Origin of the sequence: Faecalibacterium tardum (assembly GCF_040096515.1) — a bacterium.
GTDB lineage: Bacteria > Bacillota > Clostridia > Oscillospirales > Ruminococcaceae > Faecalibacterium > Faecalibacterium tardum.
This window is the reverse complement of the sequence record NZ_JBBMEO010000008.1, coordinates 56,516-107,947: the sequence shown is the minus strand read 5'-3', so window position 1 is coordinate 107,947 and position 51,432 is coordinate 56,516. Positions and strand designations below refer to the sequence as shown.

Annotated in this window: 45 protein-coding genes and 2 tRNA genes (1 of these 47 running past the window's edge); 10 read left to right on the top strand and 37 right to left on the bottom strand. The window is 59.3% G+C overall.

The annotated features are described in order from the left end of the window. Positions 1–310: 310 nt before the first annotated feature. From WMO44_RS07550 to WMO44_RS07540, 3 genes are all read right to left on the bottom strand, one after another. Positions 311–395: transfer RNA gene (locus WMO44_RS07550), tRNA-Tyr, on the bottom strand. Positions 396–579: 184 nt separating this feature from the next. Next, positions 580–1,812 (bottom strand): 6-phosphofructokinase, encoded by a 1,233-nt coding sequence (locus WMO44_RS07545; protein WP_349152211.1) that lies wholly within the window; start codon positions 1,810–1,812, stop codon positions 580–582. 84 nt (positions 1,813–1,896) lie between these two features. Beyond that, complete coding sequence (locus tag WMO44_RS07540) at positions 1,897–3,120, bottom strand: 6-phosphofructokinase (RefSeq protein ID WP_097779579.1); 1,224 nt, start codon at positions 3,118–3,120, stop codon at positions 1,897–1,899. Positions 3,121–3,460: 340 nt separating this feature from the next. Between WMO44_RS07540 and WMO44_RS07535 the strand changes: the two genes are divergently transcribed. Beyond that, a complete protein-coding gene (locus WMO44_RS07535) occupies positions 3,461–4,477 on the top strand; it encodes a GDSL-type esterase/lipase family protein (protein WP_349152210.1) in 1,017 nt (338 codons plus the stop codon). Between the two features lie 75 nt (positions 4,478–4,552). Here the strand turns inward: WMO44_RS07535 and WMO44_RS07530 are convergent, their stop codons facing one another. From WMO44_RS07530 to dapF, 6 genes are all read right to left on the bottom strand, one after another. Further along, positions 4,553–4,711: a hypothetical protein gene (locus tag WMO44_RS07530; RefSeq protein ID WP_349152209.1), complete on the bottom strand. Its 159-nt coding sequence runs from the start codon at positions 4,709–4,711 to the stop codon at positions 4,553–4,555. Position 4,712: 1 nt separating this feature from the next. Beyond that, a complete protein-coding gene (locus WMO44_RS07525; protein WP_349152208.1) occupies positions 4,713–5,354 on the bottom strand; it encodes an ABC-2 transporter permease in 642 nt (213 codons plus the stop codon). After that, positions 5,351–6,196 carry an ABC transporter ATP-binding protein gene (locus WMO44_RS07520; RefSeq protein WP_349152207.1) on the bottom strand — a complete coding sequence of 282 codons (846 nt, stop codon included), beginning with the start codon at positions 6,194–6,196 and terminating at the stop codon, positions 5,351–5,353. The genes WMO44_RS07525 and WMO44_RS07520 overlap by 4 nt, the downstream gene beginning before the upstream one ends. Positions 6,197–6,198: 2 nt before the next feature. After that, entirely contained in the window at positions 6,199–6,618 is a 420-nt protein-coding gene (locus tag WMO44_RS07515) for a GntR family transcriptional regulator (RefSeq protein WP_349152212.1), read from the bottom strand. 85 nt (positions 6,619–6,703) lie between these two features. Further along, positions 6,704–7,891, bottom strand: coding sequence for an LL-diaminopimelate aminotransferase (locus WMO44_RS07510; protein ID WP_349152206.1), 1,188 nt, complete (start codon positions 7,889–7,891; stop codon positions 6,704–6,706). A gap of 141 nt (positions 7,892–8,032) precedes the next feature. Beyond that, positions 8,033–8,872 carry a diaminopimelate epimerase gene (gene dapF, locus WMO44_RS07505; RefSeq protein ID WP_249254121.1) on the bottom strand — a complete coding sequence of 280 codons (840 nt, stop codon included), beginning with the start codon at positions 8,870–8,872 and terminating at the stop codon, positions 8,033–8,035. Positions 8,873–9,148: 276 nt separating this feature from the next. On the opposite strand from dapF, the gene acpP reads away from it, so the two are divergent. Continuing rightward, positions 9,149–9,385: an acyl carrier protein gene (gene acpP / locus WMO44_RS07500; RefSeq protein ID WP_015537798.1), complete on the top strand. Its 237-nt coding sequence runs from the start codon at positions 9,149–9,151 to the stop codon at positions 9,383–9,385. Between the two features lie 123 nt (positions 9,386–9,508). Continuing rightward, the gene (gene proS, locus WMO44_RS07495) at positions 9,509–10,948 is read left to right on the top strand and encodes a proline--tRNA ligase (RefSeq protein WP_005922033.1); all 1,440 of its coding nucleotides are present in this window, start codon (positions 9,509–9,511) and stop codon (positions 10,946–10,948) included. 382 nt (positions 10,949–11,330) lie between these two features. Here the strand turns inward: proS and WMO44_RS07490 are convergent, their stop codons facing one another. The 3 genes from WMO44_RS07490 to WMO44_RS07480 all read right to left on the bottom strand — a co-directional run bounded on the left by WMO44_RS07490 (position 11,331) and on the right by WMO44_RS07480 (position 14,211). Next, positions 11,331–12,212, bottom strand: a complete 882-nt coding sequence (locus tag WMO44_RS07490) for an aldose 1-epimerase family protein (RefSeq protein ID WP_349152205.1) — start codon at positions 12,210–12,212, stop codon at positions 11,331–11,333. Between the two features lie 176 nt (positions 12,213–12,388). Then, entirely contained in the window at positions 12,389–13,537 is a 1,149-nt protein-coding gene (locus tag WMO44_RS07485; protein WP_349152204.1) for a sensor histidine kinase, read from the bottom strand. Then, positions 13,534–14,211: a response regulator transcription factor gene (locus WMO44_RS07480; RefSeq protein ID WP_349152203.1), complete on the bottom strand. Its 678-nt coding sequence runs from the start codon at positions 14,209–14,211 to the stop codon at positions 13,534–13,536. Before WMO44_RS07480 ends, WMO44_RS07485 begins: the two co-directional genes overlap by 4 nt. 148 nt (positions 14,212–14,359) lie before the next feature. Here WMO44_RS07480 and WMO44_RS07475 point away from each other — a divergent pair, with 148 nt between their 5' ends. From WMO44_RS07475 to WMO44_RS07455, 5 genes are all read left to right on the top strand, one after another. After that, complete coding sequence (locus WMO44_RS07475; protein WP_333490614.1) at positions 14,360–14,503, top strand: CD1871A family CXXC motif-containing protein; 144 nt, start codon at positions 14,360–14,362, stop codon at positions 14,501–14,503. Then, positions 14,496–15,380: a 4Fe-4S binding protein gene (locus WMO44_RS07470; RefSeq protein ID WP_349152202.1), complete on the top strand. Its 885-nt coding sequence runs from the start codon at positions 14,496–14,498 to the stop codon at positions 15,378–15,380. Before WMO44_RS07475 ends, WMO44_RS07470 begins: the two co-directional genes overlap by 8 nt. 4 nt (positions 15,381–15,384) lie before the next feature. After that, positions 15,385–16,281, top strand: a complete 897-nt coding sequence (locus WMO44_RS07465; RefSeq protein ID WP_349152201.1) for a TlpA family protein disulfide reductase — start codon at positions 15,385–15,387, stop codon at positions 16,279–16,281. Between the two features lie 127 nt (positions 16,282–16,408). Then, on the top strand, positions 16,409–19,021 hold the full coding sequence (locus WMO44_RS07460; RefSeq protein WP_055185821.1) for a peptidoglycan-binding domain-containing protein: 2,613 nt from the start codon (positions 16,409–16,411) through the stop codon (positions 19,019–19,021). A 3-nt stretch (positions 19,022–19,024) separates the two neighbouring features. After that, on the top strand, positions 19,025–19,717 hold the full coding sequence (locus WMO44_RS07455) for a peptidoglycan-binding domain-containing protein (RefSeq protein ID WP_249254109.1): 693 nt from the start codon (positions 19,025–19,027) through the stop codon (positions 19,715–19,717). A gap of 59 nt (positions 19,718–19,776) precedes the next feature. Here the strand turns inward: WMO44_RS07455 and bilS are convergent, their stop codons facing one another. From bilS to WMO44_RS07435, 4 genes are all read right to left on the bottom strand, one after another. Further along, positions 19,777–20,268: a flavodoxin family protein BilS gene (bilS, locus tag WMO44_RS07450; protein WP_055185820.1), complete on the bottom strand. Its 492-nt coding sequence runs from the start codon at positions 20,266–20,268 to the stop codon at positions 19,777–19,779. 124 nt (positions 20,269–20,392) lie between these two features. After that, on the bottom strand, positions 20,393–21,355 hold the full coding sequence (locus WMO44_RS07445) for a D-2-hydroxyacid dehydrogenase (protein ID WP_349152200.1): 963 nt from the start codon (positions 21,353–21,355) through the stop codon (positions 20,393–20,395). A gap of 27 nt (positions 21,356–21,382) precedes the next feature. Then, the gene (locus WMO44_RS07440) at positions 21,383–22,012 is read right to left on the bottom strand and encodes a hypothetical protein (RefSeq protein WP_349152199.1); all 630 of its coding nucleotides are present in this window, start codon (positions 22,010–22,012) and stop codon (positions 21,383–21,385) included. Between the two features lie 91 nt (positions 22,013–22,103). After that, complete coding sequence (locus tag WMO44_RS07435; RefSeq protein ID WP_349152198.1) at positions 22,104–22,826, bottom strand: NAD-dependent protein deacylase; 723 nt, start codon at positions 22,824–22,826, stop codon at positions 22,104–22,106. Positions 22,827–22,913: 87 nt separating this feature from the next. Between WMO44_RS07435 and WMO44_RS07430 the strand changes: the two genes are divergently transcribed. Further along, entirely contained in the window at positions 22,914–23,384 is a 471-nt protein-coding gene (locus tag WMO44_RS07430) for a methylated-DNA--[protein]-cysteine S-methyltransferase (protein ID WP_055185816.1), read from the top strand. A gap of 122 nt (positions 23,385–23,506) precedes the next feature. Here WMO44_RS07430 and WMO44_RS07425 read toward each other — a convergent pair whose 3' ends face one another. The 15 genes from WMO44_RS07425 to WMO44_RS07355 all read right to left on the bottom strand — a co-directional run bounded on the left by WMO44_RS07425 (position 23,507) and on the right by WMO44_RS07355 (position 40,407). Then, positions 23,507–24,352, bottom strand: a complete 846-nt coding sequence (locus tag WMO44_RS07425; RefSeq protein WP_055185815.1) for a response regulator — start codon at positions 24,350–24,352, stop codon at positions 23,507–23,509. Positions 24,353–24,690: 338 nt separating this feature from the next. After that, positions 24,691–24,891, bottom strand: a complete 201-nt coding sequence (locus WMO44_RS07420) for a type II toxin-antitoxin system antitoxin (RefSeq protein WP_015537787.1) — start codon at positions 24,889–24,891, stop codon at positions 24,691–24,693. Beyond that, positions 24,891–25,928, bottom strand: coding sequence for an SPFH domain-containing protein (locus tag WMO44_RS07415; protein WP_055185814.1), 1,038 nt, complete (start codon positions 25,926–25,928; stop codon positions 24,891–24,893). Before WMO44_RS07415 ends, WMO44_RS07420 begins: the two co-directional genes overlap by 1 nt. 164 nt (positions 25,929–26,092) lie before the next feature. Continuing rightward, the gene (locus WMO44_RS07410; RefSeq protein WP_055185813.1) at positions 26,093–27,343 is read right to left on the bottom strand and encodes a glycerate kinase type-2 family protein; all 1,251 of its coding nucleotides are present in this window, start codon (positions 27,341–27,343) and stop codon (positions 26,093–26,095) included. A gap of 159 nt (positions 27,344–27,502) precedes the next feature. Beyond that, positions 27,503–27,580: transfer RNA gene (locus WMO44_RS07405), tRNA-Pro, on the bottom strand. A 150-nt stretch (positions 27,581–27,730) separates the two neighbouring features. Beyond that, entirely contained in the window at positions 27,731–28,525 is a 795-nt protein-coding gene (locus tag WMO44_RS07400; protein WP_349152197.1) for a ComF family protein, read from the bottom strand. Next, entirely contained in the window at positions 28,525–30,702 is a 2,178-nt protein-coding gene (locus tag WMO44_RS07395; RefSeq protein WP_349152196.1) for an S-layer homology domain-containing protein, read from the bottom strand. Before WMO44_RS07395 ends, WMO44_RS07400 begins: the two co-directional genes overlap by 1 nt. 40 nt (positions 30,703–30,742) lie before the next feature. Then, complete coding sequence (locus tag WMO44_RS07390; protein WP_249254046.1) at positions 30,743–31,954, bottom strand: ABC transporter permease; 1,212 nt, start codon at positions 31,952–31,954, stop codon at positions 30,743–30,745. After that, positions 31,951–32,700 (bottom strand): ABC transporter ATP-binding protein, encoded by a 750-nt coding sequence (locus tag WMO44_RS07385; protein ID WP_249254044.1) that lies wholly within the window; start codon positions 32,698–32,700, stop codon positions 31,951–31,953. Before WMO44_RS07385 ends, WMO44_RS07390 begins: the two co-directional genes overlap by 4 nt. A 14-nt stretch (positions 32,701–32,714) precedes the next feature. Continuing rightward, on the bottom strand, positions 32,715–34,514 hold the full coding sequence (locus WMO44_RS07380) for an HlyD family efflux transporter periplasmic adaptor subunit (protein ID WP_349152195.1): 1,800 nt from the start codon (positions 34,512–34,514) through the stop codon (positions 32,715–32,717). A 227-nt stretch (positions 34,515–34,741) separates the two neighbouring features. Next, the gene (locus tag WMO44_RS07375) at positions 34,742–35,143 is read right to left on the bottom strand and encodes a NusG domain II-containing protein (protein ID WP_249240381.1); all 402 of its coding nucleotides are present in this window, start codon (positions 35,141–35,143) and stop codon (positions 34,742–34,744) included. Beyond that, on the bottom strand, positions 35,140–37,056 hold the full coding sequence (locus tag WMO44_RS07370; RefSeq protein ID WP_349152194.1) for a flavocytochrome c: 1,917 nt from the start codon (positions 37,054–37,056) through the stop codon (positions 35,140–35,142). The genes WMO44_RS07375 and WMO44_RS07370 overlap by 4 nt, the downstream gene beginning before the upstream one ends. 109 nt (positions 37,057–37,165) lie before the next feature. Next, positions 37,166–38,164 carry a GGGtGRT protein gene (locus WMO44_RS07365; protein WP_005935035.1) on the bottom strand — a complete coding sequence of 333 codons (999 nt, stop codon included), beginning with the start codon at positions 38,162–38,164 and terminating at the stop codon, positions 37,166–37,168. Between the two features lie 18 nt (positions 38,165–38,182). Continuing rightward, positions 38,183–38,884, bottom strand: coding sequence for an iron-sulfur cluster assembly scaffold protein (locus tag WMO44_RS07360; protein ID WP_015537775.1), 702 nt, complete (start codon positions 38,882–38,884; stop codon positions 38,183–38,185). A gap of 329 nt (positions 38,885–39,213) precedes the next feature. After that, positions 39,214–40,407, bottom strand: a complete 1,194-nt coding sequence (locus WMO44_RS07355) for an MFS transporter (protein ID WP_349152193.1) — start codon at positions 40,405–40,407, stop codon at positions 39,214–39,216. 161 nt (positions 40,408–40,568) lie between these two features. On the opposite strand from WMO44_RS07355, the gene hisS reads away from it, so the two are divergent. Further along, the gene (gene hisS / locus WMO44_RS07350) at positions 40,569–41,810 is read left to right on the top strand and encodes a histidine--tRNA ligase (protein WP_349152192.1); all 1,242 of its coding nucleotides are present in this window, start codon (positions 40,569–40,571) and stop codon (positions 41,808–41,810) included. A gap of 143 nt (positions 41,811–41,953) precedes the next feature. Here hisS and WMO44_RS07345 read toward each other — a convergent pair whose 3' ends face one another. The 6 genes from WMO44_RS07345 to WMO44_RS07320 all read right to left on the bottom strand — a co-directional run. Continuing rightward, on the bottom strand, positions 41,954–43,375 hold the full coding sequence (locus tag WMO44_RS07345) for a glycine--tRNA ligase (RefSeq protein WP_005922101.1): 1,422 nt from the start codon (positions 43,373–43,375) through the stop codon (positions 41,954–41,956). Positions 43,376–43,529: 154 nt separating this feature from the next. Further along, on the bottom strand, positions 43,530–45,734 hold the full coding sequence (locus WMO44_RS07340) for an ATP-binding protein (protein WP_349152191.1): 2,205 nt from the start codon (positions 45,732–45,734) through the stop codon (positions 43,530–43,532). Then, entirely contained in the window at positions 45,727–46,563 is an 837-nt protein-coding gene (locus tag WMO44_RS07335; protein WP_349152190.1) for a substrate-binding periplasmic protein, read from the bottom strand. The genes WMO44_RS07340 and WMO44_RS07335 overlap by 8 nt, the downstream gene beginning before the upstream one ends. 175 nt (positions 46,564–46,738) lie before the next feature. Beyond that, positions 46,739–47,224 (bottom strand): 23S rRNA (pseudouridine(1915)-N(3))-methyltransferase RlmH, encoded by a 486-nt coding sequence (gene rlmH, locus WMO44_RS07330; protein WP_349152189.1) that lies wholly within the window; start codon positions 47,222–47,224, stop codon positions 46,739–46,741. Positions 47,225–47,490: 266 nt separating this feature from the next. Continuing rightward, a complete protein-coding gene (locus WMO44_RS07325) occupies positions 47,491–49,740 on the bottom strand; it encodes a DNA gyrase subunit A (RefSeq protein WP_349152188.1) in 2,250 nt (749 codons plus the stop codon). A gap of 137 nt (positions 49,741–49,877) precedes the next feature. Next, a protein-coding gene (locus WMO44_RS07320) for a DNA gyrase/topoisomerase IV subunit B (RefSeq protein ID WP_349152187.1) crosses the window boundary here: on the bottom strand, positions 49,878–51,432 show its 3' portion. 437 nt of this gene lie beyond the right edge of the window; the window shows 1,555 of its 1,992 coding nt (coding positions 438–1,992); the start codon falls outside the window, past its right edge — the gene reads right to left on this strand; it ends in the stop codon at positions 49,878–49,880.

Sequence of the window (51,432 nt, the reverse complement as noted above, 5' to 3'; positions counted from 1 at the left end):
CGGCACGCGCATCCTGCTGGCCGCAGCCCCAACAGCTCCTCCCTGTTTCTGCCGCTGGCAGCGGTCGTCGCTGTTGCACAGGGGCTTTTTTACCCGCCGGACTATTCGGCAGGTCTTACGAGTTGCGCTTGCCGCTTTTTCCGCAGCCCCTTGGCAGGGCTTTGAAAAAGCGGAGCGCTGCCCCAGCCTCGCCTCCCTGTTTCCGCCGCAGGCGGCGGTCGGCTCCGCTGCTGTTCGAATCCACCCTTGCAGTCCCTTTTGCAAGACAGATAAAACAGAAACTCCGGTACCCATTGGATACCGGAGTTCTTGGTGGGCGCGGGTGGATTCGAACCACCGAAGCTGAAAGCAGCAGATTTACAGTCTGTCCCCATTGGCCACTCGGGAACACGCCCATATTCATTTTTACAGTCGCGTGGACTGCCTGTATATGTTACCACTGAAAACGCGGTTTGTCAACCCATAATTTGGGCTGAGGGCAAAAATATATACAACAATCACAAAAGCCCTCCCGTCCGGGTGTGCTTTACAGCATCCGGGCGGGAGGGCTTTTCAGCCTGACAAAAAATCAGGAGAAAATCACTTCTGGTTCTTCATGTAGATGTGGTGCGGCAGACCGGCGATGTACAGCGGGGTCAACTCGGCCTGAATCAACGGACGGGCGTAGTCCAAGAAGTCCTCGGTCATCTGGGTGTGGTTGTTGTTCATCCAGCTCAGGGGAACCTTCTTTTCCAGGTTGGCGACCTCGCTGATGGGATGCAGCTCGGTGGTGCACTGGTAGGGGTTGTTGGAGATGCGCTTCAGAGCCACCATCTGACCGGTGACGCCCTCAAAAGCTGCCTTGGCGGCGGCACCGCCCACCTGATAGGCCTCGGTGATGTCGGTGCGGCTGGTCAGGTGACCGGCGCAGCGCTGCAGGGTGGAAAGCTCGATGCAGCGGGTCTTGGTGTCCAGATTGCGGGCCACCACGTTGGCCAGATACCGTGCGGTACCGGTCAGCGCCTTGTGACCGAAAGCGTCTACTGCGTGCACGTCATCCGCCAGCTCACAGACATAGCGGCCATCCTCCAGCTTTACGCCCTCGGAAACAGCAATGACGATGCTGGGCTTCTTTTCCTGCATCACACGCACCTTTTCCACAAAGCGCTCCACGTTGAAAGGAACCTCGGGCAGGCAGATCATGTCCACACCCTCGCAATCGTCACTCTTGGCCAGTGCGGCGGCAGCGGTCAGCCAGCCGGCATTGCGGCCCATGATCTCCACCACGGTAACGTACTTGGTACCGTACACGGTGGCATCGCGGATGATCTCCTTCATCACAACGCCAATGTACTTGGCGGCAGAGCCGTAGCCGGGGGTGTGGTCGGTAACCATCAGGTCGTTGTCGATGGTCTTGGGCACACCCATAAAGCGAATGTCACTGCCAACGCGCTGGCCGTAGTCAGCCAGCTTGCCGATGGTGTCCATGGAGTCGTTGCCGCCGATATAGAAGAAGTAGCCGATGTTCAGCTTTTCCAGAATGGCGAACAGCTTTTTGTACACCGACTCGTCATCCCGCCAGTCGGGCAGCTTGTAGCGGCAGCTGCCCAGAAAGCTGGACGGGGTGCGCTTGAGCAGCTCGATGTCCAGGTCATCGGTCAGCAGGGTGGAAAGATCCACCACCCGCTCCTCCAGCAGACCGACAACACCGTTGCACATACCGTACACGATGTCTGCGCCGCGGTTCTTGCAGCTTTCAAAGACACCCGCCAGACTGGCATTGATGACAGAGGTGGGGCCGCCGGACTGACCGACGATTGCGTTTTTTCCCATGATGATTTCTCCTTTTTTGTTTTTTCTGTTTCGGCTATAAAAACGTGCAGTTGCACGAAAACAGACGCGGAAGGGAAAGGGAGATCACAGACGGATGTGGCGGGGGGTACCGTTCACATACACAGGAGTAACCTCGTCCAGGATCAGCGGACGGGCGTACTCCTCAAAGGCTTCGGTCACCTGCATCCCGTCCGGAGTGATCCATTCCAGCGGGACTTTCTTTTCCAGATTTGCCACCTGCTGCACATCCACAGACTCGGTGATGCACTGGTACGGGTAGTTGGAAACGCGCTTGAGGGCGATCATGCGGCCGCTCTCGCCCGCAAAGGCAGCAGCGGCAGCGGCACCGCCAACGGCGTAAGCCTCGTTCACATCCGTGCGGCTGGCCAGATGGCTGGCGCAGCGCTGCAGGGTGGAAAACTCGATGGCGCGGCTCTTGCACTGCAGCTTGTCGTGGATGAGCTCGGAAAGATAGCGGCTGGTGCCGCTGAGGATGGCCTTGTGACCAAAGGCGTCCAGCTGACCGGCGGTGGAAACCAGATCGCACAGGTAGGTGCCGTCTGCGGTCTTTACGCCCTCGCTTGCTGCGATGATAACGTTGGACTTTACCCGCTGCAGCTCATCCACCCGGGCAAGGAACTTGTCCTGATCAAAGGGCACTTCCGGAAGCAGAATCAGGTCGGGGCCTTCACAGTCCTCGCCGCCTGCCAGACAGGCCGCACCAGCCAGCCAGCCTGCGTGGCGGCCCATGATCTCGGCCACCGTCACGCTGCGGATGTTATACACCGAGGAGTCGCGGATGACTTCCTTCAAGATGGTGGCAATGTACTTTGCGGCAGAGCCGTAGCCGGGGGTATGGTCGGTGAGGCACAGATCGTTGTCGATAGTCTTGGGCACACCGATGAACCGCACACTGCTGTCCACCCGCTGCCCGTAGCGGGACAACTTTGCGATGGTGTCCATCGAGTCGTTGCCGCCGATGTAGAACACGGCGCAGATGTCGTACTTGTCAAACAGGGTGAACAGCTTGACGAACGGGGTGGCATCGGTGTCCGGGTCGGGCAGCTTGAAGCGGCAGCTGCCCAGATAGCTGGACGGGGTGCGCTTGAGCAGTTCAATGCTCATGCGGTCATCCAGCAGGACGTTGAGCTCCAGCAACTCTTCCTTGAGCAGACCCTCAATGCCGTACTTCATGCCGTACACCTTGTCTGCACCCAGACTGCGGGCAGCTTTGTATACGCCCGCAAGGCTGGAGTTGATCACGGCGGTAGGGCCGCCGCTCTGACCAATGATGATATTCTTGGCCATGGAAACCTCCTTCAGATCATATAAAATGTGTCCGCTGCCGGGCAAACGGCTTTCCGCACCGTCCGGTAAAGTGGTCTGTCGGCCCTGCACTGCCAACGGACCGGGACGGCAAAACAGCCGCCTGCCGCAACTGACACAAAAATATTTGCAGCTTGTGTATTCGCTTTTTGTAAAATGTGCAAAATAAGCTGCAATCCTATTGTACCCGTTTTGCCTGTTGTATGCAAGACCCAATTGGTTGCACAGGCAAAAAAAATATGATAAAATGGGTGCGCACTCCAAAATTACCGGGCAGAAGTACCTGCCTGTTGGGATAAATGCAGAAAGCTGGACAGAGAATATGGGCATTTCACACGAGTATCATTCGGCACCCCGGCGGCGCACGCGCGGGGGCATCGGCGGCAAGCTGCGGCTGGCGGGGGTCATTGTGGCCATTTTGCTGGTCGCCTATGCGGTAACCGCCATCTTGGAAAAAGGAACCGTTGAAGAGGACAGCACCCCCCAGACCGGCGCAGGCGGCATTGCACAGAATATTCTGGCACCGCTGCCCATGCAGGGCGAGGCGGCTTCCGGCAGCGGCAGCGAGGGTGCAGCCGATAGCAGCGGCACGGCACAGGCGGTGCAGCTGGAAAGCTTCGGCCCTGCCCGGCAGACCGACGGGGCCTATACCATTAAGGCTTATGACGCCAGTGTCATCCGGCAGCCGACCTGCGGTCAGGTAGACCTGAGCTATTTTTCGGACGCCGCCTTTCTGGGCGACAGCCTGACGGTGGGCTTTTCGGACTATCAGATCAATCTGAGCGGCGCGCTCATCTGCGGCTATACGGGTGTAGGGCCGGACGCCATCGTCAACCGCGCCGCCGTCAAGAGCCCCACCCGTGGGCAGGAAGTGGCGCTGGATGTGCTGGCAGCGGCGCAGCCCAAAAAGCTGTATATCCTGTTGGGCACCAACACCCTGACCACCTTGGGCGCATCTGACCGTTTTCTGGCCTACTACGGCCAGATGCTGGACGAGCTGCGCCAGACGCTGGGGGACGACTGCATTATTTATGTACAGTCCATCCCGCCGGTACGGCCTGCGGCAGCGGAAAAGAAGCCAGGTCTTGCATCGGACGTGCTGCGCGGCGTGAACGAGCAGCTGGCACAGCTGGCCGCCAGCAAGGGCTGCGTCTATCTGGATCTGTGGGAGGCGCTGGCTGACGGCGAGGGCAACCTGAAAGAGATGATCGCCGCACCGGACGGCGTACACCTCTCGGCCGGCAACGGCTACGGCGCATGGGTCACCTACCTGCGCAACCACGCAAAATATTCCGCAAGTAACCCGTGGATCATGGGCAGCGCTTACAGCGCAGAATAAAAAACAAAAAGCAAGTGCACCACATCTTCATCAAAAGCGTTGGCTTTTGAAAAGGTGGTGCACTTGCTTTTTATATTACTTTTTATCCTGTGGGTCATCCAGCCCTTCAAACATCACCATGCCCAGACCGACAAAACCGGCGCCCAGCGCAAAACCGACTGTTCCCAGCGACACACTGAACAAAACGCCCATGGCAACGCCGAACAGGATGCCCGCGATTTGACTTTTCTTCATTTTACTGCTCTGCCTTTCCGTACCATGCAACGGACAGCCGCCACGAAAGAGCATACAGCGCCAGCGCTGCCGCCAGCACGACCACCAGCACCAGCAGCGAGCCCTGCGCAGGCAGGATGCTTTCCAAAGCGCTGTCCCCCGAAGAAACGAAATATCCCATAAAGCTTGCAAGCAGACCGATGCACAGGTAGTACGCATACCGGGCTTTCTGGTAGCCCAAGCGGTAGGCCAGCGGCAGCAAAATAATGTTGCCCAGCAGGGTCAGCATAGCCACCTGAAGCAGGGTCGCCACGGTGAGCTGAACCGTCACCGTGCCCCAGAGCAGCTGTGCTGCCGCCAGCGCTGCCATGCTCAGCAGCTCCGCCAGCACCATACCACACAGTCCGATGAGGTATTTGCCGCCCACGATCTGTCCTTTTGTCACCGGCAGGGCGGCGCTGTAAGCGCTGAACCGGCCGTTCTGGTCGTACGCCAGCAAGGTCATGGGCAGGATGCCCAGCAAAAGCCCGCCGTACAGCATAAAGAAATTAGAGCCTTCCTTCATGAAAAACGTTCCCATCAGCATCATAGCCACCGACACCAGAATGATCCATCTGGTGTAGCTCCACATCTGATAGGCATCCTTTAATAGCAGACCTTTCATTGCACGTTCTCCCCTTTCACCATCAGTACAAACAGTTCCTCAATGCTTACCGGGGCAAGCTCTGCTCCGGCGGGCATTGCATCCCGGCGCACAAGTGCCTCGGCACCGTAAGGGGTTACCCGCTTGCCGTACACGGTCACGTCCAACGCCGCCAGCTGCGCCGCCGTGCCGTGCCACAGGGCGTATTCCTCCCGCAGGGCGTCCTTTTCCTCACAGAGCAGCAGTCTGCCCTTGTGCAGAAAGGCGATGGTATCGCAGAGCTTTTCCAAGTCGCTGACGATATGGGAAGAGATGAGGATGGAGTGGTTTTCGTCCCGGGCAAAATCCAACAGCAGGTCGATCACCTCGTCCCGCACCACCGGGTCCAGCCCGTTGGTGGCTTCGTCCAACAATAGCAACTTCGGGTGGTGCGCCAGTGCCACGGCGATGCACAGCTTCATCTTCATGCCGGTGGAGTAGTCCTTGTACTGCTTTTTGTGCGGCAGGCCGAACTTTTGGCACAGCTCTGTATAAGCGGCAGCGTCCCAGTTGTGGTAGATACCCGCCATCACCTTGCCCGCCTGCACCGCGTTCAGGCACAGGGGGATGCCCTCGCTGCCCAGCACCACACCGATTTCCTCCTTGGCACGGACAGAAGCGGCGCGGCTGTCCCTGCCAAGGATGGTCACGGTGCCGCCGTCCCGCTGCACCATGTCCAGAATCAGCCGGATGGTGGTGCTTTTGCCCGCCCCGTTTTCGCCGATCAGGCCGCAGATGGTGCCCCCGGGCAGGGTCAAGTCCAGCGGCCCAAGGGTAAAGTCCTTATAGTGCTTTGTAAGCCCCCGTAGTTCCAGTGCGTTCATGTTCAGTCCTCCCACAGCAGTTCCAGCATCTCCCCCAGTTCTTCCCTGCTCAGCCCGCAGGATGCGGACAGGCGGACAGCCTCGGTAAGATGCGCTTCAATCTTTTTCAGGGTTTCTTCCCGCAGCAGCTCGGTGTTTTTAGGGGCTACAAAAAAGCCCTTTGCCGGTACTGCGTAAAGAAAGCCCTCTTTTTCCAGTTCATCGTAGGCGCGCTTGGTGGTAATGACGCTGATGCGCAGATCCCGTGCCAGCCCCCGGATGGAGGGCATGGCCTCGTCCGGCTGCAAAGCCCCGCTGATGATCTGCTGCTTGATCTGGTTGTAGATCTGGTCATAGATGGGCGCGCCGCTTTTGTTGTTGATAAACAGTTCCATCGGCTGCTCCTTTGATGCTTTCGTTTCGTCTGTATATGTACAGTATATACAGTAGACACAGATTTGTCAAGAGGGCGCGCAAAAAAATACACCCGCCGCCCAAAACGGACAGCGGGTGCAATTTTTATAGGTTTTACAGTGCTTTAATAGCGGTCTTGATGCGCTCGGCGGCAAGCTTGGTCTTTTCCGCATCGCCGAAGGCGGTCAGGCGGAAGTAGCCTTCGCCGCACTCGCCGAAGCCCACGCCTGGGGTGCCCACAACGCCGCAGTTTTCCAGCAGCCAGTCAAAGAACTCCCAGCTCTTCATGTTGCCGGGGCAGCGCAGCCAGATGTAGGGACTGTTCTTGCCGCCGCAGTACCACACGCCGCACTCGTCCAGTGCATCGGCAATGACCTTTGCGTTGCGGCGGTAGTAGTCCAGATTAGACTGGATCTCAGCCATGCCGCTCTCGGTGAACACGGCGGCAGCGGCGCGCTGCACCACATAGGGCACGCCGTTGAACTTGGTGGTCTGGCGGCGCAGCCAGAGCTTGTTGATATTCATTCCCTCGCGCTCCAGCTCCTTGGGCACGACGGTGTAGCCGCAGCGGGTGCCGGTAAAGCCTGCAATCTTGGAGAAGGAGCAGATCTCCACAGCGCACTCGCGTGCACCCTCGATCTCGAAGATGCTGCGGGCAAGCTCGCCCTCCGAGATGAAGCACTCGTAGGCGGCATCATACAGGATGATAGCATCGTTCTTGCGGGCATAATCCACCCATGCCTTCAGCTGTGCGCGGGTGTAGGCAGCGCCGGTGGGGTTGTTGGGGCTGCAGATATAGATGATATCCGCCTTCACGCTCTCATCCGGCATGCCAAGGAAGCCGTTCTCCTGCCCGGTGCGGCTGTAAATGATCTTGCGGCCATCGGTGACGTTATCGTCCACATAGGTGGGGTACACGGGATCCGGTACCAGCACGGTGTTATCCACATCGAACAGCCCCAGCAGGTTTGCAAGGTCGCTCTTCGCGCCGTCCGAGATAAAGATCTCGTCCTCGGCAAGCTGGGTACCGCGGCTGGCGTAGTAGCCCTGAATAGCCTGCTTGAGGAAGGGGTAGCCCTGCTCCGGGCCGTAGCCGTGGAAGCCCTCCTTGGTGCCCATCTCCTCGGCAGCATCGCGCATGGCCTGCACCACGCACTTTGCCAGCGGCTGGGTCACATCGCCGATGCCCAGACGGATGATCTCCTTTTCCGGGTGTGCTTCCTGATATGCAGCCACCTTGTGGGCAATGTCCACGAACAGGTAGCTGGCCTTCAGCTCGTTGTAATGCTTGTTCATCTTCATGATACTTTCCCTCGCTTCGCTTTACTTATAGATGCTCGTCCTCTCCGTCATTGCTGCGCAATGCCACCTCTCCCAAAGGGAGAGGCCTTGGCAAAACCGCCACCTTTCGTTCCTCATCGGAGGTTGAGCGTTCAAAACCTGTTAAACTTCGGTCGTGCCCTCGCACACGGTCTCGGCAGCGCCGGTCATCAGCAGCTGCTTGCCGGGCAGCACCCGGATGGTCAGCTCGCCGCCGCGCAGCTGCACATGGACATCCTCTCCGGCGGGGCAGATGCCCAGCTCGGTCAGGGCTGCTACGGTGGCGCAGGTGCCGGTACCGCAGGCCCATGTCTCGCCGCTGCCGCGCTCCCACACGCGCATCTTCAGGTGGGTGGCATCCACCACCTGCACAAACTCGGTGTTGATGCGCTCCGGGAAGTTTTCGTGGTGCTCAAAGCCCGGGCCGATCTGCTCCAGCTTCAGGCTGTCCACCTCCGGCACAATGGTCACGCAGTGGGGGTTGCCCACGCTGATGCAGGTCACCCGCCACAGGTTTTCTTCCACCTGCAAAGGCAGATCCACCAGCGGGCCTTCGCCCATGTTCACGGCGGGCAGCGCCGCCGCCATGGCGGTGTAGGTGCCCATCTCTACCTGCCACAGCCCTTCGCCCATGCGGGTAACGGTCTTTAAGCCGCTGAGAGTGTCGATGGCAAGCTTCGGCTTTGCCATGCCGTGGGTGTACAGCCACTCCGCCACACAGCGGATGCCGTTGCCGCACATCTTACCCTCGCTGCCGTCCGCATTGAAGATGCGCATCATGGCGTCTGCCCCGGCTGTGACCGGTGCGCAGATGCAGATGATGCCGTCCGCGCCGATGGAAAAGTGCCGCCGGGACAAGCGCTCTGAAAGCGCTGCGATATTCTCCGGCACACCGGAGGTGCGGCAGTCCAGATAGATATAATCGTTGGCGCAGCCCTGCATTTTGGTGAATGAAAGCTTCATGCTTATCGCTCCTTATAAAAGAGACTGGTCAGTCCCCGTAAACTCATTACTTTATAATGATAAAAAAACCGGCACGAGATGTCAAGGGAAAAAGCAGCTTTCAGACAATTTTCTTCAGTTGCTGCAAAACAGGGCTTGACAATACGCACTGCATGGGATATAAAAAAAGAGAGCGCTTTGTACAGCAGGCAAGGCTGTGCCGGATACCGGAAGTTTTTCCGGGGCACGGCGGGCTGTACGCGTATGCAATACAACTGCAAAAAGGAGACCACAGGAATGGATACTTTTGAGAAAATCCGTGCATTGCTGGCTGAGCAGCTGGACGTTGACCCGGCAAAGATCACGCTGGAAAGCGATATCATGAGCGATTTCGAGGCGGACAGTCTGGATATCGTAGATATGGTGATGACGCTGGAGGACGAGTTTGGCATCGAGGTGCCGGACGACGCCATCGAGTCCCTGCGCACCGTAGGCGATGTGGTAAACTTTGTGGACAGCCACGCGCAGAACTGATTCTTTTAGGCAAAAGCCCCGCCTTTGCAGTGCGGCACACGGCCGTGCAGGCAGACGGGGCTTTATTATGGTTCGTGCGGAACGTAAAGCGTTTGGCGCACGGCCTTGGGAGGATAAAACAAAATGGCAAAAGACAACAAGAAGCTCGTGCAGGCGATCACCAGCCAGGAAGAAAACTTTGCACAGTGGTACACCGACATCTGCGTAAAGGCAGAGCTGGTGGAGTATTCCAGTGTGAAGGGCTTTATCATCCTGCGCCCCTATGGTCAGGCCATCTGGGAGCTGATCCAGAAGGACTTGGATGCCCGGTTCAAGGCTACCGGCCATGAGAATGTGGCTATGCCGGTGCTGATCCCGGAGAGCCTGCTGCAGAAGGAAGGCGAGCTCGTCAATGGCTTCGCGCCGGAGGTGGCGTGGGTCACGATGGGCGGCTCCGACAAACTGGAAGAGCGTCTGGCAGTGCGTCCCACCAGCGAGACCATGTTCTGTGACCACTGGTCCCGCGTGCTGCACAGCTACCGCGAGCTTCCCATGAAGTACAACCAGTGGTGCAGCGTGGTGCGCTGGGAAAAGACCACCCGTCCCTTCCTGCGCAGCCGCGAGTTCTGGTGGCAGGAGGGCCACACCATCCACGAGACCGCTGCCGAGGCCGAGGCTGAGACCCAGCAGCAGCTGAACTGCTACGCAGACACCTGCGAGCAGGATCTGGCGATCCCTGTGGTGAAGGGCCGCAAGACCGACAAGGAAAAGTTTGCCGGTGCCGAGGCCACCTATACCATCGAGGCCATGATGAAGGACGGCAAGGCGCTGCAGAGCGGCACCAGCCACTACTTTGGCGATAAGTTCAGCAAAGCTTACGATGTTACCTTTACCGGCCGCGACAACCAGCTGCATCATCCGTTCCAGACCAGCTGGGGCGTTTCCACCCGTCTGGTGGGCGCTATCATCATGACCCACGGTGACGACGACGGCCTGATCCTGCCCCCGGCCATTGCCCCCATTCAGGTGGTGGTGGTGCCCATTGCCGCCCACAAGCCCGGCGTTTCCGAAAAGGCTGCCGAGCTGGCCGAGAAGATCAGCAAGTACGCCCGCGTGAAGCTGGACGACAGCGACAACGCCCCCGGCTGGAAGTTTGCCCAGTGGGAGATGAAGGGCGTGCCCCTGCGCCTTGAGATCGGCCCCAAGGATCTGGAAAAGAACCAGTGCGTTCTGGTGCGCCGCGACACCCGCGAGAAGGTCTTTGTGAGCTTGGACGAGCTGGAGACCGCCATCCCCGCCCAGCTGGAAGCTCTGCGCAAGGACCTGTACCAGCGTGCGCTGGAAAACCGCGAAAAGCGCACCTGGGCTGCCACCACCATGGACGAGGTGAAGGAGCTGGCAAAAGCCAACACCGGCTACATCAAGACCATGTGGTGCGGCGATCTGGCCTGCGAGATGAAGATGAAGGAAGAGGCTGGACTTTCCAGCCGTTGCATGCCCTTTGAGCAGGAACAGCTCAGCGATGTGTGCCCCTGCTGCGGCAAGCCCGCCAAGGCCATGGTCTACTGGGGCGTTGCTTACTAAGCATCTGTTTTTCTGACCTGATACAAAACCCCCGGAGCAAAAAACGCTCCGGGGGTTTTACTTGTCATTTGTCGAATTATATGCTATTATAGAACTGCTGCTTCGGCAGCAAGGCACTGCACATAACGGCAGGCGGTTCGGCCCCACTTCCGAAAGGAGGTGAAGCTTATGCCAATTACTTTGACGTTCCATATCTTCGGATTGGTATTTACCATCAAGGTAAAAAGCGAGAACCGCCACCCTGGCCGGTGACGGTTCTTAGTCTTTAAGAACTTACATCAAAAGGGCTGACCGCTTGTCGCAGTGCCTTTTCTATTTACAGTATACCCGCTTTTGAGGTTTCTGTCAAGAGCACGCCGTTTCGTTTCTGCGTGCTTTTTTCTTACCGGTCAAAGGTGGTGCTGAGGGTGGTCTGCCAGCTTTCGCCTGAGGCAAGGCAGGCGGCTGCGGCGCGCTGCTCCCAGTCCTGCGGGTCGGTGGCAGCGGCAGGCAGGCTGTGCCACGGCTCGATGCACACAAACCGCACCGGTTTTGCGGGAGCCGACCAGATGAGCGAATAGGGGTAGCCCTCCACCTTGCAGGTGATATTGCGTCCGGTGTCCTTTTCGCAGATGCCGATGGTGCCAGTGCGCAGGCCTGCCATGCAGAAGCTATCGTTGGCAAACAGGTCATCGGTCAGTGGGATGGCCTGCTGGTTCTTCCACTGGTAATAGCTCTTGCCGCTCAACAGGCCGTTGGGGCGAGCATCGAGGATGACCGGGCTTTCCGGCCGGTCAAAACGGAACTCGTAGTCAGTGGTGGTATGCTTGGCATCGAACGGGATGTTGAACGCCGGATGAAAACCAATGCCGAAGCGCAGCTCCTCCGTGCCGGGGTTCGTCACCTGCAGGGTATGATGTACGGTCTTGCCCTCCAGACGGAAGGTGCTGGTAAGCACAAAGTCATAGGGAAAACGCTCTGCCTTGATGGCATCGTCCGCCCGCAGCTCCAGCTGGATGGTATCCCCTTCTGCCCGCAGCAGAGTGTGCTCCAGATCCCGTGCAAAGCCGTGCTGACCGCCCTTCCATGTTTTGCCCTTGGCGGTAAAGGTGCCGTCCACCAGCTTGCCCGTCCACGGGAACAGAATGGGCGCGTGGCGCTTCCAGATGGCAGGGTCGGCCTGCCAGAGTAGCTCTTCGCCTGCGGCGTTTTTCAGGCTGACGGCCTCTGCACCGTGGGTGTCCACGGTCAGGGTCAGGAATTCGTTGTGAATGGTTGCCTGCATTTTCAGTATCTCCTTTGTCCTTCTTATTTTCCGGGGTCTGCTGCTTCCAGTATACTCCCCCGTGTGCCAAAAATAAAGCCCCTTCCCATGCTTGTACAAATCGTCACTAGGCAAAAGGCTTCCCCCGACCGGGGGAAGCCTTTATTCGGAAGCACGATTTCCATGCTCTGCTTGCTTCAACAGGGCTGTGCCAGCGGCAGAGTGACGACAAAGGTAGTGCCGTTTTCGCTGCTGCTCTCCACAGTCACACTGCCGCCGTGCAGCACGGCGATTTCCCGCACAAGGGCAAGACCAAGCCCCACGCCGCCCATCTCCCGGCTGCGGGACTTATCCACCCGGAAAAAGGGCTGGAAGATGCTCTCCCGGCAGTCTGCGGGGATGCCCGGGCCGGTATCCGCAACGCGCAGCACGGCGGTCTGCTTTTCCCGCCGCAGGGTAACGCGCACCGCCCCGCCGGGGCGGTTATACTTGATGCCGTTTTCCACCAGATTGAACACCAGCCGGTAGATCAGCGCATCACTGCCCACCATGCCCAGCTCCGCGCAGTCCTGCTGCAGGGAGATGTTGTTTTTCTGAGCAAGGGAGGTCAGGTCGGTCAATATCTCCTCCACCAGCGGCGCAAGGGCGATCTGGTCGGTGCGGGAGACCGATTGCAGATTGCTCATCTCTAATAAAGTGCGCACTAGGGCGGTCAGGCGATCCAGCTGCTCCCGCAGAGAGCTGACCAGCCCGGCAGTCTCGGCATCCATGGCTGGGTGCTCCTCTGCAAACAGTTCCAACTTCGTCTGCAAAATAGCCAGCGGGGTGCGCAGCTCGTGGGCTGCGTTGCCCGCAAACTGCCGCTGCAATTCAAAGGACTGCGCCAGGCCATCCAGCATCCGGTTCACCGACCGGCTCAACTGCCTGAATTCCTGCACGGTATCTTCGTCCAACCGGGCGGTGGCAATGCTGTCCTGATCGACCCGCTGCGCCTGCTGCGCAAGCTGCTGCAAAGGCTTCAGCGCTCTGCCGCTGACAAAATAAGCGATGGCTGCGCTGACGATGGTGACCACAGCGGTGATGCACCAGCCCTTGCGGCCAAAAACCACCTTTGCATCGTAGACTTCCTGCGAAAAATGCGCCAGCAGGCTGGACATTTCCTCCTGCGGGATCTCGATAGTCAAGGAATCCGCACTGCCGGGCTGGTACTGCATCATAAAGCCGTTGAGGGCATCCATGCCGGTAACGCCGGTGCGGTATAAAAGCAGGTTCATGCACACGCAGGCGCAGGCGATGAGCAGCGCCGTCAGCAGGGTGATGCGCCATTGCAGGGATAAATGCTTCATTGTACCTCTCCTCCGATTTCGTAGCCTTCCCCGATGCGGTTGCGGATGGGGTCGTAGCCCAGCGCCGCCCGCAGCTTTTTGCGCAGGGCAGAGATATGTACCCGGATGGAGTTGCTGAAGCTGTCCACGCTGCCGTCCCAGACGTGCTCAATCAGCTCTTCCTGACTGACCGGGCGTCCCTGATGCAGCAGCAAATATTCCAGCACGCCGCTCTCCTTCCGCGTCAGCGCAAGGGTCTGACCATCCACCGTGGCAACGCGGCTGCGGGTGTTGAAGCTGAGCCGCCCGCAGCACAGGCAGACATCCTGCTGGATGAACTTGCGCCGGGTCAGGCTGCGCACCCGGGCTTCCAATTCTGCAAGGTGGAATGGCTTGGAAAGATAATCGTTCGCTCCGGCATCCAGTCCCTCCACCTTATCTGCAATTTCACTGCGCGCTGATAAGATCAGCACACAGGTCTCAAGGTCGTGCTGCCGTAAGCTGCGCAGCACCTGCATCCCGTCCACCTTGGGCAGGTTGAGGTCCAGCAGTACAAGGTCGTACCGCTCTGCCGCCAGTGCTTCCAGCGCGGCTTCGCCGTCTGCACAGGCGTCCACCTCGTACCCGGACAGCCGCAGCTTCCGGGCAATGTCCTCCCGCAGGGAGTGCTCGTCCTCTACCACCAAAAGACGCATCTTGTGTTCCACCCTTCCCCTAAAAATTACGTTTTTTTCATTATAACAGATTATAGCAGACGATGTTAAGATTCGTGTTAAGATTTTCTTAGCAGAAATTTTATCCCGCATGGTGTATACTGGTGTCATCAAACAACAGGAGGCTATGATGTTCATGACAAAAAAACAGGCGCAGCTGCTTTTGCTTGCCGCCGGGGTGCTGATGCTGCTGTTCGGCGTATGGCGGGGCGAGGCAGACACCGTATTTTCAAAAGCCATCCGGCTGTGTATGGAGTGTGTAGGCATTGGATAAGAAAAAACTAAATCCCCTTGCCCGGTTCCGGGGCTTTATACAGGCCGGGGCGACCCTTTTGACCAACATTCATCTGCCCAACTTTGCCAAAGGGACACTGTATCAGGGCAGCGGAAAACACATCTGCGTGCCGGGACTGAACTGCTATTCCTGCCCGGGCGCTGCCGGTGCCTGCCCGGTGGGAGCATTTCAGGCGGTGATAGGCTCTTCCAAATTCCGCTTTTCCTACTACATCACCGGCATCCTGATTCTCTTCGGGGTGCTGCTGGGACGGTTCATCTGCGGCTTTCTGTGCCCGTTCGGCTGGTTTCAGGAGCTTTTGCACAAGATTCCCTCTCCCAAGCTTTCCACCAAGAAACTGAAGCCGCTGCGCTATTTAAAGTATGCTGTGCTTCTGGTCATGGTGGTGCTGCTGCCATTGCTGGCGGTCAACGAGCTGGGTATGGGCGACCCGTTCTTCTGCAAATATCTCTGCCCGCAGGGCGTGCTGGAGGGTGCCATTCCCCTCTCCCTGACCAATGCGGGCATCCGCGCCGCGCTGGGCAAGCTGTTCACATGGAAAGCCTGCATTCTGCTGGCAGTCATTGTGGGCAGCGTGGTGTTCTACCGCCCCTTCTGCAAGTGGCTGTGCCCGCTGGGCGCGTTCTATGCGCTGCTGAACAAGGTCTCGCTGTTCCAGATGCGCGTAGACACCCACAAATGCGTCTCCTGCGGCGCCTGTGCAAAGGCTTGCAAGATGGACGTAGACATTACCAAGACCCCCAACCACGCCGAATGTATCCGCTGCGGGATGTGTATGAAAGCCTGCCCCACGGACGCCATTCAGTATAAATTCGGGCTGGGAGACAAGTCCAACACCGAAACAACAAAGGAGTAAAACCATGAAATTCAACCGTGTAACTGCACTTTCGCTCAGCCTTGTGCTGGCCTTCAGCCTTGCCGCCTGCGGGCAGGGCGCATCCTCTGCATCCTCTGCATCCTCTGCATCTTCTGCATCTTCTTCCGCTTCCTCTGCGGCTGCGGAAAGCAAGACCGAGGAGCAGCTGCTGGCCGAGGAAAACGAGATCCTTTCCGCAAACGATGCCCTGTGGGAGAAGGTGTTCGCTTCCATGGACAAAAACGTGACCGAGACAACCCTCAGCACGAACTACGGCGATTTTCTACTGAGCGCCGTGGAAAAGACAAAAGACCAGTTCTCGGACGAGGAGTACAAGACCCTGACCGCCGATGCAGAAAAAATTCGGGATATCGAAAATCAGATCGCTGCCCTTGCCCCCGCAGAGGACACCTCTTCCAGTGCTGCCGCACAGGGCACCGCCTTTCCCCAGTTTGAAGGCAGCGATTTAGAGGGCAACCCGGTGGACAACAGTCTGTTTGCGGGCAACGCCTTTACAGTGGTGAACTTCTGGTTCAACGGCTGCAAGCCCTGCGTAGAGGAACTGGACGACCTGAACGCCCTGAATGAGAAGGTCAAGGCACAGGGCGGCGAGGTTGTCGGCATCAACACCGAGACGCTAGACGGCAACCAGCAGGGCATCGAAACCGCCAAAAAGCTGCTGGCTGCAACGGGCGCAAGCTACCGCAACATCTACTTTGCCTCCGGCAGCGATGCCGGCAAGTTCGCGCTGAACATCATGGCCTTCCCCACCACCTACGTCTTTGACCGGGACGGCAACGTTGTGGGCCAGCCCCTGCTGGGCGGCATCGACAAGGAAGAAAACCTTGCCGCCCTGCAAAAAAATATTGACGCTGCCCTTGCCAAGGACAACGCCAAATAAGCTATTCTCCCCTGCCGCCTACGGGCGGCTTTTTTGTTTACTGCGGGCATTGCCATGCACGCCCGGGCGCCGGACGGAATACGCTGGGGGCAGAAGCATACTTTTACCAGTAAAGGAGCGTATCTCCATGAAAAACACCGGAACTCTCCGCATCCAGACCTTTGCGGCGCGCCAGTCTGCCCCCGTGGAGGGGGTGACCGTTGCGGTGCAGGGGGACGGCTTTACCCTGCACCGCATCACTGATGCCACCGGCAGCGCCGCCGATATCCCCATTGAAGCCCCCGCCTGCGCCCTCTCTCTGGACGAGGACAACACCACCCGCCCTTACGCCATTGTCAGCCTGACTGCCGCAAAGCCCGGCTACCGCACCGTGCGCATTGAGGGCATCCAGATCTTTGCCGGGCAGGTAACGCTGGCGCAGCCGCAGATGCTGCCCGTTACCGAGGACGACCGGGACATCCCGAACGCGCCCATCGTCATCCCGCCGCACGCTTTGTTTGCGGGCAGCGGCGGCAGCGGCCCGCAGCCGCGGGAAAACTGCACGCCCCGGGTGCTGGAGCAGGTCATCATCCCCAAAAATATCACGGTGCATCTGGGCAAACCGGCGGCTGCCGCACGCAATGTGACCGTATCCTTCCGGGATTATATCGCAAACGTTGCCTCCAGCGAGGTGTACCCCACCTGGCCGGAGCAGGCACTGCGGGCCAACATCCACTGCCAGATCTCGCTGGCGCTGAACCGCATCTACACCGAGTGGTACCCCAGCAAGGGGTATACCTTCAACATCACCAACTCCACCAGCTACGACCAGTACTACGTCCACGGGCGCACGGTGTTTGAGGTGATGGTGCGCATTACGGACGATATCTTTAACACCTATCTGCGCAAAAGCGGCACGGTGAACCCCTATTATTCCGAGTACTGCGACGGCAAGTCGGTCACCTGCCCCGGGCTCAAGCAGTGGGGCACGGTAACGCTGGCCAACAACGGGCGCAGCGCCTTGCAGATCTTGCGCTACTACTATGGCAGCAGCATCGAGATCGTGCGCACCAAAAATATCCGCTCTATCCCGCAAAGCTACCCCGGCACGCCGCTGCGACAGGGCAGCCGCGGCGCGGCGGTGTTCACCCTGCAACGGCAGCTGAACCGCATTACCAAGGACTATCCTTTCCTTGGCAAACTGACGGTAGACGGCGTATTCGGCAGCCGAATGGCCGCCACGGTGCGGGCGTTCCAAAAGCAGTTCAACCTGACCGCCGACGGTGTGGTGGGGCGGCAGACATGGTACAAGATCAGCTACATCTATGTATCGGTAAAGGACCTCGCCGAGTTGACCAGCGAGGGCGAGACTTCCACCGGCACCCTGTCCAACGGCACATGGAACGGCACGGTGCTGAGCACCGGTGCTTCCGGCAGCGCTGTGGAGCAGGTACAGTTCTGGCTGAACACGCTGGCGCAGTACGACAGCGCCATCCCCTCCGTAACGGTAGACGGCGTATACGGCACTGCCACCGCCAATGCGGTGCGCGCTTTCCAGCGCAAATACGGCCTTACCGTAGACGGCATAGTGGGGCAGACTACCTGGAAGGAGTTGTACGACGAATTTTTGAGCATCCAGTCCGACAACGGCACCCCCAACGCCTACCCCGGCACGCCGCTGCGGGAGGGTGCCTCCGGGCAGAATGTGCGGCTGGTGCAGTTCTGGCTGAAGATCGCTCGCACCGTGTACCCAAGCCTTGAAAGCGTGACCGTGGACGGAAAATTCGGCGCAGGCACGGTAGCCGCTGTGCGGCGTTTCCAGCGGTACTTTGGCCTGACGGCAGACGGGGTGGTGGGGCGCACCACATGGCAAAAGCTGTACGAGGTGTACAACGATATCGCCAATCGGCTGCTCTCCTCTTCCCTGCGCCCCGGCGAATACCCGGGCGTACTGCGCACCGGCTCCACCGGCACGGCGGTGCGGGAGCTGCAATTCTATCTCTACCTCATGAGCGCCTACGAGAGCAGCATCCCGCCGGTAAGCATTGATGGAAAGTTCGGCGCGGATACCGAGCGGGCGGTGCGGGCGTACCAGCGGTTTGCGGGGCTTACCGTGGACGGCATAGTGGGGCGTACCACATGGAACTCCCTCTATGGCCGCGCCAGCCAGCTGCGCTCTTCCGGCCCGGTGGTCACCTTAAAGCGTCTGCCCTACCCCGGCACCCCGCTGACGGTGGGCAGCAGCGGCGAGACCGTATTGTATTACAATCTGCTTTTGCAGCGCATCGCCTATTATTTTTCCAGCGTGGAAGCTCCGCCCCTTGCCGACCGTTATACCGACGAGACTGCCACCGCCACCCGCAGCGCCCAGCAGCTATTAGGGCTGGAGCAGACCGGCATTGCCGATGCCGACACATGGACGGCGGTGGAGGCGCTGAGCTTGCAACTGGCAGCCCATGCCCCGAACCCCGACCGGGACACCCCGCCCAGCACTGCCTACCCGGGACGCGCCATCGCCGAGGGCAGCGCCGGGCAAGAAGTGGGGCAGGTGGAGTACTGGCTCAACCGCCGGGCACAGCTTTCCTGCGGCGAGGACTATGTGGCCGACAACAACCGCTTTGGCGCAGCAGACGCTGCCGCCGTGCGGGCTGTCCAGCAGCAGGCGGGGCTGCAGCCGATAAACGGCATCGTGTATCGGGAAACATGGCACGCTTTGCAATCCCAGTGCACCGACCCCTACGGCTGCGAGAAGGAGGAATGAGGGATGGCACGCCTTTTGATCTATGACGCCTACGAAAACAAGGTGTACACCTACGCAAACCTGAACGAGAACGACCCCATGCCTTACAGCACCCTGACCACCCTGCGGCTGCGGGAGTTCCGGGGAAAATCGGCCAGCCCTACCCTGTGGACCACCATTGCCGCTATGGAAGCGTGGAACCTGACCCGCCGCAAATATGGCAGGGGCATCCCGGTGGGGTACGCCTTCCGCCGCATCTGGGAGGGCGGTCACGGCACCCGCAGCCAGCACTATGCAGGGGTAGCGTTTGACGTAGGGCAAAGCCTTGACCAGCGCCAGCGCACCGCCATTTACAACGCCGCCCGCGCTACCGGCGCATGGGGCTATGTGGAGCCGCTGAGCCAGACCCCCACATGGGTGCACTTTGACCGCCGCTACGGCACCCCGGCGTGCAGCGGCACCACCGCCGGTTATCCCACCCTGCGCCGGGGCAGCCGGGGCTGCTATGTCATGATCTTGCAGGACGCACTTTCCACCCTTGGCTACCAGACCGGCAGCCGCATCGACGGCATCTTTGGTGCCCGCACCGAGCAGGCTCTGCGCGGCTACCAGAAGCGCACCAGCCTGCGGGTGGACGGCGTATGCGGCTGCGACAGCTGGAAAAAGATCTCCACCGCCGTCATCGGCATCGGACGCACCAAAACCACCATTGACTAGCGTTTGTCCCATACAGAAAAAGCGGCCGCACAAAACCATGTGCGGTCGCTCTTTTTCACTTATTTTACAGCCTGTTTCAGCTGTTCCAGATCTGCGGCATCCGGGTGGGAGAGCGCCTTGTCGAAGTTTTCGATCAGGGCGTCCAGATTGGGGATGTGTAAAGGCTTTGCCTTCATGGCCTCGTACCGCTGCCGGACGGACACCGGCATTTTGCCCTGACACATAAAACTGCCAATGACGGTATTGCTCCCGTCCAGCGCCTTCCGGGTGGCGGCAAGGATCTTTTCAAAGTAGGGCGCACTGCCGCCAAAGCCTGCGGTGCCAAACAGAAACACCCGCTTGCCGCGCAGCTGCTTCAAAAAATCCAGCGTGTCGGCGTCCGCCTTGCCCTTGTCCGTCCAAAAGCCCACATACAGGGTATCTGCTGCCAATGCGGCAGCGTCCGGTGCGCCGAAATAGCAGCAGTCTGCCTGCGGCAGCTGCTCCTGCAGGGTCTGTGCCAGCAGTGCGGTGTTGCCGGTTTTGCTGCTGAATACGATGGCGTAGCTCATTTTTACCTCCCTCAGAGCAGCGGCAAAGCTGCCGGATGCTCTTGTGCATACGTTATTTTACGGCAGTTCCTTTGCCAGGAGAGCCTGAAATCATGGAAGAGTATAGTACAGTGCCCTGCCAAAATCAAGGGTTGACGATATTCTCGCCTTTCCCGGCCAGAAAGCTGCGCAGGTTGCCGGTGGTGATGTCCATCAGCCGCTGCAAGGCTTCCTTGGTGGTCCACGCGATATGCGGGGTGAGCACCGCGCCCGGCAGACTGCGCAAACGGCTTTGGGGCGGCAGCGGCTCGGTGGCAAAGGCATCGGCGCCGTAAAAGGCAAGCTTGCCGCTTTCCAGCGCATCCGCTACGGCTTCCTCGTCCACCAGTGCGCCCCGGGCGGTGTTCAGCAAAATAGCACCGGGCTTCATTTTTGCAAGGGCTTCCCGGCTCATCAGCCCGCGGGTTTCCGGGGTGGCCGGGCAGTGCAGGCTGAGCACATCGCTGCGGGCAAGCAGGGTGTCAAAGTCCACGAACTCCACCCCATCGGCGGCGTACGCCGGGCGCACCGTGCGGGTACACACCAGCACCTCCATGCCAAAGGCCTTTGCAATGCGGGCGGTCTGTCGGCCGATGCTTCCGTAGCCGTAGATGCCAAAGGTCTTGCCCAGCAGCTCCACCTGCGGCAGCAGGCCGTACTCTGCCGGGATGCCCAGCTGCCAGTACCCGGCCTTTACCGCCCGGTCGTACCGTTGGGCGCACTGGCAGATGGCCAGCAGCAGGCTGAAGGTCATCTGTGCCACACTGTAGGTAGAGTAGCCCGGCACGTTGGCTACTGCCACCCCATGGCGGCGGCAGGCTTCAAGGTCGATATTATCCGTGCCGGTGGCGATGATGCCCACCCACTTGAGGTTCGGGCACTGCGCCAGCACTGCTTCGTCAATGCGGCACTTGTTGATGAGCACCAGCTCTGCATCCCCGATGCGGGGCGCAATATCAGCGTAGTCGGTGCGCACATAGCTGGTGGTGTCCGACACCAGTGCCTTTACCCCGGACCAGTCCAAGTCCCCTTCTTCCATCACATAGCTTTCCAGAATCACTGCCTTCATAATTTCTTATTCCCTCTCTGGCTTACGTCATTCCGTTTCTTTCAGCGGATAAAGCGCCAGCGCAAGACTGCCGCCGTAGGGGCGGCTGTCCAGCGCAGCATAACCCTTTGCCAGCAGCAATGCAAGCTGCACCCTGTCCTCCAGCGGCACCCACACCGGCGCAGTGCGAACGGGCACGCAGCCGGTGCGCAGCAAAAAGCAGGGCGCAAGGCTTTCCAGCGGGCGCAGCGCCCGCAGTCCGAAGCCCTGCCGGAAATACAGCGGCAACAGCGCTGCCGCCGTTTCAGTGCACTCCACCACTGCCCATGCCGTACCCTTGCGGCGCAGCCGGTCTGCCCGGGCGGCGGCAATTTCCACCAGCCGGGCGGGCAGTTCCCCGCCGGTACTCACCGGCGGTGTAAGCAGACAGCCGCCTTCCAGCTGCCTGCGTCCCAGCCAGCTGCGCAGTGCTGCTGCGGCGGCGGTATCGGCGGTGAGGGGCAGCACCAGCAGCGCCGCCCCGGCTGTGCCCCACGCCTCGCCTGCGGTCAGCATCCGCAGCACCTCGGTACGGGGACGGTAGAACCCCGCCCCGCCGCAGCGCACCAATGTAAAAAATTCTTCGGCGGAAAGCCGCCTCACCTGCCGCTGACGCGGCGGGTCGCATACCTGGATCATTTGCAGTTCCTCCGTTCTGATGTTCTTTCCATCAGCATACGGAAAACTGCGTGCAAACCGGCGCGAAACAGCGCGCCTTACAGCGCAAAAATCAATCCAGCGAGATGTCCTCGCTCAGCACCTGCCCGATGGGCTTTGCGATGCACAGGTCGGCAGAGGCATCGGCTCCGGTGGGCTGCATATTGATGACCACCAAATTGTCGCCCCGGAAGTACCGGATGAGCCCGGCGGCGGGGTACACCACCAGACTGGTACCGCCGATGATGAGGGTATCGGCATGGCGGATGGCATCCACTGCGCCGGACAGCACCTGCTCGTCCAAGCCCTCCTCGTAAAGCACCACGTCCGGCTTTACGATGCCGCCGCACTCGGTACAGCGGGGCACACCGGTGCTGTTTGCGATAAAATCCACATCGTAGAATTTGCCGCAGCGGGTGCAGTAGTTGCGCAGGGTGCTGCCGTGCAGTTCGTACACGGTCTTGCTGCCCGCCGCCTGATGCAGTCCGTCAATGTTCTGGGTGACCACCGCCCGCAGCTTACCCTGCTGTTCCAGTTTTGCCAGCCGCAGATGGGCAGCGTTGGGTTTTGCGTCCTTTACGATCAGCTTATCGCGGTAAAAACGGTAAAACTCCTCCGGGTTTTCCTCCCAGAAGGTATGGCTGAGGATGGTTTCAGGCGGGTAGTCGTATTTCTGGTGGTACAGCCCGTCCACGCTGCGGAAATCTGGGATGCCGCTCTCCGTAGAAACGCCCGCGCCGCCGAAAAAGACGATGCTGCTGCTTTTTGCAATGATGTCTTCCAGTGCTTTGACCATAGTTGAAACGCCCCTTTCCTCATGGAAGCTTTTGTGTTAAGATAGTACCAGTATAGCACATTCTTGCAGGAAAGGAAGAGGCCGGTTTTGAACGTCTGGTACATCAACAGCATCCTTGGTGCCATTTGCTTGGAGGAAGAAAACGACGCTCTGTGCGGGGTACATTTTTGCCCGGATGGCGCGCCGGAGTTGGAACCACTGCCCCGCAGGGTGGTGGAAACGCCCCTGTTACAGGAGGCCGAGGAGCAGCTGAACGAATATTTTGCCGGGGTACGCCGGGAGTTCGACCTGCCGCTGGCGGCAAAAGGCACGCCCTTTCAGCAGGCGGTATGGGCGCAGCTGCGCAAGATTCCCTACGGGGAGGTGCGCACCTACGGACAATTGGCGGCGGCGCTGGGCAAACCCAAGGCCAGCCGCGCCGTAGGCAGCGCCTGCCACCGCAACCCTCTGTGCATCGTGGTGCCCTGCCACCGGGTCATTGGCGCAGACGGCAGTCTGACCGGCTACGCCGAGGGACTGGAGATCAAGGAATATCTGCTGGAATTGGAGCGATTTTAAGCAATTTATTATAGGATAACAGCACGCCTGCGGGCATTCCCTTGCCCACTTTCAAACCCATAAAAGGAAAAAAGGCCGCTGCGCATCGTTTTGCGCAGCGGCCTTTGGTGTTTTATACAGTTTTAAAAGCCCGTGGGCGGGACGTAATAGCTTGGGATAGACCCGCTTTTGGGCGTAGCTGCGGCCTGCTGGCGCAGCGCCGAACGGGTGACCTCTGCCCAGGAATACTGGGTCATATACTCGCCCCGGTAGGAGTTGAAGGCCGAGCGGTCTCCCCGCAGGAAGTTATAATAGTCGCAATCCACCTTGCTGGTATCCAGCGCCAGCGTGCTGCGGCCGCGTACCAGCAGCCCGTTGACCCCTGCATCCTCCAGCGTATGGCTGAGGTCAAAGATCAAATTGCGCAGATGGCTGTGCAGCGAGGCGGTATCGGGCTTATCTTCCCACAAAATAGCCAGCATCTCGCCGTTGGTGCAGGTGGCACCGTTGCGGTCCACAAGGTAGGCCAGCAGCTCCTTGCTCTTACTGCGCTTGAAGGAGAGCGGACGTCCGCCCACAAAGATCTCGAAATTGCCGAAACACTGGATCTTGATGCCCACCGGCGCAGTCTCCGGCGGGTAACGCAGGTTTTCCAGCACATTGCGCACATCGGCCTCGTTGGCGGGCTTGAGCAGAAAACCGCTGACGAAGATCTGCAATGCTTCCAGCGCATACTCCGGATGCTCGGTGACCACGATGATATTGCAGCGGGGCTGCAATTTCTGGATCATGCGGGCAAGGGCAAGGCCATTCATCCCCGGCATTTCCAAGTTCAAAAAGGCAGCATCCATCGGGCCCTGCCGCATCCACGTCAGGGCATCGTCGGTCGTCATGGCACTGATATAATCACAGTCCGGTGCCACCCGGCACAGGATACGGATCAGCGAATTGATCGCAAGCTGACCGTCATCCACGACCAGTATTTTCATAGCTTCACCCCCTGTCTGCTTACGCAAAACAATTCCCCGCTGTTAGTTTAGCACGCCGCAAACTTTTAGGCAAGTTATTTTCCGGAAAAATCCAAAAAAGAAACGTTTTCGCCCAGATATTTGTCCATCTTCTTCTATATCTTCAAGACTTTTTTGCGACTTTGGTCGCTTTTTCCGACGAAATACCGGAGCATTGTACGATCAACTGATCTATCAAATTGGCCTTTATTTGTTCCCTTTCCCGCCGGAAAGCACCGCCTTTCCCTGACAAACAACAGGCCGCCGCACCGGTTTTGTGCAGCGGCCTTATTTCATAATTTACGTTTACCGCGGGTGTCTTAATGGAGATCCAGTTCCGGCGGGACGTCCAACTGGTCTGAGACATATTTCCCGTTCTTTTTGCGCTGACGCACGCACTCGGTAAGCAGATATTCGATCTGTCCGTTCACCGAGCGGAAGTCATCCTCTGCCCAAGCGGCAAGGGCATCGTAGAGTTTGGCGTTCAGGCGCAGGGGCACCTGTTTTTTCGGCTCGGCCATCAGTACAGGCTGCCGCTGTTCACGATGGGCTGGGCATCCCGGTTGCCGCACAGCACCACCAGCAGATTGGACACCATTGCCGCCTTACGCTCATCGTCCAGTTCCACTACCTTGTTCTCGTTCAGACGATCCAGCGCCATTTCCACCATGCCCACAGCGCCGTCCACGATCATCTTGCGGGCATCAATGATGGCACTGGCCTGCTGGCGCTGCAGCATGACCGCTGCGATCTCCGGTGCATAAGCCAGATAGGTGATGCGGGCTTCCACCACCTCGATGCCGGCCTCGGCCACGTTCTTCTGGATCTCGTCCCGGATGCGGGCAGCCACTACCTCGGAGGAGCCGCGCAGACTGCCCTCGTCGGCTACGCCGTCGCCGGTGGTGTCTACGTTGGGAGAAACATCATAGGGGTACACCCGCACTACGTTGCGCAGGGCGCTGTCGCACTGCAGGGAGAGATATTCCTTATAGTTATCCACGTTGAACACGGCCTTGGCGGTATCGGTCACGCGCCAGATGACCGCAATGCCGATCTCCACCGGGTTACCCAGACAATCGTTGATCTTCTGGCGGGAGTTGTTCAGGGTCATCATCTTGAGGGAGATCTTCTTGCTCATGGACTCGGCGGTCACCTGAGCATTCTGGCCGTTATTGCCAAACAGCGCAGCCACGCTGTTCTCCTTGCTGTTCACATCTCCGCTCTGGCTCAGGCGGGTGCCGGCGGCGGGGTTGACGGCGGTACAGAAGGGGTTTACCCAGTAAAAGCCCTGTCCCTTCAGGGTGCCGATGTAATCACCAAACAGGGTGAGCACCAACGCCTCCTGCGGCTTTAACACCTTAAGGCCGCAGAACAGGAAAATGCCCGCGATCCAATACGCAATGGACAAAATCAGCAGCGGCACGCCCAGAAGCATCCGGTCTGCATTCAGCAGAGTGATGCTGTAAATGAACAGGGCGATGGCCACCACATAGCCCAGCAACGTGAGCAACAGCATAGCCATGCCATTTTTGCGGGTATTCAAAATTTTTTCTTCCATAACAGGTCCCTCCTTATCAGGGTCGGAAGCATTTCTTTGTGATATCAAAATCATATCATTTTGCGAATGGCCTGTCAAGTACTTCCACAAAAAAATCCCCGCCTGCCCGTACACTGCGGACAAAGCGGGGTCAAATGTTATAGGTGCGCCGGGCAGACAGAGTTTCAAGCGTCTGCCCGCTCTTCTCCCCCAATCAGCACTACGGCAACATCATTGACATTGGTACCGGTAGCACCTGTGATGATCAGCCCTTCCACCGCCTGCAAGGCGTGGTAGGCATCGTTGTTTTGCAGGGTGTCGAACAGGTTCCAGCCCGCCGCAGCCAACGCAGCGGCAGTATCGCCGTCCGCATAGCCGCCGGCGGCATCGGTAGGGCCGTCGGTGCCGTCACTGCCCACCGAGAACACTGCCGCGTTTTGTCCGGCCAGCGCCGGAGCAGCGGCCAGAGCAAGCTCCTGATTGCGCCCGCCCAGCCCTTTGCCGGTCAGGTGCACCACCGTTTCCCCGCCTGCGATAAAGGCCAGCTTTTTCCCCTGCCCCGCATGGGTGCGGGCGATGGCCCCCAGAAAGCTGCCTGCCTCCCGCGCCTCGCAGCAGAGCCGGTCGGTGAGGAGCAGCGGTGCATAGCCCAGTTCCCGGCAGGCTTCGGCAGCGGCGGCGCACAGCTCCCGCACACTGCCGGTGATCTGGGTCGTCACGTTGTCAAGGGCTTTCGGCGTTTCCTGCGCCAACAACGCCTTTGCCTGTGCCGATAAGCGCAGCTGGTATTTTTCCGCAATGGCAAGTGCCTGCGCACAGGTGGAGCCATCCGGCACCGCCGGGCCGCTGGCGATCATATCCAGCGGGTCGCCCAGAATATCGCTGAGCACAATGCTGAACACCCTTGCGGGCGCGCAGTGCTGTGCGAACCGACCGCCCTTGACCCCGGACAGCCGCTTGCGGATGGTGTTTATCTCCACAATGTCCGCTCCGCTGGCAAGGAGCTGATTGGTGATATCCTGCAATTCCCCGCCGGGGACAAGCGGCTTTTCAAACAGGGCACTGCCGCCGCCGGAAAGCAGAAACAGCACGGTATCCTCTTCGGTCAGCCCCTGTACCAGCGCCAAGGCTTTTTCGGTGGCTGCAAAGCTGTTGGCATCCGGCACGGGATGGCCCGCCTCATAACAGCTTATGCCGGGGATTTTGCCCTTCACATGGCCGTATTTGGTCACCACCACGCCGCCGTCCACGTGCCCCAGTGCCTGCACGGCGGCGTGCGCCATCTGCCATGCAGCCTTGCCTGCCGCCACCAGCAGCACTCTGCCGCCTCTGGGCTGAAAGTTTTCCAGCGCACGGCACACAGCCTTATCCGGCAGCACCGCCTGAATGCTGGCACGAATGATTTCATCCGCATCCCGCCGCAATGTGGTATTCATAATATGACCCTCCTTACAGGATCTGCCCGAACTCTGCAGCAAATTCCATCAACAGCCGCAAGGTTCGGTTATTTTTTGATAAATGCAAGTCTGTTTTCCGTAGAAAACAAATAATCCGAACTCATCTCCTATCGGAAACAAGTTCGGATCATCTTTGTTTGGTCCGAGTGGCGAGAATCGAACTCACGGCCTCTTGAACCCCATTCAAGCGCGCTACCAAAACTGCGCTACACCCGGATATCTGTTTGCGTTTGTCGCTCACAGCTTGATTAGTATACCCGACTTTGCCCGTTTTGTCAAGCGCTTTTTCCAAATTTCTGATACGGTTTTTACATTTTATTATCCCGGCTTTTGCCTACGGGAAGGATGCGCGAAAGAACGTTATTTTCAAAAATCGCTGTATGCTTCTTCCTCGTCATCCTCGCAGATGGGGGTGGTGTCGTCCGGCGGTGTGTCAAACTCCACCGTGGCAAAGGCCAGCGCGAACACGCTGTCCGCCCCGGCGTGCAGCAGTGCCTGTGCGCAGGCGGCAGCCGTTGTGCCGGTGGTGATGACGTCATCCACCAGCAGGATGCGCTTGCCTTCCAGCTGCTGCGGCTGTGCCGCCCGGAAAGCGCCTGCAACGTTGGCCATGCGCTGCTCCAGCGGCAGACCGGCCTGATGCCGTTTGGCGCGGGTACGCTCCAATGCCTGCGGTGCCAGCGGTACCTCCATGGCCTTGGCCAGCGGCAGCGCCATCAGCTCCGGCACGTTATATCCGCGCTTTTTGCCGGAGGCCGGCACCGGCACGATCAGATCGTACCCGATGGCCGCCCACGGCACCGGCTGCGGGAGCAGCTCGCCGTACTGCACGGTCAGCTCCCCGCCAAAGGCCAGCTGCACCAGACGGTTGCCCATCTCTACTGCCCGCCACGGCTTGCCCTGATACTTTGCGTTCAGGATGCCGCGCCGCACACAGCCGTTGTAACGGTAGGGCGCAGCCGCACCGGTCAGATTGCCGATATAGTGCTGCGCCGGGTCCAGCCGGATGCCGGGCTTGCGGCGCAGCACTTCCAGCTGCTCTGCGCAGTCCGGGCAATCCCGTATATCTCCCAGCACCCGGCCGCAGAAGGGGCACTCGCGCGGGTAGAGCAGCTGCCGCACCGCCCGCAGCGCCCTGCGCCGGGGGGCATAGTAGTCCATCAGTCCTTTTTGACCGCCACGATCACTCGCACGCGCTTGCCTGCTGCGCAGCCAAAGTTATCGTACCAGCCAGTCAGGTAGTAGCCCTCGGAGTTCACCTCCGAAAGCTTGGTGGCGTAATACTGCCCCTTGTACCACAGGTACACCTGCATATCGTCAGCCGTTTCGTAGCGGGTGCCGTTGCTCATCACCGAGGCTGCGCCCACCTTGTCGATCTTCATGGGCATCAGCTGGATCATAGCCTTTACCGTGCCGTTCACGTTCTGCCGCACTGCCAGACCGCCCGCCAGCACCGGGTACTTGACGGAGGTGGAAAAGCTGGCCTGACTGCCGTTGACGTAGCAGATGTAAGTAGCGCCGCCGCCCACAAAGTTGAGGATGGTACTCATGGGCTGGCCGGTGATTTTGGCCAGCTGCTTGAGGCCGATGCTCAGCAGCGAACCGGAACTGCTGGTGATGCGATTCCAGACTGTGCTCAGCAGCGAGCCGTCAATAACGCCCCACAAGATCTCGCTGGTGGTGGGCACCAGCACACTGCGCAGATCATCCGCCACCGTGGTGGTGTTGGTGGTGCCGCCGGTAGAGCCGGAACCGGAAGAACTGTCCCCCTTAGAGCCGCTGCCGGAACCGGAAGAACTATTTCCCGAAGAACCATTCCCTGAGCCGGAGGAGCCGCTGCCGGTCAGGGTGCCCAGAATGGAACCGGCATTGACGGCCAGATTCTTCACATCGTCCAGCACGCCGTATTTCCACAGATCGCCGGTAACATCGTTCAAAATCAGACGGTCGATCTGCCCCTGCTCATTCAGCGTATAGTAGCGCACGGCCAGTGCGTTCAGCTTTGTCCCCGCTATTCGGCTGGAACGAACCGTCCCAGCCAACCCCTCCGATGTCGTTTCCAAGATTTGTACGTCATCGGCCAGAGTATAGTCTCCCAGCGCGGTGGCGGTGTCGTTGATGGTGCCGCTGACCGATTTGGACTTGATGGCGGTCACCTGCTCCCCTTCGGGTGTCACGCTGATCTCCACCAGCCAACCGGTGGGGTAGTTCAGGCTTTTGTCGATGTTCACGGTGCGGACGATGCCGTCGGTGCACATCACCGAGATCTTTTGCAGCACGTCTGCGCCGTTGTCCTCTACAAGGCTGCGGGTGGCGGTCTGCACCACGCCGTAGAACACGCTGTCGGCTTCCACGCCGGTGATCACATCGGCTACCTCGTTGTCCATGCCCAGCAGCAGGGTGACCACTTCGCCCACGCCGCCGCCGTTCAGGGAGGAGATCTTGGACGCCACCGCAGAGCTGCCCAGACTGTAAGTGCTGCCCGCCACAGTCAGCGCGGTAGGTGCGCTGGCGCTGGGCGATACTGCCGTAATGCGGCCTGCGGCGCGGCGGGTGTAGACCCACACCGTCTGCAGGCTCTCACTGTAATAGTACACATCGTACTTGTTCAGTTCTGCCGAGGCAGAGACCTTATCGTTGCGGTAGACGCTCACCGGCGTAAAGGGCAGCTGGGTGCCCTCCTCTGCCACAAAGGGACCCTTGCGGCTCTTGAGCAGCACCGAGGAGGTATCCACCTGACCGTTGGACACCGTAAAGCCCAGCGAGCTGCCATAGGCGCTGCCGCTGGCGGTGTTGGCACGCAGAGCGTTGTACAGCAGCAGGGTGCACTGTTCGTAGGTCATGGCCTGTCCCTGTGTGCAGGTCAGCTGGTCCCGCAGACCGATCTGCTGGGCCTTGTTCAGCTGTGCCTGCGGGAAGGAGCCGGTCAGGTCGGTGGTCTTATAGCTCAGCATCTTCAGCACCGCTGCACAGGCTTCCTCCAGCGTAACGGTGTTGTCCGGGCGGAAGGAACCATCGGTGTAGCCGTTCATCCAGCCCTGCTGCACTGCAATGCGGATGTAGGGTGCCCATTCAGAGCTGCCGGGCACATCCCGGTACAGGGTGCCCACCGTGCCCTGTGCGCCTACGCTCTCCCGGTAGGTGGAAAAGGACACCAGCATTTTGGCAAAAGCGCCGCGGGTAATGTTGGCGCTAAGCTCCTGACCGGTGGGCACAGCGCCCAGAGTAATAGCCGTCTGCAGAGCCGTGTTGTTGATGCTGGCCGCCGAGACCGGCAGCACCAGCACCGACACCGCAATGCTGACCGCCAGCAGAAATGCGAGAATCCGTTTTTTCATTGGTCGTACCTCTTGTTCTTTGTTTATCACGCCGCCGCGATCAATCGTAGCGCAATGCTTCAATGGGGTTCAGCCGGGCTGCGCGCCGCGCCGGCAGATAGCCGAACAGCACGCCGATGCCCACCGAGATGCCAAAGGCCACCACAATGGAGTTGAAGGAGGGGCTTACCGTAACGGTGGTATCGGTCATAAACATGGGCAGTACCCGGTTGGCTGCCATGGACACCGCATAGCCCAGCGCAATGCCCAAAACGCCGCCCAGCGCAGAGGTGGTGGCTGCTTCCACCACGAACTGTGCCAGAATGGTGCGCTCCTTTGCGCCCAGTGCCTTGCGGATGCCGATCTCGCGGGTGCGCTCGGTCACCGACACCAGCATGATATTCATAATGCCGATGCCGCCCACCAGCAGCGAGATGCTGGCAATGCCGGTAAGTATCACGATGACCATGTTGATCATCTTGTTCATTTCCTCCAGCCACTCGCTGGCGCTGTACACATAGTAGCCGTTTTCGGTCTTGAGGATCGACATCAGTTCCTCTTCCATGGTGGTCTTGGCCTCGTTGGCAAAGTTTTCGTCGGTCATCACCGCCGTATAGTTGTTGACCGAGCTCTGGCTGGAGAGCCGCATCACGGTGGTGTAGGGCAGGTAAACGCAGTCATCATCGCTGCCCTGCTGCATGGTGGGGTCACTGACCTTGGCCGCCAGCACGCCCACAATGCGGAACTTGTTGGCACCGATCTTGAGCGTCTGCCCCACACCGTTGCCGCCAAAGGCCACCCGGTTCAGGTAATCGCCAATGATGCAGACCTGCTTGTTGTCCTGCATATCCATGTACTGCAGGCCGCGTCCCTGCGCGAGCTGGTAGTTCTTCATTTCAGTGTAGTTCTCGTCCACACCGCTTATGTTGGACCAGCGGTAGCTGGTGGTACCAATCTTCAGCGTACCACTGGCATTGCCGCTGAACTCGATCTGGGGCGACACCGCCTTGATCAGGTCGGAATGCCGCTGGCATATATCGTACATCTCCTCCACCGGCACGGTACGGGAGCCGTAGCCCCACACCTGAATGCTGAGGGTGTTGGTGCCCAGTGCGGAAAAGCTGTCCCGCATGCTCTTGGTCATGCCGTTGCCCAGACCCACAATGACGATGACCGCCATCACGCCGATGATGATGCCCAGCATGGTCAGAAAGGTGCGCAGCTTGTTGCTCCACACATTCTGGATGGCCTGCCGGAAGGTTTCAAAGATCATGCCTGTTCCTCCTTTTCCGGCGTTTCGGGCAGCAGGGTGGGCTGCACCATGGCCTCCGGTGCGTGGGAGTCGCCGTCATACACCACCTGACCGTCCTCCAGCCGGATGATGCGGTCGGCCTGCACGGCAATGGAGTTGTCGTGGGTAATCAGCACTACGGTGTGTCCCTGCTTGTGCAGCTGCTGCAAAAGCCCCAGCACCTCGCGGCCAGTATGGGAGTCCAGCGCGCCGGTGGGCTCGTCCGCCAGAATGACCGGCGGGTTGCGCACCAGTGCCCGCGCAATGGACACACGCTGCTGCTGGCCGCCGGAAAGCTGGTTGGGGCGATTTTTCAGCTTGTCGCCAAGCCCCACCTGCTCCAGCACCTCCCGGGCGCGGATGTGGCGGTCGGCGCGGGAGATGCCCGCATACACCAGCGGTACCTCCACGTTTTCCATCAGGTTCAGCTTGGGCAGCAGATTGTATTGCTGGAAGATAAAGCCCAGCATTTCGTTACGGATGGCGGCCAGCTCGTTGCGGTTCATCTTGCCCACGTCCCGGCCGTTGAGCCGGTAGGTGCCGTGGGTGGGCACATCCAGACAGCCAATGATGTTCATGCAGGTGGATTTGCCCGAGCCGGACTGGCCCACGATGGCCACGAACTCGCCTTTTTCGATTTTCATGGTGATGTGGTCGGCAGCCTTTACCGTGGTATCGCCCATCTGGTAATATTTGCAGACCTCATCAAACTCGATCAGAGCGCTCATTCATCCCTCCTGCGTCAATCCACCACGACCGCGCCGGCCTCGGCGGGGTCGATGCCCTCTGCAGGCTCTTCAGCGTCCGCTGCGGGGGCTTCACCGTTTTCCGTCTCCTCCGGCAGCGTCTCCTCGCCGCCCTCAGTGAGGTCTGCGGCGTTTCCGGCGCCGCCGATCACTTCGCCGTCCATATCGTCATAGCCGCCAGAGCCGTAGTCGTAGTAGCTGTCGCTGCTCACAGAGCTGGGGTCGTAGGCGATGGTATCGCTCTCGGACAGGCCGCTGGTCACCTGCGTATAATTGTCATCGCTGACACCGGTCTTTACCTTGACGTACACATAGCCCTCCGGTGCGCTCATGGAGTCATCGGCGTTCACGGCACTGGGCGAGTCCTGCCGCACCAGCACATAACCGCCGCGCACGATAGCGGCGTTGGGCACGGTAAGCGCATTTTTGGCCTGTGCCACCACGATCTCGGCGTTGGCGTTCATACCCGGGCGCAGACCATCGGTCTCGTCGATGCGTACGGTCACCGGGTAGGTGGTAGTGCCGCCGCTGGTATCACCCTTCATGGACACACGGGTGACCACGCCCTCGTAGGTCTTATCCTTCACGGCGTCTGCGGTCACCTGTACGGACTGCCCCACCTTCAGGCTGCTGACCTGCAGCTCGTCCACGTTGATAGTCATTTCCAGATAACTCAGGTCGTAAATGGTGCACAGGTCGCTGCCAGTGCTCAGGGCATCGCCCACCTTGGCATTCTTTTCGATGATGGTGCCGCTGATGGGTGAGGTGATGGTGTAGTTATCCATAGTGTCCTGCATATTCTGCATGGACAGCTCCGCGCCGCGCAGGGTCTCGGAGGCAGACTGGATGGACTCAGTCAGTTCCTCACCACTGAGGGTCAGGATGATGTCGTCCTTGTTCACGCTGCCACCCTCCCGCACATTGATAGCAGTCACGGTGCCGGAAGACAGCGCAGTCAGGGTGCGCTCGGCCTGATACTGGAAGTTTGCCGCTGCAATGCAGCTGACCCCGTTGACAGTAGCCGTAGCCGCCTGTGCCGTGGTCAGACCGCCTGCGTTGGACACCGAGAGGGTCACGGTGCGGGTAAGCAGATTGCCGGTGCTCAGGGCATCGGTGCCGGTCACGGAGGTAATAGTGCCGGGCAGCACCTCAAAGGTACCGTCCAGCGTCACCTCGGCGGTCTGCCCTACCGAGAAGTTGGCAGCATCCGCAGCCGGGAATTCCAGCACCAGATTCATCTTGGAGCTGTCCCGCACCACAGCCACTTCCTGACCGCTCTTTACCTCATCGCCCTTGTTCACCTTCAGGCTGCTGACGACGCCCGCCACCTCGGCGCGGACATACTGGCGGTCTGCGGTCTTATCGTAGCTGCGCTGCGCCTGCTGCAGGGTGATAGCTGCCTGCTCCACCTTGGTGGTAGCGTCGGAGGAATCCACCGTGTACAGCACAGTGCCCTCTTCCACGATATCGCCCTCTTCAAAGCTGCCGGTCAGCACCTTGCCGGTCACCAGCGACTTGACGCTGTAAGTATTGGCGGGCTTCAACGTGCCGGTGCCGCTGAGCGTGTTGGAGACATCCCGGGTCTCGGGCGCTGCTTCCGTATAGGAAGTATCCACGTTTGCGGGCTTTGCGCTCTTGGGCTTCAGCAGCCACCAACCGCCGGCCAGCACCACGATGGCTACCGGCACCAGCCACTTCCAGTTCTTTTTGGCAAATGCCGCCGCGCCGCCTTTTTTCGGTGCAGCCGCTGCGTCCTGCTGCGGGTCGGCGGGCTGTTTAGACTTTTTCCAGATCATTCTTGCCGTTCCTCCTAGGTTCTTTTATGACAAGATGCTTTTTTGTAAAAAGCATCCATCAGAAACTCTTATTTGTAGTGTATCGCATTTTGCCCCGATAAACAAGCGTCCAATTTTCGTTTCACGGCATTTCCACAAAGTTTCAGACTTTTTTTACAAAGAACGGCTTTTATTCAAGCAAAAAACAGCACCCGGAGGTTTCCCTCCGGGTGCCGTTTCCTTTGTTTTTACCCTGCGTCTGCGGTGGGCTCTACCACCACATACACCCCTGCGGGTACACAGGCGGCCCATGCGCCGTCCTTGTCCAGCCAGCCGAATTGCTCACAGACATGGTCCGGGCACTGACTGTCCAAAAACGCAATGGCGCCATCCTTTACCTGCAAGTGCACGATGTAGTCCCCTACCTCGTACAGGTAATCGTGATCCTGCGCAAGGGGCAAAGTCTCGGTAACGCCGTCACCGAAATCCACAACGGCCTGTAAGCCGCTGCCCTTTGCGGGGTGCTGCGCCCGCACCGCAAGAAAAATGCCTGCGGCAAGTGCCAGCACCACCAGTGCAAAGATCACATTTTTCTTCCACGCGCTGCCCTTGGGGGCGGCGGTGTCAGAATTTTTTTGCTTTATGCTCATGCAGCATACTTGCTGGCAGCTGCACCGGCAATGCGGCCAAAGACGGTAAAGTCGGCCACAGCGTTGCCGCCCAGACGGTTTGCACCGTGCACGCCGCCGGTCACCTCACCTGCTGCGAACAGGCCGGGGATCACAGAGCCGTCAGCCTTCAGCACCTCGGTGTTGGTGTTGATCTTCAGGCCGCCCATGGTGTGGTGCACACCTGCGGTGACCTTGATGGCGTAGTAGGGAGCGGTATCCAGAGCCTTTGCAAAGCTGGTGCGGCCAAAGTCGGGGTCGTTCTTGGCCTCAACGTAGCCGTTCCAGGTCTTCATGGTCTCGGCAAAAGCAGCCTCGTCCACGCCCATAGCCTTTGCCAGTTCCTCGTAGGTCTGGCCGGTCACGGTGTAGCCCTTCTTGATGTAGCCCTGAATGACGCTGGAAGCATCAACCATAGCCTGATCCACCACCAGCCAGCTGTAGCTGCCAGTCTGAGCGATCTCGGCAGCGGAAACCACGTCACGGGTGCCCACTTCATCGATAAAGCGCTTGCCCTCGGCGTTGATCAGCACAGCGCCATCGCCGCGCAGACCCTCGGTGATCAGAGCGGCGGTGTTAGCCTCCACGGTGGGGTGGATCTGGATCTGATCCATGTCCACGGTGTCAGCGCCCACAGCGGTAGCCATCTCAATGCCCTGACCCTGTGCGCCTGCGGCGTTGGTAGTCATAAAGCCCTTCAGCTCGGGCTTGTACTCGGTGACCATGTCCAGATTTGCGCCGAAGCCGCCGGTGGTCAGCACCACAGCCTTGGCATTCACAGTGATGGTCTCGCCGGTGGAACCGGTAGCCTTCACACCCACAACGGCACCGTTTGCATCGGTCAGCAGCTCGGTAGCGGTGGTGTTCAGCAGGGTCTGCACGCCGGCCTTGTCGCAGTTTTCCTGCAGCAGGGGGATCATGTAGGAGCCCACAGAAAGGGTCTTGCCCTCAGCATCCACGGGGCGATGGATACGCTTGACGGATGCGCCGCCGAAGCTGGAAACGCTGTGCAGGGTGATGCCGTGCTCGTCCAGCCAGTCGATGGCGTCAGCGCTGTTAGAGCACAGGGTCTCCACCAGTGCGGGGTCGTTGATGCCCTTGCCGCCGATCATGGTGTCCAGCTCCATCAGCTCCACAGAGTCGAAGTAGCCCTTGGGGTCTGCCTGATAAGCTGCCCACTGCTCAGAGACGGTCTTGGCCAGAGCGGTGATGGTAGCGTTGTCGGCGTACTTTTCAGCAGCGGTCTTCAGGGTCTTTTCCACGCCTGCGGACTCGCCGAACTCGTTCTCATCCTGATACACGGTCTTGCCGGCGTTCATGCCGCCGGTAGCGCGCACGGAGTTGCCGCCCACCATGGGCTGGCTTTCCAGAATGACCACGCTTTTGCCCTCGGCAGCAGCAGTGATGGCAGCAGTCATACCTGCACCGCCTGCACCCACGATGGCAATGTCTGCATCAATGGTAGAGTCCTCGGCCTTGGTCGTGTCGGCCTTGACCTCGGTCTTGTAGTCATCAGCGTTCAGGCCGGCTGCGACCAGAGCAGCAGCAGCAGCCTCCTTGATGGCGTCGGAGGTGATGGTTGCAGTGGCTACGCCGTCCACGGCAATGCTGCCGCTCTCGGCAATCGCGCCGGGCAGCTGCTCCAGAGCCATGGTGCCGATGCCGGGGGTCTCGTCCTTGCCCTCAGCGGTGCAGCCGGTGATCTTGCCGTCGGTCAAAGTCAGAGTGACGGTAACATCGCCGCCCATACCCTTGGCTGTACCGGTGAACTCGCCGGACACGCCTGCGGTGGAGGAGGCAGACTTGCTACCGCAGCCGTAGCCCAACAGGCTGACGCTTACAACAGCCGCCATGGCCAGCGCAGCCACGCTCTTGCGGATCTGATTCTTTTTCATTGTTTCATCCTTCTTATTTTGGGTTGCTTGTGTTCGGATATCTATCAGCAAAAAAGGGGGAGCTGCTCATTCGGAAAGCAGCTCCCCCTCGCTGAAACTTAGGAAAGACTTAGGCGTTAGCCTGAGCTGCAGCAACAGCGCAGGCAACGGTAGCACCGACCATGGGGTTGTTGCCCATGCCGATCAGACCCATCATCTCAACGTGTGCGGGCACAGAAGAGGAGCCTGCGAACTGAGCATCGCCGTGCACGCGGCCCAGAGAGTCGGTCAGGCCGTAGCTTGCGGGGCCTGCAGCCACGTTATCGGGGTGCAGGGTACGGCCGGTGCCGCCGCCGGAAGCAACGGAGAAGTACTTCTTGCCGTTCTCGATAGCCCACTTCTTGTAGGTACCGGCAACCAGATGCTGGAAGCGGACGGGGTTGGTGGAGTTGCCGGTGATGGAGCACTGCACGTCCTCCTTCTTCATGATGGCAACGCCTTCCATAACGTCGTTAGCGCCGTAGCACTTAACGGCTGCACGCTCACCCTCGGAGAAGGGGATCTCCTTGACCACAGTCAGGGTCTGGGTGGGGATATCGTACTCGGTCTGCACATAGGTGAAGCCGTTGATACGGGAAATAATGTAAGCTGCGTCCTTGCCCAGACCGTTCAGGATGACGCGCAGGGGGGTCTTACGGACCTTGTTTGCGGTGCGGGCGATGCCGATAGCACCCTCAGCAGCAGCAAAGGACTCGTGGCCTGCCAGGAAAGCGAAGCAGGTGGTGTCCTCGCTCAGCAGACGAGCGCCCAGGTTGCCGTGGCCCAGACCGACCTGACGCTGCTCAGCAACAGAGCCGGGGATGGTGAAAGCTTCCAGACCCTCACCGATTGCAGCTGCGCACTCGGCAGCGTCGGTCAGGCCGCGCTTCACAGCGATAGCGGTGCCCAGAGTGTAAGCCCAGACAGCGTTATCAAAGCAGATGGGCTGCACGCCGCGGACGATCTTGTCGCAGTCGATGCCCTTAGCGAGGAGCATCTCGTTGCAAGCGTCCAGAGACTCCAGACCGTTAGCCTTCAGGCATGCCTCGATTTTAGGCATACGGCGATCCATAGATTCAAAAGTTGCCATTGAGTTGTTCCTCCTCTCTTATTCCTCACGCGGGTCGATGTACTTCACAGCGCCCTGCTCCTTGCTGAAGCGGCCGTAAGTACCCACGTTCTTCTCGTAAGCCTCGTTGGGGGTCTTGCCGTGACGGATATCCTCCATCATCTTGCCCAGCTTAACGAACTGATAGCCGATGACCTCATCGTTAGCGTCCACTGCCAGCTTGTTGATGTAGCCCTCGGTCAGCTCCAGGTAGCGCACACCCTTCTCCTTGGTGGAGAAGATGGTGCCGGTCATGGAGCGCAGACCCTTGCCTAGGTCGTCCAGACCTGCGCCGATGGGCAGACCGTCCTCAGAGAAAGCGGTCTGGCTGCGGCCGTAGACGATCTGCAGGAACAGCTCGCGCATAGCCACGTTGATGGCGTCGCACACCAGGTCGGTGTTCAGAGCTTCCAGAATGGTCTTGCCGGGCAGGATCTCGCCTGCCATAGCAGCAGAGTGGGTCATGCCGGAGCAGCCGATGGTCTCCACCAGAGCCTCTTCGATGACGCCGTTCTTGATGTTCAGGGACAGCTTGCAGGTGCCCTGCTGGGGTGCACACCAGCCCACACCATGGGTGTAGCCGCTGATGTCCTTGATCTCATAGGCCTTGACCCATGCACCCTCTTCGGGGATGGGAGCCGGACCATGCTTAGGACCTTTGGTGATCGGGCACATATTCTGTACTTGCTGCGAATAGGTCATAATCATACTCTCCTTTTGACAAATGTCGCTTTGGCAGCATAAAACCGCCGCCGCGCCCTGCCGGCACAGCTGCTGCTCCATACTGCTTGCATCCGAACCGGGTGCGCTGCTCTCTTTCAGCGCCTGCACCGGTACTACCACGCATGATTTTATTATAGAGAAAACGGACGAATTTTGCAAGTCATTTCCTGCAAAAAGTACAGCCGGGTTTTACGGTCATGCAGAGCTAACTGGCATTTCCACCGCTTTATACAAAACAATCGTCAAGTTTTTGTCAATTCTGCCGTAAGCACCGGCAAACTTTTTGCAGCTCTTTCTTTTTGCGCGTTTCAGCGCAGGTCTTTCCGCACCGGATGCAGCGCCCAAATGGCTGCAAAACCCGCTGCCGCACCAGCTATGGCAAGCAGGTGCCGCCCGTTTTCCAACGCCAGCAGATCAGCCGCAAAGGGGAACGCAAGACTGCCCACGCTCTGCCCCAGTGCCAGAAAGCCGTAATTCACCCCCGCATGGGGCAGGCCGAACAGGTCGGTGGAAAGGGCGGGCAGCACCGCCGCCAGCGCCGAGTAGCAGAAGGTAAGCCCGGCGTAGCACACCACCACCCACCAGCCCTGCGCTGCCCAGAACGCCGCCGACAGCGCAAGCGAAGCCGCAAACAGCCCAAGGTCGGTGGCGCGGCGGCCAATGTGGTCGCTGAGCATGGGCATCAGCATCCGTCCCGCAGCGCTGCCCACGCTGCCCAGTACGATGCTCCACAGCGCAGCAGTTTCATCCAGCCCGCGCTCCATACCCAGCTTTAGGATGATGGGGCTGAACAGCAGCACCGCCGGGGTGGAAAAGCACACCGCGCCCGCGCACAGCCAGTACTGCTTTGTGCGCAGCATCTGCCCCGGGGAAAGGTCGAGGGTGTTTTTTCCGCTTGGCTGCTGCTTTTTCTGCGGTGGGTCGCTGAGTACCGCGCTGCCCGCAAGGCACACCGGCAGGGTGAGCGCCCCCAGCGCCCAGAACGCGCCCCGGATGCCCTGCACCGGGCCAAAGCCCCGCAACGCCGCCCGGACGAACAGGGTAAGGAACGCGCCGGAAAGTCCCACCGCTCCGCCGATGACCCCGGTCGCCAGTCCCTTGCGCCCCGCGTACCACTTTTGGGCGCAGGACTGGATAGAGGGGTACAAAAAGGCTGTGCCCAGCCCCGCCGGGATGCTGAAGGCCAGAAAGAACCCCCACCCTGCCCTGCCCGGCAGAAAGGCCGCTGCAAAAAAGCCGCCGCAGAGCAGGGCTGTGCCCCACAACGCCGCGCAGCGCGGACCCTTTTTATCCTGCAAAAAGCCGCCCAGCACACACCCCACCCCAAAAGCGGCGATGAGCAACGCAAAGGCGTAGCCTGCACCCTGCTCCGAAAGGCCGTATTCCTCCATGACCGGCTTCTGAAATACGCCCCAAGCCGCCGGTAAGCCGGTAAGCACCTGAATGGCTGCCCCCGCAGCCAGAATGGTCCACGGGTGTTTTGCTGCAAACTGCTGCTTCATACTTTCACCTCAAAGATTTGTGCAATTTGCGATAGTGTGCCCATTTGGATTGACAATCCGGCATTATCCTTTATAATGGTAAAGTACTGAGTTAAAACGCTCCCGCCCCTTTTCAGGCATCGAGGGCGGGTACAATTTACAGATAGAGAGGAATTACTGTTATGAAAACACAGGCTTTGAAGGGTATGCGGGACCTGCTGCCCGCCGAACAGACCCTGCGCGACTACATTCAGGGCAAGATTCTGGAGACCTACCGCTCTGCCGGTTTTGAGCGCATCTCCACCCCCATGCTGGAGGATATGGAAAATCTCGATAAATCCGAGGGCGGCGACAACCTGAACCTGATCTTCAAGGTGCTCAAGCGCGGCGATAAGCTGACCGCTGCCCTGAACACCGGCGACCCCAAGCAGCTGTCCGATATGGGTCTGCGCTACGACCTTACCCTGCCGCTGAGCCGCTATTACGCAGCCAACAAGGATAAGCTGCCCAACCCTTTCAAGGTCATTCAGACCGACCGGGTGTTCCGCGCCGAGCGCCCGCAGAAGGGCCGTCTGCGCGAGTTTGTACAGTGTGATATCGACATTCTGGGCGATGCTTCCCCCAACGCCGAGGTGGAGCTGATCGATGTGACCACCCGCGCCTTGCTGAACATCGGCTTTACCGGCTTTACCGTCAACATCAACGACCGCCGCATCCTGCGCGGGATGCTGGAGAGCATGGGCTTTGCCGCCGACACGCTGGACTCCGTCTGCATCACCTTTGACAAGATGGACAAGATCGGTGCCGAGGGCGTGAAAGCCGAGCTGACCGAGAAGCAGCTGCCGGAGAGCGCCATCAACGCACTGGCAGACTTTATTGCCGCCGGGGACGTGACGCTGGACGCCGTAGCTGCCCGCTGCGCCGACCCCGCCATCGCCGACGACCTGAAGTATGTGCTGGCCACCGCCAACACGCTGGCTGCCGGCCGCTATCAGGTGGCCTACTGTCCCAGTCTGGTGCGCGGTCAGGGCTACTACACCGGCATGGTGTTCGAGGTGACCTGCCCGCAGTTCAGCGGTGCTGTAGCCGGCGGTGGACGCTACGACAACATGGTGGGCAAGTTCCTTGGCGTGCAGGTGCCCGCCGTGGGCTTCTCCATTGGCTTCGAGCGGGTGTGCGGCATCCTGCTGGAGCAGGGATACCAGATCCCCGGCGCAAAGCAGAAGATCGCCCTGCTGTACGGCAAAGGCACCGACTTCCCCGCCGTGCTGCGCAAAGCTGCTGCGCTGCGTGAGCAGTACAACGTCACCGTGCTGCTGCAGGGCAAAAAGCTGGGCAAGCAGCTGGGTCAGCTGGAAGCAGCAGGCTTTGCGGGCGCTGCCTTTATGGACAGGGACGAGGTCAAGATCTTCGCCCAGCAGTAAACCGCCCGCCTGACGATTTTAGATTTTGTGGCTCAGAAACGTCTGCGGACGTTTCTGAGCCACTTTTTTCAGCCGTCACGACACTAAAAAAGCAGCCCCGTCGGAGCACCGGCGGGGCTGCTTTTGTGCATGATAGTGTATTTTTAGAACTCGATCTTGCTCTCGATGTAGCTCTTCAGCTCGCTGATGGGCATACGCACCTGCTCCATGGTGTCACGGTCACGGACGGTGACGCAGTTGTCGGCAGCAATGCCCTTGGCCTCGTCGCCCACGGTGTCAAAGTCCACGGTGATGCAGAACGGGGTGCCGATCTCGTCCTCGCGGCGGTAACGCTTACCGATAGAACCGGTATCGTCGTAATCCACCATGAAGTACTTGCTCAGCTCGTTGCGGATCTCCATAGCCTTCTCGCCCAGCTTCTTGCTCAGGGGCAGCACGGCGCACTTGTAGGGAGCCAGAGCCGGATGCAGATGCAGCACGGTGCGGATATCCTCCTTGCCCTTGCTGTCGGTCAGGTGCTCCTCATCGTAAGCCTCGCACAGGAAAGCCAGCGCCACACGGTCGCAGCCCAGAGAGGGCTCGATGACGTAGGGAATGTAGTGCTCGTTGGTCTCGCTGTCGAAGTACTCCAGACTCTTGCCGGAAGCCTCCTGATGGCGGGTCAGGTCGTAGTTGGTACGGTCTGCAATGCCCCACAGCTCGCCCCAGTCGGTGAACGGGAAGGCATACTCGATGTCAGTGGTAGCGCGGCTGTAGAAGGCCAGCTCTGCAGGCTCGTGGTCACGCAGGCGCAGGTGCTCCTTCTTGATGCCAAGGCTCAGCAGCCAGTTCTCGCAGTAGTCCTTCCAGTAAGCAAACCAGTCCAGATCCGTGCCGGGCTTGCAGAAGAACTCGCACTCCATCTGCTCGAACTCGCGGGTGCGGAAGGTGAAGTTGCCCGGGGTGATCTCGTTGCGGAAGGCCTTGCCCACCTGACACACACCGAAGGGCAACTTGCGGCGGGTGGTGCGCTGGATGTTGGCAAAGTTGACAAAGATGCCCTGTGCGGTCTCGGGACGCAGATAGCAGGTGGAGGAGCTATCCTCGGTCACGCCGATGGCAGTCTTGAACATCAGGTTGAACTTGCGGATGGGGGTAAAATCGTGCTTGCCGCACACAGGGCAGACGATATCCTCGTGCTCTGCGATGAAAGCGTCCATCTCGTCAAAGCTCATGGCGTCCACGTTCACCTCGGGGTGCTCCTCACCGATCAGCTTGTCGGCGCGGTGGCGTGCCTTGCAGGCGCGGCAGTCCAGCAGGGGGTCCGAGAAGCTGGACACATGGCCGGTGGTCACCCATGTCTGCGGGTTCATGATGATGGCAGCATCCAAGCCCACGTTATAGGGGCTTTCCTGCACAAACTTTTTCAGCCATGCCTTTTTGACGTTGTTCTTGAACTCCACGCCAAGGGGGCCGTAGTCCCAGCTGTTGGCCAGACCGCCGTAGATCTCGGAACCGGGGAACACATAACCACGGTTCTTGCAAAGATTGACGATCATGTCAAGGGTCTTTTCGCTCTGTTCCATTGTAGTACATCCTTTCCGTCCGCGGCTGGTTTGCCGTGTCGTATCGTGTTGTGTGCCGGCGGCTTTCCCACCGCCGGGCGTGCTTGTGGCTTGCGCAAGCACAGTATATTTACTGTACCATGTTTTGCCCCGCTTGTAAAGCCCGGCAAACAGTTCAGTTGCGCTCTGTCAGGTATTTTACCAGCAGGCGGTACAGGGCATCCGGGTCGATTGGTTTAGACAGGTGCTCATTCATGCCGGATTCCAGCGCCTTACGGCGATCCTCTGTAAAGGCGTTTGCCGTCATGGCAAAGATGGGGATGCTCTTTGCGTCCGGGCGGTCCATGGCGCGGATGGCGCGGGTGGCCTCGTGGCCGTCCCGCACCGGCATCATCACGTCCATCAGAATGGCGTCAAAGCCGTCCACCGGCGAGGCCGCAAAGGCTTCCACTGCCTGCTGTCCATCGGCGGCTTTGGTCACTTTTACACCCACATCGTTCAGTAAAAACTCCATGATCTCCATATTCAGGGCGTTGTCCTCGGCCAGCAGCATCCGCCGTCCCTGCAGCACGGTAAGGTCTGTCTGCTGCCGCTCCGGCTCTTCTGTTGCAGTATTGTCGATAGCAAAAGGCAGGGTGATGGTGTAGGTTGTGCCCACGCCCTGCTTGCTTTCCACCCCGATGGTACCGCCCATCTTATCCACAAGACTTTTGGCAATGGACATGCCAAGGCCGGTGCCGCCGTATACCGAGCGTGCCCCGGCGTTCTCCTGCGTGAAGGGCTCGAACATCCGCTGCTGGAATTCCTCGCTCATACCGATGCCGGTGTCCGCGCAGACAAAACAGATCTGCGCCTTGTCCCCGTTGCTGCTCAATTCAAAGCAGTCCAGCATCACCCGGCCCTTTTCCCGGTTATACTTGATGGCATTGCTGAGCACATTCATCAGCAGCCGTTTGACGTGCAGCGGGCTGCCCACCAGCCGTGGATGCGGCAGCCTGCCGTATTCCCGGTGCAGAACAATTCCGCGTTCTGCCGCCTGTTTTTCCAGCACGTCCGTGATCTCGTGCATCAGCTCGGGCAGATCAAAGGGCACGTTTTCCAGCACCACCTCGCCGGACTCCAGCTTGCCCATGTCCAGCACCTCGTTCACCAGCTCCAGCAGCAGGGTGGAAGCCTCCCAGATCTTTTTGCGGCAGTCGGCCTGCCGTGCCATATCCTCCGGGCAGCGGTCGCCGATCTCCACCATACCCCGGATGCCGTTGATGGGGGTGCGGATATCGTGGCTCATGCGCTGTAAAAACTCGGTCTTGGCAAGGTTTGCGCTCTCCGCCTTCAGCGCAGCCGCCTTGAGGGTCTTTTGGTACTCCTGCTCCCGGCGCAGCTGCTGCTCCCGGTAGCGCTGGTCGGTCTTGCCGCGCAGCAATTGCAGCAGGAACAGAACGACCATGTAAGCAAAGGCAGCCATGCTCACATTGCGCATGGTAGAGACATATACCTCCTGCTCCGGGCGGTAAACATAGATGTAAAAACTGCGTCCCTGCCCTACGATGCCGTAGGCGTACTGCTGCCCGGTGGTGCTGTGCACATGGATTACGCCGCCATCGGTGCTGCGCGCCTTTAGGGCAGAAAGGGTGGGGTTTTCGTCCACGGTGGTATCCAGCAAGGCAGTATCGTTGCTGGCCACGATGCGGTCACCACGGGTCACCACGATGGTTCCGTCCACAGCGGGGTTATAGCCCTGCACGCAGTTCTGGTAGGAAAGGCTGTAATTGCGTACATATTCTGCCGTGGTGCGGTAGTATACCACAAGCACCCCGTCCCCGTCCTTCCGGGCGCAGGCTGCGGTGTCCACATAGGAGCTATCCTCCTTTTCCGTCCGCCCGGCGTAGACCTGTTCCGGGTGGTCGGCCACCTTCAGCACGATAGAACCGGCCAGCTCCTTTTCCATCTGTTCCCGGATCTGCGGGTCTGACACCCGGCCATCCTGTGAGGCACCGCACAAAATTTTGCCCTCTGCCGAAAGCACAAGGATGCCGCTGAGGGTATAATCCTGCAAATATTCTTCCATGGCGGCATCGTCCAGCACCCGCCCGTGGTTTTCCTGTTGATCCCGAGCGATCTCACTGCACAGATGCTGGGCGTTTTCCATCATCCGCATCAGGCTTTTGGTCTCCGTGGCAAGGTTCAGGTTATCGTAGCCGGTGCACTGCTCCTTAACATAGCTGATGGTATCCTCAAACTGCTTTTCAGCATTTTGCAGATCACTGTGCGCCGAAAGCCCCAGCACGCCGCCCAGCAGCAACAGTCCCGCAAGTGCACACACCATAATGAACTGCTTCCGGTTGAAAATACTCTGGCTCTTTTCCATTCCGTCACGCATGGGTGCTGTCCTCCAGTCCATCCAGATAGTGCTCGGGGTCGTCCAGATAGCGGCTCACGATCTGCCGGACGGTGCCATCCGCCAGCATCTCCTGAAACACCTCCGTCAGCTGCTGCGGCAGGTCATCGCCGCGCTCTTTGGCAAAGGCAACGCCCAGCCGCGCCGTCATCAGCGGCTCGTCCAGAATGCGATATTCTACGCTGTAATCCTTCATGAACTGCCGGATGGCGCTTTCGTGGGCGGCTAAGGCGTCCGCGTAGCCTTTGAGCAGGGTGGTGTAGAGCAGATCCCGGTTCTGCAGGGAATACAGCCTGCGCAGCCGGGGCAGTCCGTTCTGCTCTGCGTTCAAAAACAGCTCCTCCGGCTTTGTGGTGGACTGCACCGCCACTACCTTGCCGGCCAGATCCTGCAGGGTATAGATGTCGCTGTCGGAGCGCACTGCCACCACCTGACGGCTGTACAGATAAGGCCCTGCCCATTGGTATTCTTCCTCGCGGCCGTCCATGGTAAAACTGCCCCAGATGCAGTCGATGGTGTCGTTTTCCACCAGTTCCTTCTTCTTTTCCCAGTCGATGGTCACAAATTTTGCCCGGCAGCCCAGCCGCCTGAACGCCTCGGTGGCCAGTTCTACGTCAATGCCGGTGGGCGTGCCGTCTGTACTCATATAGTTGAAGGGCGGGTAGTTATCGCTGCCCACCACGATGACCGGCATTGCTGCCGTATAGCTGTCGGCTTTTCCGGTATGCAGGCAGCTGCAAAGCAGCGCCGCACACATTGCCAGCGCCAGCAGACATACCGCCAGCCGCAGTTCTCTTTTGTGTTTTTTCATGGTTTTTCCCTACCATTTTTGTTTCATTTTGCAACAGAATAATCCATGCTATCAGTATAATAAAAACCGCTCCAAAAGAAAAGCCAAAAAATGTTTTTTCGGCAGATTTTACATGTTTCTGTAAAAATGGCTCCCGGAGCGCCTGCGAACGCTCCGGGAGCCAAAAAAACACATTTTACTTGTGGTACTTCATACCCGCATTAATGGTGCAGGCGCGGTAGATCTGTTCTGTGAGCACCAGCCGTGCCAGCTGATGGGGCATGGTGATGCGCCCCATGCTGAACTTGAGGGTAGCGGCCTTTTTCACCTCGTCGGACAGGCCATGGGACGAGCCGATGACAAAGGCCACATCCCCTGCCCCACTGCCGGCGCGCTGTGCCAGAAACTGCGCCAGCTCGTCGGAGGAGATCTGTTTGCCCTCAATGCACATGGCCACAATAGCAGCACCCTTGCGCACATTGGAAAGGATGGCCTTACCCTCCTTGTCCAGCGCCTTTTTTACCACGGCATCCGAGGCGTTTTTCTCCTCGATCTTTTCCTCCGGCAGCTCAATGATGCGGAAGGCGGCAAAGGCCGCCAACCGCTTCTGGTACTCTGCCACGCCCTCGGCGAAATATTTGGCGTTCAGCTTGCCCACACAGATCAGGTCGATATTTTGCATAACAGCTTCCTCTTTTCAGGATAAACGATTTAAAATCGTCTCCGCTTTGCTCTGACATTAACAGTGGAAAGAATATTTTGTTTTCGGGGAAACGGCACGCCTGCGGGCGCTCCGTTTCCCTATTTTCACAAGAGGGGACTTTTCGGAAAGGCAGCGGGGAGTTTCCTGAGCAAATTCCGGCGAAGTGGGGCCCCGGTGCGCAGCACTGGGGCGGAACGGGGGATTCCGGGCTTATTTGCGAAGGAAAGCTCCCCGCCGTCTGCCAATCAAAGCAGGCTCATCTGTTCGCCCTCGTCCTCGGCGCGGATCAGCGCACCGGTGGCGGGCAGGCTGCGCACGCGATAGCGGTGGGGGTTGGCCAGCTCTAAGGTGTCGGCCGGCACCACCGAGGCGATGGTCTGGTTCTTTTTCAGGGTGACCACCGCCACACCCTGACTATCGCGGGTGGTCTTGGCGGCGATCTGTGCCGTGCCCACCAGCAGCATCCGGCTGGCGCTGGTGCGGATGGCAAGCTCGGTCTCCTCCGGCAGGTAGAGCAGCTTCGCCAGCGGCTCCTTATCGCTGTACGCCTTCAGCAGCTTGCGGCGGTTCTGCTTGGTGGCGTAGGAGCTGAGGGGGATCTTTGCGCACTTACCGCTGGCAAAGAAGAACAGCATAAAGCCGCTGTAATCGCCGGTAATGACCATGCTCAGTACGTTTTCGCCCTCGTCCATGCCCAGCCGCCCCGGGATGAAGATGCCCATCTGCGCCACTTTTCCGTCCTCCAGCTCTGCCAGACGCACCTTGTACACCTGCTGCTTGTCGGTAAAGAACAGCGCCTCCACGTTGTTGCGGGTCTCCAGCTGCTGGATGATCTCGTCGCCCTCCTTCAGCTTGTGCGCACCGGCGGTGCGCAGGCTCTGGGGCGGGATCTTTTTAAAGTAGCCCTCCCGGGTAAAGAACACAGTCACCGGGTAGTCCGGCACAGCTTCTTCCTCGGCGGCGGCGTCCTCCTCGGGCAGGTCGTACAAGATCTCACTGCAGCGGGGCTTGCCGTATTTTTTCGCTACATCGTTCAGTTCATTGATGATAATGCGGCGGATGCGGGCAGGCTTTGCCAGCACATCGTTCAGGTCGGCAATATCCTTTTCCAGCTGCTCGATCTCGCCGGTGCGCTTGAGGATGTATTCCCGGTTCAGATGGCGCAGCTTAATCTCTGCCACATAGTCCGCCTGCACCTCGTCGATGCCAAAGCCGATCATCAGGTTGGGCACCACCTCGGTCTCTTCCTCAGTAGTGCGGATGATGCGGATGGCCTTGTCGATATCCAGCAGGATGGCGGCAAGACCCTGCAACAGGTGCAGCCGCTTTTCCTTGCCGTGCAGGTCGTAGTAGGTGCGGCGGCGCACGCACTCAACGCGGAAGGCCGTCCACTCCTTCAGGATCTCCCGCACACCCATGACCCGGGGCTGGCCGGACACCAGAATGTTGAAGTTGCAGCTGAAGCTGTCCTCCAGCGGGGTAGTTTTGAACAACTTCGCCATCAGCTTGTCGGCATCCACGCCGCGCTTGAGATCCAGCGTCAGCTTCAGGCCGTTCAGGTCGGTCTCATCGCGCATATCGCTGATCTCCTTGACCTTGCCGGTCTTGACCAGCTCTGCGATCTTGTCCATGATGGCCTCCACCGTGGTGGTGGGCGGGATCTGGGTGACCTCGATCATATTTTCGCCGGGCACTGCATTGTAGCGGGCGCGCACCTTTACGCTGCCGCGGCCGTTTTCGTAAATTTCACGCATCTGCGCTTCATCATACAAGATCTGACCGCCGCCCACAAAGTCCGGGGCAGGCATGGTGGTGCCGATATCGTGGTGCTCGTCCTTCATCAGCGCCACGGTGGTGGCGCACAGCTCTGCCAGATTGAAAGAGCAGATGTTGCAGGCCATGCCCACCGCAATGCCCAGCGTATTGTTGGCCAGAATGGTGGGGAAAGTGACCGGCAGCAGGGTGGGCTCGGTGGTGGTGCTGTCGTAGTTGGGCACAAAGTCCACAGTTTCTTTGTCGATATCCCGGAACAGCTCCTCGCACACGCCTTCCAGCTTTGCCTCGGTGTAACGGGCAGCGGCGCAGGACATATCGCGGCTGTACGCCTTGCCAAAGTTGCCCTTGCTGTCCACAAAGGGCACCAGCAGGCTCTCGTTGCCGCGTCCCATGCGCACCATGGTGTCGTAGATGGCGGCGTCACCATGGGGGTTCAGGTGCATGGTGCTGCCCACGATGTTGGCAGACTTGGTGCGTGCGCCCTTGAGCAGCCCCATCTCATACATGGTGTACAGCAGCTTGCGGTGCGCCGGCTTGAAGCCGTCGATTTCCGGCAAAGCGCGGCTGACGATGACGCTCATGGCGTAGGGCATATAGTTGGTTTCCAGCGTGCGGGTAATGGGATCTTCCAGCACGCTGCCTGCGTTTAAAATTTCAACGCTGTCGCCCAGCTGCGGGCGCACCGGCTTTAAGGTTTTCTTGGTCGATTTTTTTGCCATTGTGTTTCCTCATACTGTCCAGAGGCCGTGTTTCGGGCTTTTGGGGAGCATTGCTGCCGCCCGCGCCCTCATCCGGCTCGTAAACTCGCCACCTTCCCCCGGCCGGGGGAAGGCTTTGGCACGGTATCGTTCTGTTTTCAGGACACGTCCAGATCATCCAGATACTCTGCGCCGTGCTGGGCGATATGCTCCTTGCGGCCTGCCAGATTGTCGCCCAGCAAGATATCGAACACCTGCGCAGTCTGCACCACATCGGTGGGCATTACTTTAATAAGGCGGCGGCTCTCCGGGTTCATGGTGGTCAGCCACATCATCTCAGGGTCGTTCTCGCCCAAGCCTTTGGAGCGCTGGATGGTGTATTTTTTGTCCCCGATCTTTTCCAGAAAAGCGGCCTTTTCCGGCTCGGTATAGGCAAAATAGGTGCGGTCCTTCGTGGTGATCTCATACAAAGGCGACTCTGCGATATACACATAGCCCTTGTTGATCAGGGTGGGGGTAAGGCGGTAGAGCATGGTCAGCACAAGGGTGCGGATCTGGTAGCCGTCCACGTCGGCATCGGTACAGATGACGATCTTATTGAACCGCAGGTTTTCGAGGTTAAAAGTAGCCAGTTCCTTGTTGTGCTTGCCGCCCAGTTCCACGCCGCAGCCCATCACCTTGATAAGATCCACAATGACGTCCGACTTGAAGATGCGGGCATAATCCGCCTTCAGGCAGTTCAAAATCTTGCCGCGGATGGGCATGATGGCCTGATATTCACTGTCCCGGCTGGACTTGACCGCGCCCATAGCCGAGTCGCCCTCCACGATATACAGCTCGCGGCGGGCGGAATCCCGGGTGCGACAGTCCACAAACTTCTGCACGCGGTTGGCTAAGTCGATTTGCGTGGAGAGCGTTTTTTTGATACTCTGGCGCGTTTTTTCTGCGTGCTCGCGGCTCTGCTTGTTCACCAGCACCTGCTGGCAGATCTTCTGAGCCTCCTCCGGCTTTTCCAGAAAATAGACCTCCAGATAATGCTTGAGGAAGTCGGTCATAGCCTGCGAGACAAATTTATTGGTGATGGCCTTTTTGGTCTGGTTCTCGTAGCTGGTGCGGGTGGAAAAGCTGGAGGACACATACACCAGACAGTCCTGCACGTCCTGAAAGCTGATGGCGCTCTCGCCCTTTTTGTACAGGTTCTTTTCCTTCAGGTACTTGTTGATCTGGTAGACAAAGGCGGTGCGCACCGCGTGCTCCGGGCTGCCGCCGTGCTCCAGCCAGGAAGAGTTGTGGTAGTATTCCAGCAGCTGCACCTTATTAGAGAAACAAAAAGCCGCACTCATGCGCACCTTATAGTCCGGCTGATCCTCGCGGTCCCGGCCCACGGCCTCGCTCTCGCAGCTGAACACGGGGGTCAGGGTATCCTCCCCGGCCACCTCGGCCACATAGTCCGCGATGCCGTTCTGGTAGCACCAGCTTTCATGCCATGGCTTGCCGGTGGCAGGGTCCTTTTCCTTTTCATCGGTAAAGTTGAGGGTAAGCCCCGCGTTGACCACAGCCTGACGGCGCAGCACATCCTTATAGTAGCTGCCGGGCACATCGATATCGGTAAACACCTCGTCGTCCGGCTTCCAGTGGATGATACTGCCGGTGCGGCGTCCCTTGTAGGGCTCCTTTTGCAGGCCGCCCACGTTCTCGCCCTTTTTAAAGTCC

Excerpts from the sequence above, each read along its gene's own strand:
- WMO44_RS07455 (WP_249254109.1), top strand. The coding sequence starts at position 19,025 with ATGGCACGCCTTTTGATCTATGACGCCTACGAAAACAAGGTGTACACC.
- WMO44_RS07335 (WP_349152190.1), bottom strand. The coding sequence starts at position 46,563 with ATGAAAAAACACAAAAGAGAACTGCGGCTGGCGGTATGTCTGCTGGCG.
- WMO44_RS07465 (WP_349152201.1), top strand. The coding sequence starts at position 15,385 with ATGAAATTCAACCGTGTAACTGCACTTTCGCTCAGCCTTGTGCTGGCC.
- WMO44_RS07395 (WP_349152196.1), bottom strand. The coding sequence starts at position 30,702 with ATGAAAAAACGGATTCTCGCATTTCTGCTGGCGGTCAGCATTGCGGTG.
- WMO44_RS07415 (WP_055185814.1), bottom strand. The coding sequence starts at position 25,928 with ATGGAAGAAAAAATTTTGAATACCCGCAAAAATGGCATGGCTATGCTG.
- WMO44_RS07380 (WP_349152195.1), bottom strand. The coding sequence starts at position 34,514 with ATGATCTGGAAAAAGTCTAAACAGCCCGCCGACCCGCAGCAGGACGCA.
- WMO44_RS07545 (WP_349152211.1), bottom strand. The coding sequence starts at position 1,812 with ATGGGAAAAAACGCAATCGTCGGTCAGTCCGGCGGCCCCACCTCTGTC.
- WMO44_RS07540 (WP_097779579.1), bottom strand. The coding sequence starts at position 3,120 with ATGGCCAAGAATATCATCATTGGTCAGAGCGGCGGCCCTACCGCCGTG.
- WMO44_RS07325 (WP_349152188.1), bottom strand. The coding sequence starts at position 49,740 with ATGGCAAAAAAATCGACCAAGAAAACCTTAAAGCCGGTGCGCCCGCAG.
- WMO44_RS07435 (WP_349152198.1), bottom strand. The coding sequence starts at position 22,826 with ATGGTCAAAGCACTGGAAGACATCATTGCAAAAAGCAGCAGCATCGTC.
- WMO44_RS07345 (WP_005922101.1), bottom strand. The coding sequence starts at position 43,375 with ATGGAACAGAGCGAAAAGACCCTTGACATGATCGTCAATCTTTGCAAG.
- WMO44_RS07365 (WP_005935035.1), bottom strand. The coding sequence starts at position 38,164 with ATGGCAACTTTTGAATCTATGGATCGCCGTATGCCTAAAATCGAGGCA.
- WMO44_RS07370 (WP_349152194.1), bottom strand. The coding sequence starts at position 37,056 with ATGAAAAAGAATCAGATCCGCAAGAGCGTGGCTGCGCTGGCCATGGCG.
- dapF (WP_249254121.1), bottom strand. The coding sequence starts at position 8,872 with ATGAAGCTTTCATTCACCAAAATGCAGGGCTGCGCCAACGATTATATC.
- WMO44_RS07530 (WP_349152209.1), bottom strand. The coding sequence starts at position 4,711 with ATGAAGAAAAGTCAAATCGCGGGCATCCTGTTCGGCGTTGCCATGGGC.
- WMO44_RS07525 (WP_349152208.1), bottom strand. The coding sequence starts at position 5,354 with ATGAAAGGTCTGCTATTAAAGGATGCCTATCAGATGTGGAGCTACACC.
- WMO44_RS07425 (WP_055185815.1), bottom strand. The coding sequence starts at position 24,352 with ATGAAAATACTGGTCGTGGATGACGGTCAGCTTGCGATCAATTCGCTG.
- acpP (WP_015537798.1), top strand. The coding sequence starts at position 9,149 with ATGGATACTTTTGAGAAAATCCGTGCATTGCTGGCTGAGCAGCTGGAC.
- WMO44_RS07385 (WP_249254044.1), bottom strand. The coding sequence starts at position 32,700 with ATGAGCGCTCTGATCGAGTTTGATGAGGTCTGCAAATATTACCAGATG.
- WMO44_RS07400 (WP_349152197.1), bottom strand. The coding sequence starts at position 28,525 with ATGGACTACTATGCCCCCCGGCGCAGGGCGCTGCGGGCGGTGCGGCAG.
- rlmH (WP_349152189.1), bottom strand. The coding sequence starts at position 47,224 with ATGCAAAATATCGACCTGATCTGTGTGGGCAAGCTGAACGCCAAATAT.
- WMO44_RS07445 (WP_349152200.1), bottom strand. The coding sequence starts at position 21,355 with ATGAAGGCAGTGATTCTGGAAAGCTATGTGATGGAAGAAGGGGACTTG.
- WMO44_RS07375 (WP_249240381.1), bottom strand. The coding sequence starts at position 35,143 with ATGAGCATAAAGCAAAAAAATTCTGACACCGCCGCCCCCAAGGGCAGC.
- WMO44_RS07360 (WP_015537775.1), bottom strand. The coding sequence starts at position 38,884 with ATGACCTATTCGCAGCAAGTACAGAATATGTGCCCGATCACCAAAGGT.
- WMO44_RS07480 (WP_349152203.1), bottom strand. The coding sequence starts at position 14,211 with ATGCGTCTTTTGGTGGTAGAGGACGAGCACTCCCTGCGGGAGGACATT.
- proS (WP_005922033.1), top strand. The coding sequence starts at position 9,509 with ATGGCAAAAGACAACAAGAAGCTCGTGCAGGCGATCACCAGCCAGGAA.
- WMO44_RS07475 (WP_333490614.1), top strand. The coding sequence starts at position 14,360 with ATGTTCATGACAAAAAAACAGGCGCAGCTGCTTTTGCTTGCCGCCGGG.
- WMO44_RS07460 (WP_055185821.1), top strand. The coding sequence starts at position 16,409 with ATGAAAAACACCGGAACTCTCCGCATCCAGACCTTTGCGGCGCGCCAG.
- WMO44_RS07485 (WP_349152204.1), bottom strand. The coding sequence starts at position 13,537 with ATGAAGCATTTATCCCTGCAATGGCGCATCACCCTGCTGACGGCGCTG.
- WMO44_RS07355 (WP_349152193.1), bottom strand. The coding sequence starts at position 40,407 with ATGAAGCAGCAGTTTGCAGCAAAACACCCGTGGACCATTCTGGCTGCG.
- WMO44_RS07410 (WP_055185813.1), bottom strand. The coding sequence starts at position 27,343 with ATGAATACCACATTGCGGCGGGATGCGGATGAAATCATTCGTGCCAGC.
- WMO44_RS07440 (WP_349152199.1), bottom strand. The coding sequence starts at position 22,012 with ATGATCCAGGTATGCGACCCGCCGCGTCAGCGGCAGGTGAGGCGGCTT.
- WMO44_RS07340 (WP_349152191.1), bottom strand. The coding sequence starts at position 45,734 with ATGCGTGACGGAATGGAAAAGAGCCAGAGTATTTTCAACCGGAAGCAG.
- WMO44_RS07490 (WP_349152205.1), bottom strand. The coding sequence starts at position 12,212 with ATGCAGGCAACCATTCACAACGAATTCCTGACCCTGACCGTGGACACC.
- WMO44_RS07390 (WP_249254046.1), bottom strand. The coding sequence starts at position 31,954 with ATGATCTTTGAAACCTTCCGGCAGGCCATCCAGAATGTGTGGAGCAAC.
- WMO44_RS07510 (WP_349152206.1), bottom strand. The coding sequence starts at position 7,891 with ATGAAGATGAACAAGCATTACAACGAGCTGAAGGCCAGCTACCTGTTC.
- WMO44_RS07535 (WP_349152210.1), top strand. The coding sequence starts at position 3,461 with ATGGGCATTTCACACGAGTATCATTCGGCACCCCGGCGGCGCACGCGC.
- bilS (WP_055185820.1), bottom strand. The coding sequence starts at position 20,268 with ATGAGCTACGCCATCGTATTCAGCAGCAAAACCGGCAACACCGCACTG.
- WMO44_RS07520 (WP_349152207.1), bottom strand. The coding sequence starts at position 6,196 with ATGAACGCACTGGAACTACGGGGGCTTACAAAGCACTATAAGGACTTT.
- hisS (WP_349152192.1), top strand. The coding sequence starts at position 40,569 with ATGAAAACACAGGCTTTGAAGGGTATGCGGGACCTGCTGCCCGCCGAA.
- WMO44_RS07420 (WP_015537787.1), bottom strand. The coding sequence starts at position 24,891 with ATGGCCGAGCCGAAAAAACAGGTGCCCCTGCGCCTGAACGCCAAACTC.